Here is a 55,279-nt window from a genome sequence, read left to right on the forward strand (position 1 = left end):
GGCCCGTTGCGCCACACGCGGGGGCGGCCGGGCCCGGCGTTATAAGCAGCGGCGGCCATGGGCATGGAGCCCGCAAAGTCGTCCAGCACCAGCTTCAGGTAGCCGGTGCCGATGGTGATGTTGGTTTCGCGGTCGGCCAATTGGTCGGGTGTGAAGCCGCTCAGGCCGATCTTCTTGGCGGTCCAACGGGCCGTGGCGGGCATCACCTGCATCAGGCCGGAGGCCCCCACGCCCGAGCGCGCGTCCATGATGAAGCGCGACTCCTGGCGGATCAGGCCGTACACGTAGGCCGGGTCCAGGCTGATGGCCCGGCTGCGCTGCACCACGGTGTCGCGGTAGGGGGTGGGAAAGCGCTGCTCAAAGTCCATCACGGTCTTGGTGCGTTCGCTGGTGTTGATGCAGCGGTCCCACACCTCGCGCTGGCAGGCCAGGTCGGCGGCGGCCAGCAGTTCGCGGTCGCCCATGCCGCCGCGTTCGTGCAGGTTGGTGCTGTAGTTCCATTCGCGGTTGCCTTCGCTGCGCAGGCCCAGTTGGATGGCAGCCAGGCCGCGCTGCAGGCCGATGTTGGCGCGGGCCGCGTCTTTTTCTTCGGGGGTGACGGGCAGCGGGCGCGGCGGCACGGTGATTTTCAGGCCCAGTTCTTCCAGCGCCAGTTGCTCGTAGAAGCCGCGCACCCCGGCGATGCTTTCAAACAAACGTTTGGGCTCTACCCGGTCCAGGTCGGATTTGACCTGCGCCTGCAGGGCGCGGGCTTTCCAGTACACCCAGGTGGGGTCGGCCTGCGCATCTTTGCCCATGGCGCTGACGGCGTTGGCCACCTCTTTCCAGCGGCCTACGCGCAGGGCGCTGCGCACCCGCCAGGCCAGCATTTCGTCGTTCAGGTCCGCGTCTTCGGTGACGTGGCCGTAGTACTCCACCGCCGATGCCGACAGCCGCATGGCCGACTGCTTGCCAATCACGCCCCAGGCCCAGTTGCGCTCTTCGGCGTTGAGCTGGCTGCTCCACTTGCTGTCGAGCAGCGTGGCGGCGTTGTCGGGGTCGGCGAGGGCGATTTTGCTCAGTGCCAGCACCACCATTTCTTTGCGTACCCGCCCCATGGCAGTGGCTTTGCTGCTCAAGAATTTGATAGCGCTATCGTTAATATCTGCCAACGCGGGCAGGGATTCTGGCGCAATAATTTCCAGGGCCTTGGCGGCCATGCGCGGGCGGTTGGCCTCCACACCCAGGCGGGCTTTGCGCCAGATGTCCAGGGGCACCAGTTTCTTGGCCGCAAACAGCTGGCTGGCGGCCTGGGTGCAGCCGTCGTCGGCCTCGCGCTGGGCGTACCAGCTTTTGCGCACTTCGTCGGCCAGGGCCGGGCCGCTGTTGGCACCTTGTTCGATCTGCTCAATGGTCAGGGCGTAGCACCGCACCTCGCGGTCGTCGGCCATGCGGTAGCGGCTGTATTCGTCGGCAAAGGTGGCCCAGTCGCGCCGCTGGCCCAGCAGCAGCAGCCAGTCGTTGCGCAGCCGGTCCTCCTGGTAGGTGTTGGGGAAGCGGCTGCCGAAGACCTGCATGTCGAGAGCGGTCATCTCGTCCAGCCGCAGGCGCTGCTCCCAGTAGGCCGCCCAGGGCTCCAGGAGATGGCCGCGCACCTGGGGCAACAGGGCGGTGAGGCGCTTGCGGTCGCCCTTTTTGAAGGCCTGGGCCATGTCCAGAATGGTGGCATCCCCGGCGGGATCGGACTTGGATTGGCTGCAGGCAGCGCCTGAGAAGACGAGGCTCAGGGCCAGCGTTAAGGATGTCAGAATGGCGGGAACTTGCATGTGGGGATTATGGACAACTCAAACACCGACAAAGCCCAGGACAAAAAAGCCCTGCGCGAGGCACTCATCGCACAACGCCTGGAGCTGCCCGACCGCATGGAGCGGTCCGATTTGCTGCAACGCGTGATGCGCATCTGGCTTGTGGGACGCCCCGACACCGTGATCGGGGCCTACTGGCCCATCAAGGGCGAGTTCGATCCGCTGCCTGCCCTGCACCGCTGGAAAGAAGACGGCGAACTGCTGGACGGCCCGCAGCTCAAGCGCATCGGCCTGCCAGTGGTCAACAAGCTGCACAAAACCATGACCTTCCACGCCTGGTACCCCGGCTGCCCCATGGAAGAAGACGCCTACGGCATCCTGAAACCCAAGGCCACCGAGCTGGTGCAGCCCACTCTGCTGTTCGTGCCCTGCGTGGGCTATGCGGCGGGCGGCTACCGGCTGGGCTACGGCGGCGGCTTTTACGACCGCATGCTGTCCACGCTGGAGCCCAAACCCTTCACTGTGGGCTTGGGCTTTACACAGGGTTACCTGGACGACTTCGAGCCCGAAGCGCACGACGTGCCTTTAGATGCCATCCTGAATGACAACGGGGTGGTGTGGCCTGTGGGTTGATAACACCCCCAGGCTTGCTCACTGCGTGTAGCAGCGCCAACCCCCTTGCAGGGGGCAACAGCAGCAGCCTGGCAAAGCCAGTTCTGCGCTGTTCGCGAGGGGGCATCGCTTCGCTTGCCTTGAGGGTGGCGGGGTTGCGAATGTTCGAATTTATAAAGAAATGGCCGCTAGCGCATATTTCACCTGCGCAAGTAGCTATTTTTAATATAGCAATCACGCTTTCAGTCGAAATGGTCCACGGTGTCCGGGTCCGGCGCATCGCCGATCGCGGTGCGGGTGGCCTGGGCCTGTAGCAGCAGCCAGGCGCAAAAGGCCTTGATTTCGGGCCGGGCGGCGCTGCGCGGGCCCACCACCAGCCAGTAGGCCATGGGCGAGTCCAACCGCATGTGGGGCAGTATTTCCACCAAATCGCCGCTGGCCAGGCTGTCGGCGATCAGCGGCATGCGGGCCAGGGCCACGCCTTGGCCGGTCAGGGCGGCCTGGGCGATCTGGTGCGCGTAGTTGAAGTGCATCCAGCGCTTGGGCTCCAGTTTGTGCAGCTTGTGCATTTCGAACCAGCGCTGCCAGGTCAGCCATTCCAGGTGCTGGGTGCGGTGTGAGTCGCCCGCTTCCAGCAGTGCGAAATGGGCCAGGTCTTCGCCGCGCAGCAACTTTTTGCCGGTTTTCAGCAGCCAGGGGCTGGCCACGGCGGTCAATTGCTCGCCAAACAGTCGCACCGCGCCCGCCGGTACGGTGTCGGGCCGGGCGTAGCGCAGGGCCAGGTCCACGTCAGCGGTGTCCATGTCTACCAGGTTGTCGGTGGCGTCGATGCGGATGTCGATGTCGGGGAACTCGGTTTGGAAAGCCTCCAGCCGGGTGATCAGCCACATCGACGCAAACGACGCCCAGGTACTGATGGCCACGCTTTTGCGCCCGGCGCTGCGCCGAACCATGCGCACCGTGCTGTCCAGCTGCTCCAGGGTTTGGCCCACGGTGCGCATCAATTGCGCGCCCGCGCCGGTCAGCTCCACGGCCCGGGTGTGGCGCAAAAAAAGCGCCACGCCCACCTCGTCTTCCAGCGCCTGGATCTGGCGGCTCACGGCCGATTGGGTCAGCGACAGCTCTTCGGATGCGGCCCTAAAGTTCAGCAGCCGCGCCACGGCGGCAAACGCGCGCAACTGGCCGACTCCGATGGGGCGGGTGCGCAAATGGGTTTGGGTGGTCTGCATTTTGATTCATGCGGTTTGGGAATCAATAGCCTAACCCGTTTTCATTGGACCCGATGGTCTATCGCAACGATGATTCACATCCAAGCAGTTATTTTTCAAGGAGTATTCCATGGCCCAATTCCGCACTCAGCGTAGCTTTTCATCGTCCCTCCCCCTGTCCGCAGCGGCCCTGACGGAATGCTGGAAGCTGGACGCGGGCCTGGCTAGCACCTTCCAGCCGCGCCAGGCGGGTGTGTTCCGCGTGGCCCAGGGGGAGGTGTGGGCCACGGTCAACGGCATGCAGCACGGCGAAACCGAGCTGCCGGGCGACCACCTGCTGAAGGCGGGCGACAGCTTGCCGCTGCAAGTTGGTCAGCGTCTGGTGGTCGAGTCGTGGAACCCGGCGGCCAACACCCCCGTGTACTTCAGCTGGGAACCCGTGGCCGAGGTAGTCTGGGATGGCCGCCGCGAGGCTTCCAGCGCCGGTGCCCAGTGGCGCGGCGGTGTGGTGCAGCCTAGCCGCGACCTGGTGCAGGCCCTGCGTTCGGCGGCGGCGGCGGCCAGTCGGCTGGTGCTGGGCCTGGTCGGCCTGGGCGACTACCTGGTGGTGGGGCGCGGTCGGGCTGCTTGAGCCTACTGCTCCTAAATAAAGAGCTTCCAGTGCAGGTGCTACCTGCGCTGGAAGCTCTTTTTACTTGAGGATGCACACCCCCAGGCTACAGGTGCTGCGCATCTTTTCGCCAACCCCCTTGCAGGGGGCAACACCAGCAGCCTGGCAAAGCCAGTTCTGCGGTGTTTCTGGTGGGTGTGCCTTCAGCCTCTTGCTAAGAGTTGTGCCTCTATGAGGCATCAAATCTGAAGCTGGAAACGGTGATGCCGCCGAAGACGTTGTCTTCGTGGTACACGCAGGTGGCGGTGTCGTTCTCTGCCGCACCCATGGCCACCATCAGCGGGATCAAATGTTCTTCGCGCGGGTGGGCGATGCGGGCGGCGGGGGCGGCGGCCCAGTCCAGCAGGCGGGCTTCGCGTTCGGCGGGGCTGGCGGCCACCACGGTGTCTTGCAGCCACTGGTCAAAGGCCATGGACGGGGCCTTGCCCGGCGGGCCAAACTGGCGCAGGTTGTGGTAGCTCACGCCGCTGCCCACGATGAGCACGCCTTCGTCTCGCAGCGGGGCCAGGGCCCGGCCCAGGGCGATGTGCACGGCCGGGTCCAGCCCGGTTTTCAACGACACCTGCAGCAGAGGTACATCCGCCTTGGGGTACATCACCACCAGTGGCGAAAACGTGCCGTGGTCAAAACCGCGCTGCGGGTCCAGCCGAACCGGCAGACCGGCATCGGCCAGCAGACCCTGGATGCGCACGGCCAACTCCGGCGCGCCGGGGGCCGGGTAGACGACCTTGTAGGTGTGCGGCGGAAAGCCGCCGTAGTCGTACAGCATGCCGGGGTGGGGGTTGGACATGACGCTGAAGGCGTTTTCCTCCCAGTGGGCTGAGACCACCAGAATCGCCTTGGGTGCCGCGTACTGGCGCGGCATGTCGGCCAGCGAGGTGGCCAGCCCGCGCATCGCCTCGCGCATGCTCTCCATGTACGGCCACGGCCCGCCGCCGTGGGAGATGAAATAGGTGGGCAGGGTGGTGGTGGTCATGGTGTGCGGTTGTGCTATGGCGATACCGTATTACACCCGGTTCATCGACCGTACGCAGGACATACGCTGTATGCTATATAAAATGTAGCATACAGCGCAGGTGAAACATGCGTTAGAGGCCTATTCGGTACTTATTCCATCGGCCAGCATGCCCAGGGTGGGCAAGCTGGGGAAGAAGCTGTACAGCGTGCCCTTGGTAGTGACAAACGGCGTGAAACCCCGAAGCTGCGGGTTTGGCGCGGTGGCGGTGGGGATGTCGAACACACCGCCGTTGCCTTCGTGGTTGCCGACGATCGGGTCCTTGGCGGTGCTGGAGTTGGGCACGCCGAAAGGGTTTTTGTTGCCCCATTCGGCCAGCAGGTGCTCAAACTGGTCCTCCAGGCTGGCGCAGAAGAACAGGCCGAGCAGGCCGCGTTCGGCCTGGGGGGCGGCGGCGACCGTAGGGCCGTAGGGAATGCCGCGCCGGATCAGCGGGCGTTTGCGCACCGGCACCACCGGGTCTTCGCGCGGGTTCATGCGGCGGATGTGCGCGCCGAAGGGGCAGCCCAGGCCTTGCGGGTCGGCGGTGAAGTCGAAATCGTTCAGGCCGGCACGGGTGCTGGCTTTGGGGCCAGTGGGTGGTTTTGGCGGTGTGGCTTGCTCGGGCGTGATGACCTGGCCGTCGTGCCAGCGGCCCAGCAGCTTGGCGCGCACGGCCTCTGGCAGGAGGGCGCTGCTGGCCTGGCTGTGCACAAAGGCATCGAAGGCCACAGTGTCCTGGGCCATTTTGCGAAAGGCCGAGAAGCTGCCATTGGCAAAAAACTGCCGCACTTGCGCCGATTCAGACGCGATCAACCAGCGGTTGTAGCCATCGTTGTTGCGGTAGCCCAGCAGGAATTCGCCCGGGGGCTGCAGCTTCTGCGCTACCTTCAGGTCGGCGTGGCCAGGGGTGTGGTGGTGCAGGCCGTCGATCAAGGGGTTGGTGATGCCGTCCAAAAAGCCAAAGTGTTCGCGCCGGGATTTTTTGTTGTGCCCCAGGTGCCCACCGTCGAAGGGCTGGGCCCAGCCCTCGGGGGCAAAGGCCGGGCCCGCCAAGGTTTGCAGGGTGGTGGTGCAGTGGTCCAGCACGGCAGGGTCATCGGCATGCAGGGTCACAAACAGGTGGGCGCTGGCGTGCTGAAAGGCAGGCTCCCATTGGGCGGCGGCGCTGGGTCCGGTGTCGGCCAAGCGGTGCGAGGCGCGCGGGGCCGCGCCTTCGGCAAAGGCGGTGGCACGGCTCTGGAACAGGCGCAGGTAGCGCGTGGGCAGCTCCATCGCCTCTAGGCCGGCAAAGGTAAAGCCGATGCCAATGGGGCAGCGCTGGTGTTGCAGCAGGGACTGGGCCTGGTCGCGGGAGTTGCTGGCGTTGACCACCCAGCCTTGGTCCAGCAGGCTGCGTACAAACTGGCGCGCCGCAGCGGCCTGGGCGATGCGCAGCAGCAAGTAACGGGTGTGGTGGGTGTCAAAGCCGTTGACCACCAGGTTTTGCAGGTGGGCGGGGTTGGGGGCCGGGTTGGGGGCGGTCATGGCATGCCCTTGGTGGCGCGCTGGATGTCGTCCACCGTGCGGTGGGGGTAGGCGCTGTAGAGGTAGCCGCCCACCGGGGCCTGGTTGTAGCGGCGGATGGTGTCCACAAATTCTTTGGGAAACTCGGCCACCGGCAGGGGCGGTGCGTTCTGGATGTGTTCCAGCAGTTGGTCGAACAAGGGGCCGACGTGCAGCGCAAAGTGTTCGATGTAGGCATCAAAGTCGCCGTCGAACACGGTGTGCAGGGCCAGTTCGCTGTCGTTGTTTTGCAGGTTGAACCAGGCAAAGTGCACATGGCGCGACTGCTCCAGCCGCAGCTCGATGCGCGGTGCGCCATAGGCAATGATTTTCTTCACCATTTCCGCGTGCTCGGAGAGCGGGGTTTTGATGGGCATGACCACGTTCAGCGGCTGCTGGATGATGGTTTTGTCCACGGTGTACTGCAGGGGGAAACTTTCGCAGTTGAAGCCCCAGCGCTTGGTCAGCGGCTTGGGGTCGGCGGTGCGGTGGTCCAGCACCCGGTCCAGGCCGGGCAGCCGCAGCACTTCTTGCACCACGTAGCGCACCAGCGGCAATGCCAGGTGCTGGCCCAGGCACTGGTGCAGGTAGCGGGTGGCGGGCTCGTTGTCGGGCGGGCCACCAAACACCAGCGGGTCGTAGGCGGTGGTGCCGGGCCGGAAGCTGTGGAGCTGCTCGGCCCCGTCTTGGCGGGTCGCCGCGCCGACGGCCAGGATGACGATGGCATCTTTCGGAATCGCCAACCCAGGCGCATCGCCAAACGGGTTGGCTTGCAGCAGCTTGCGCGGCAAAAAGGGGGCGGGTGGTTGCAGGCGCAGGGCTTCCATGACCATGCCTTGCATGGCGCCTACAGCCGTCGGATCGGTGGGGTGGGCCGCCGCGTGGTGGGCGGCGGCAATGGCTTGCGGCAACAGGTTCAGCTGGAAAAACTGGCTCATGGCAATCGACACGCTGGCCTGCACATTGCCAATGATGCCGGCAATCGCACCCACCACAATGGCCGCCAGTTCGGTGCCCGAATACGCCCCGGCGATTTTGGCCAGGCGTGGCAGCACCGGCTCAAAGTGGGCCAGCGCGGGGTGAAAGGCTTGCAGCTCGGCCAATTCGGCTTGAATGGTGTGGGCTTCGTCGATGTCGGTCCGGCTGATGGGGTTTTGGTATTGGTCGATCAGCAGCGCCACCCGCACCAGCAGCGCGCCCATGCCGCCCGAGGCTTCCAGCAGGGTGCCGGGCGAGGTCACAAAATGCCGTGCAAACATCTGGTAGCTCATGCCGGCGTAAGCCATGCGCGTAGTGCGCTCCAGCAGCGCAATGTCGGCCTGGGCAAAGCCAAACAAAAAGCCCACAAAGCGCAGCGCGGCCTGCTCGGCCAGCGTGGCCAGGTCGAAGTAGCGCGATTTCAGGGGCAACGTGCTGGCGGCCTTGTAGGCCACGACCGACAGCACGCCGATGGTGCCCGTGTCGTATTTGAAGGCCTGCATCGCCAGCTTGCGTTGGGCCAGGTGCTCGTCGGTGGCGGGCGTGGGTTGGTCTTTGTCCAGCCCCAGCATGAAGGTGCCGCTGCCCAGCGCCAGGTAGGGTGCGTTGCTGAAAAAAGCGGTGTCGGTTAGTGCACGTTCGATGTGCGCGCGCTGGGTCAGCAGGTAGACGGTTTGGTGGTACTGCGAATTGCCGTCGTCAGTGGCGCGAAACTTGGTATCGGCACGGCTGGTAAAGGGCAGCACCTGGGGGGTGCGCAACAGCTCTTGGTACAGGGCGGCGCGTTGGGTGTCGTCACTTAGCTGGCTGAAGAGCAGGTGGTTTTGGGGGTAGGGCGCGTTGCCGAGCGCATTGAAAGCCGTGAGATGCGGTGTCATGGTTGTTCCGTCGTGGGTGCCGTCCCACACGGTTCCTGCCACGCATGCTCAGGCGGGTGTCAAGTCGTTGTGGGCCGATTGCAGGTGTTGCAGCAAAGCGCTGGCAGCCTGCACGTCGCGAGTGTAGAAACCTTCGATTACGCCGTCATACTCTATTTTAAGGACGCGCTGGGCATCGGCGTTGCGGCCCTGGCTGGCCCACAGATGGGCCAGGCTGGTGGCACTGCGCAGGGCCGCCGCCGGGTGGTGGTGGCTGTGGGTAAATTCCAGCGCACCCAGCAGCCATTGCTGGGCTTCCTCTTGGCGGTCCAGGCCGTTCAGGCGGCTGGATTGCAGCATCAGTTCGCCGGTCAGGCGGCGCACTTCGGCTTCGTGGTAGTGCTCTTTGTAGTGGCAGACCAGGTCAAAGGCTTCGGCCAACAGGGCCAGGCCTTCGTCGGGCCGTCCGGCCAGGGCCAGACCCTCGGCCTGCATGGCCAAGTACAGCGGGCGGGTGACGATGGCCCCGGTGGCCAGCCACTGGGTGTAGGCCTGGCGCATTTCCAGCACCCCGGCTTCCGGGTCGCCCAGCTCGGCCACCAGGCGGCCATGCAGCAGCTGGGCATACGACAGCCACATCGCAAAGCCGCCCTCGCTGCAAATGTCGCGGGATCGCTTGGCGCAGTGCAGGGCCTGGGCGTGTTCGCCGCGGAACAAATGGACCGATGCACAAAACGCATACGCCTCGGCCATGCTGAATTTATGGTCGAGCTGCTCGGCCATGGCCACTACCTTGAGCGCACGCTCCAGGGCCTGGTCGGCTTTGCCCACCTCCCACAGCGCCCAGGCCGAATAGCACAGGCACATTACACCCGGGTCCTGGACCATGCGCGGGTGGTGCTGCAGCTGGCCATAGGCAGTCAGGCAGGTGTCCATGTGCTCGATGGCGACGGCAAATTCACCCTGGTGGAACAGGATGTTGCCCACCGCCCATTGCAGCTGGATTTTGCGCATCGGGTCGGCCGAGTCGGCCAGCACCACGGCGGCTTGCCGGGCGATGACGTGGGCCCGGCCAAAGTCGGCGCGCATGAAGTGGTAGCCCTCCAGCCCCAGCAGGGTTTTCATCTGCGCGGCCTCGTCGCCTGCGCGCTGGCAGAGTTCGGCCGCGCGTTCGTAGGCGTGGCCTACCGGGTCGGCCCCATAGCCCTGGGTGGTAATGAGCTGCCCGGCCAGCATGAGTTGCATGCGCAGCTCGGTGCGGTCGCGCTCGGACGCCGATGGCAGCCGCGCCAGCAGCGCGAGCCCGCTGCGCAGGTGGTTGATGGCCTCGATATGGGCCGAGCGGCTGGCAGCACGGCGGGCCGCGCGTTCCCAGTATTCCAGCGCCTGGACATCGTTGCCCGACTGGCCAAAGTGGTGGGCCAGCAGCTCGGGGTGGGTTTGCGCCATATCGGGGAACTGCTCGCGCACTACGTTGGCAATGGTGCGGTGCAGGCGCTTGCGGTCGCGCTCCCACAGGGATTCATAGGCTGCGTCGCGCACCAGTGCGTGCTTGAAGAAATAGCGCGGGTTGGCGGCATCGCCTTTTTCAAGCACCAGCCCGGAGCGGACCAGCGCCGCCAACTGGGCGGGCAGGTAGTTCAGGCCGATCGGCGAGGTTTCGTGGGCCAGCACGGCTTGCAGCAGTTGCAGGGAGAATTCACGCCCCATGGTGGCACCTACCTGGGCTACTTGCTTGGCGCTGGCCAGCCGGTCCAGCCGGGCCATCAGCAGGTCCTGGATGGTGGTGGGCACGGTGAAGCGGGCGGCCAGGCTGGCATCCAAGCTGTTGGGCTGCACGCCCAGGTCCATCAGCATACGGGTGGATTCTTCGATAAACAGCGGCACACCGTCGGCCTTGTCAGCCAGCAGTTGCACCATGTCGCCGGGCACGGCACAGGGGCCGCAGGCGGTCAAAATCATGGCCCGGGTGGCGGCGGCCGACAGGCCTTTGAGGGGCACCTCATGGACCGCAAAACCGAGGTCGTGCGGCGGGGCAAGTTCCGAGCGCAAAGTCAGCAGCACCAGCAAGGGGGATTGCGCGCCCTCGGCTATCAGGCGGTGCACGCATTCGCGCGTGGACGGGTCGATCCACTGCAAGTCTTCCACCAGCAGGCAGAAAGCGCCATTGCGGGACTCAAATACCAGCCACGACACCAGTACCTCCAGCGTGCGCTGGCGTTGCTTTTCGGCCGATAACTGCACCGGTGGCAGGTGGCCGTCGGTGGCAACGGACAACAGGCTGGCCACCAGCGTCAGGTCGCCGTTTTGCACGTTGTTGGGCATGCGGGCCTGGATGCGGGCGAGCTTGGCCTCGGTAGTGTCGTCGTCTTGCAGGCGCAGTCGGCGGCGCAGCAGGTAGATTAGCGGATGGAAGGCGCTGTGGGTGTGTTCGGGCGTGCAGCGGAATTCGATGGTGCGGTGGCCGCGCGCATACAGGGAGCGGCGGAACTCACTGGTCAGCCGCGACTTGCCTATACCCGCTTCGCCGGACACCAGTACCGCCCGCAAGCCGCTGGTTTGCACGCCTGACCAATGTGATTCGATCAGTTGCAGCTCGGCGTCACGGCCCACAAACGGGGTGCGCTGGGGAGCGGTCTCGGTCCGGGGCATGGCGTGGTCGCGTACTTCGGCCAGCACCTCGTAGGCACTGGTGGCCAGCGGGAAGCCTTTGAGCTGCGGCAGGTCGGTGAGCCGCTCAAACACAAATTTGTCTTTGACGATTTGCCGCGTCGAGTCGCTGGCCACCAAGGTGCCGGGGCGGGCGATGGACTGCAGCCGCGCCGCCAGGTGCAGCGACACGCCAATCGGCTGGCCGGCCTTGACCACCACATGCCCGGTGACTACGCCCACCCGCACCTGCACACCCAACTGGGCCACCGCCTGCAAAATCTCCAGCCCGGCGCGCAGTGCCCTGGCCACTGAATCCTCGTAGGCCAGCGGTACGCCGAAGTAGCACATGATGCCGTCGTCGCCCTGCGGGTCGTCGGACATACCACCCCAGCGGGCCACGATGCCAGCACAAGCGGCGTGGTAACTATCGAGCATGTCGCTGTAGCGCTCGGCCCCCCACAGCCCCAGCAATTGGGTGGAGTCCACCAGGTCGCAGAACATGGCGGTAACCTGGCGCAGGTTGTCGTCCAGGCCGGGCCGGTCGGCGCTGGGCCGCAGCACCAACGCGGCTTCGCCATACAGTGCGGCAGCCCAGGGGGACGCACCGCCATATACACCGCTGGCGTGTTGGTTACCGTTTACCCGCGCCTGGCGCACGGCTTCGCCCAGCGGCAGGCCTTGGAACAGGCCCTGGTACATCTGGTACATAAAGTCTAGATGGCCAGGCGCGCCACAGTGGCCCTCGCATACCAGTACCGGCGCGCCCCGTCGGCAGGCCAGGTGCAGCCAGGGAATATGGGCTTGCGCGGCGGCGAGCGTGGCATGGTCGAACACCAGCAATTGGGCCGTTTTAGCCTGCCGTGCGATGTCCATCCAGCCCAAAGCGGTGGAGTCTCCCAAGGGGGTGGGGCTGAACTCCATCGGTCCTATGCAGTGCACCACATCGTGGTCGTCGGCCAGCCGCAGCAAGCTGGCCCGGTCAAGCGATTGGGCCTGCTCGGCGGTGAGGGTGGTCAGGGCCAGGCCTGCGGTCAGCTGGATGCTGCTGGCCAGCTCTGCGCCATAGGCACTGTGGACCGGCGTGCTGCCCAGGCCTTGCAGTAGCAGCACGCGCAAGGTCTCGCGGTGGGCCACCAGCCGCGCAGTGGGAACCAATGTGGCATCGGACAAGATGCGCCGGGTGGTCTGGAATTTTTCGCCCAGGTAGTGGCTGCCGTCAAACGCCATTTCCCAGGGAATGTCGAGCAGGTTGGCATCCAGTTGCAGGCACAGGCCGCGCGGGGGGCTGTGCATTAAAAACTGGTGGATTTTCTCGGGGAACAGCTGTGCGCTGAGGCGGGTCCCCAGTGCGATCGGGTCGGCCAGAGGCAGGGTTTGCAGAAATCCGTTGGAAAGTACTTTGCTGGCGATGTGGCCGATGGCACGCCCGTCGCTCAGGGCCATGGAAATGACCGTAGCTTCCAGCACGACAGTCAGGGTCAGCGATGGCGTGTCCGGGGCGTGCACAGGCGGGTCCGGGCAAGCGTTATGCCGTGGCAAACGGGGTCGGTGGAGTGGCTGGGGCCTGTCCGGGCAACTGCAGCACGACGTCGGATACCGGGTAGGCCACGCAGGGCAGGATGTAGCCTTCGGCCTTTTCTTCGGCGCTCAGACCCGGCCAGGCGATACGGTAGGCCACCTGGCCACGGACCAGCAGGCAGATGCAGGTGCGACAGGTGCCATTGCGGCACGAACTGGCCAACCGCCGACCCGCATGCTCGGCCGCCAGCAACAAAGGCAAATCAGGTGGCGCATCAAACTGCGCATCCTCGGGTGCGATCTGGGCTTTGTGGGCTGTATGGGCTGTAAAACAGGCGGTTTCGTATCGCATAGGTAAAGCCGAGTTTAGTCGGAGGCTCCGGGGGTGCCAATACCAGCGCGTTTTGCGGCGACAATCCTGGTCCCCCAAAATATTTTCGTGTCCAGGCCTCTACTTTCCCATGACCAGTCCTTTTACCGTTGATGTCCGCCCCGCCGTCTTGAAAGAGGCCCAGGCGATCGCCGACCTGCACGTCAGTGCCACCGCTTCCGCTTACCAGGGCTTGGTGCCCGATGAGCACCTCAACACCATGCCCGCCCCCAAGCGCTTGGGGTTGTGGCGCGATGCCATCGAGTACGGCGACCCGCAGGTACAGGTGGCTTTGGACGGCACCAAGATCGTCGGCTTTGTCGGCTTTGACCGTTCGCGCGACAAAGGCACCAAGAACACGGTTGGCGAAATCTGGTCCATTTACGTGGCAGAAAGCCACTGGGACAAAGGCGTGGGCTTGGCGCTTTGGGATGCCGCCCGCGAAGCCCTGGTCGAGGAGGGCTGCACCACCGTCACCGTGTGGATTCCGCTGCGCAATGAGCGCGCCCTGCGTTTCTTTGATCTGGCCGGCTTCAAGCGCGAACTCAACACCGCCAAGACCGTGCCGATGGGCGACATCAAGATCGAAGAGATCCGCCTGAAACGTGCATTGGACTGATTTGCTATACTTTGCATAGCATAATGCGTATGCAGAATAGGCGCTAGCAGCTTAAAACGCATACAAACTTCTAAAAGACACGCCTTCCAGAAACACCGTGGAACTGGCTTTGCTAGGCTACTGGTGTTGCCTCCTGCATGTCGTATCGGCTTTTCAAGCCGATACGAGGGGGGTTGGCGAAAGACGCGAAGAACTGCAGCCTGGGGGTATTCACCACCTCGCTGGTAGGGGCTGTACCAGGACGATCTGGCGTTTCTCGATTTGCACGTAGCCGCCGTTTTCCAAGTCTTTCAGAATCCGGCTGACCATTTCGCGGCTGCAACCGGTGCGGCTGGCGATTTCCTGGTGGGTGATGCGCTCGGTAATGCGCTGGGTTCCGTCGGGCTGGAGTGTGGCCAGGTTTTGCAGACACTGGCTCAGGCGGCCGTACACGTCCACAAAGGCCAGGTTGCGCGCACTGTTGGTCGCCATGCGGGCGCGGCGAATCACTTTGGACAGCAAGTCCAGCGCGAATTCGGGGTGGCGACCAATAAAACCCAATAGCGTGGTGCGCGTCAGCAGGGTGCAGACGGTGGGCTCCAGTGTCACCACGTTGGCCGAACGCGGCCCGCCGTCCAGCGCCATTTCGCCAAAATAGTCGCCCGGGCCGATCACGCCAAAGGTGATTTCCTTGTCAAAGTCGTCAGTGCAGTACACCTTGACCCGGCCTTCCACCACCACAAACAGCGTGTCACCCGGATCGGCTTCGTGGATCAGTACGGTGCCCTTGCGGTAACGCCGTGCCTCGCCCAAAGGCACCAGTTCGCGCAGCAGCTGGGGCTGCACGGGATCGTTGCAAAAAGCGTGGGTGAGGGCGTTGAGTGGAGACTGCATGGCGTAGAGGTGCGCACGTTGCGCGCACGGAGTCTATGCCATTACGGTACAGATCTTTACATGGACAAAGAATTTGGGCTGGTTGGGGCTCTTGGCTAGTGCTGTACAGCGGCCATGTGCCGGGCCATCGGCGGCAGGATGGACACAGTTTCCACCAACTGGCGGATGGTGTCGCAACGGGTTTTGATGCGGATGCTGCGCAACTGGCTGCGCACAGTGGAAATTTGTACGCCGTGGTGGGTGGCGATTTCGGTGGGCCGCATGCCACTGCATACCGAAGCCAGCACATTGCTTTCGGCGCTGGTCAGGCCGCGCTCGCGGGCGAAAAGCGCCATCGTCGAGCTGTCACACAGTTGCTGTTTGGCAAACACCAGCAAAGCGTAAGGGGCCGCACCGGGGGCGTTCAGCGGCACCAGGGCGACACTGGTGGTGCAATCCTCACCACCGAGGCTGATCAAGGCGCGCACCCCGGTCTGGGCGCGCAGCAGCGCATGCTCCAGCTGCAGTGTGTCTGCGCGCAGCAGGGTGTTGAGTCGCCCGTCCAACATGCACAGACCACTGCGCAGGCTGCCGGGGCTGTTCAAAGCGTCGTGTGCCAGGCGGTTGGCAAAACGGATCTGGCGCGTGGCCATGTGGACTAAGGCCAGACCGTAGTCCATTTGCTCCAGCACGCATTCCATCAGGGCCAAAGTGTCGGACGGCTCGGGCTCGTTGATGTAATTGATGGCATCTGCAGCGAAGGATGAAGGTGCGGTATTCAGCATGGCGTAGTCCCAAGGGAGCCTGCTGGTCCTGCGACATGCAGGCTGGCGTAAGAAGATGCAAAAGGAGATCGGTTTGCAGCACGGCTTGCGCAAGCATAGGCATTTGGATTGATTTTGGGCTGGTATTCAGGCCACTGGAATTTGTGATGTATGCACTAAAAATGCGGTTTAGCTTTGCACCAGGTGCGTACGTGTGAACAATCGGCATTTGCAACACTGTTGCAAAGGGAGAATGTATGCCGCTCGACTTTGCCCGCTATGACGACCTGGTCCACCGCATTTACGATGCCGCCATAGAACCTAGCCACTGGCCGGATGCGATGGAAGGCATCGCCGATGTGTGCCAAGCAAGCCGCAGTTTGCTGTTTACGCCTATGCACAATCCAGAGCAGGGTGGTTTCCTGCTTTCGCACAATATTTCGCAACATGATGTGGAGCTTTGGGCTGCCAAGCATATGTATCGGGATCCGTTTTTGCAGGTTGCGCAAAATCGCAATCTGATTCGAGATGGCACAGCCTATAACGGTGTCGACTTGATACCGCACGATGTGTTGGTGACTACCTCTTTTTACCGTGAATTTTGGGCGCCACAAGACATAGCGCACATCTGCTTTGGTTTCATTTTTGATGGGACGGATGCGCACAAGTTGCCTACCGCGCTGTCGGTATTCAGGCGCAGGTGCGATGCCCCGTTTGACTCTGTACGGGTGGAACTGCTGCGGCGGCTGACACTGCATATCTCACGGGCGCTAGGCGTAATGTTCCACCTGCGCGACAGCCGACTTCAAGTCGCGTCCACCCACGCTGGGCTGGACCGCTTATCTGCCGGGGTGGTGTTGTTGAATGGACGCGGAGGTGTGCAGTTTTGCAATAGCGCGGCGCTGCGGCAATTGCATGCCGCTGACACCGTGCTGCTGCGCGCAGGTGGCCCGCCGCAGGGCGATCGGCTGGCGCTGGCACCCCGCCTGCACGGGCAAGAGACAGATTTTCAGCAGGCCTTGCGCGCGGCCCTGTCGCCGCTGGCCGCCGTACCCGGTCATTTTTCTAACGCCTTGTTACTGCCGGATGCCCATGGCAAACCCATTTGCGTTGTACACACCGCACCTTTGGGCCAAACTTCTGCGTTGGCGGCAGGCAGTGCAGCCCCCAAAGCCATCGTGTTTTTATACGACCTGGCAGCGGCAGGCAAAGTGTCGCCCACCACACTGTGTACGCTGTTTGGACTGACCCCCGCTGAAGCCCGCGCTGCCCAGCAAATGCTGCAAGGCGGCAGCGCCGAGACCATGGCCCAGCGCCTGGGCGTAACCGCCAACACCTTCAAGAGCCAACTCAAAGCGGCCTACGCCAAAAGCGGCACGCACCGGCAGGCGGATTTCTTGAAATTGCTGCTGGCCTTGGTGGTGGCGGGCGGCTAGTCCATCCCCCTTTTTGATGAAGTATGCGGCGGCGCATCCCCTGAACAGGTGATGTGCGGCATTGGTCTTAGGTTGAGCATGGTGACGGTAGCAACCCACAACCCCTGATAGGAACCTCACCATGAAAACCCAGTTCAAACTGGCGCTGAGCAGCGCCGCGATTGCCGCCTTGGCGGCTTGTGGAGGCGATGGCGGAGACGGCAGCAGTCCCGTTCCCGTGGCATCCACCACCACCGATGTGTCCGTCACGGTACTCGACGGACCGATCAAAGGAGCACTGGTGTGCCAGGACACCAACAACGACGGCGCCTGCGCCGACAGCGAGCCGCATGCCACCACCAACGCCGATGGGGTCGCGGTGGTCACCGTCGCGACGGCCGACAAAGAGAAATTCCCCATGCTGGCCATCGTGGCTGCCACGACATCCTCAGACAAAGATACGGGCGTTGTGCCCACGGGCTTTGTTCTGAAAACCCCGGCAGGCAAGCCTGCCATGATCACCCCATTGACCACCCTGGTGCAAAACCTGGTGGCCCAAACCGGCCAGAACGTGGATGCGGCAGAGGCGCAGCTGAAGCTGCAAACCGGCATCACCACGTCTCTGTTCTCCAGCTTTGACATTAAAGACTCGACTCCTGTGGACGGCAGTGTCAAGCCTTACGCCCTGGCACGCATGCTGGTGCTGACCACCCAGCAGCAGGCGCAGTTGCTGGCCAGCGCCAAGGACACTTTATTGCCAGATGGCACCACCAAGATCACCCAGCCAATGCTGGACGCGGTAGTGCAAAAACGGGTGCAAGACCTGCTGAGTTCCATCGTTGCGGCCCTGCCCAGTGCTGCTACCGAAGCCAGCCTGCAAACTGCTGCGGCGGCCTTGGTGGCTGATCAGGGCATCCAGACGGCGGCGGCGGCCACGGCGGTGGCTATCAACGTACTGCCCGCTGTGGCTGGCACGCCGGGCGTGGCAGGGGCGCACCTGAACTATCTGAAGTTCACCAGCGCCACCGATTGGTATACCAATGCCAATGCCTGGACGGCGGCGTAAAACACCCCTGCGGCGGACGGCAGCACCCGCTGGCACCAAGTCCATACCGCACTCAGTGGCGGCTCTGCGCCCTACAGCTGGGGTGCTGGCTCGAGCCCAGGCAGTAGCTCCGAGCTGCATTGGTCGGGTACGGCCTGGACCGGTTGCCCCATCAATTTTGAAAACACCAGCTCGGCGGCCAAGGCCAATGGCCATAGTCCTTACAACTACTGCGATGGCAAAGAGCTGGGAGAAGATTACAAAAACACATCGTTCAGTGTGGCGGGTCAAACCATGGTCAGCGTGCTGAACCAGGTAAAGGCACTGGGCTACACCAACTTCAATATTGCCAATGCCGCCAATCTACTGGGCACGGCGACATTTCCTGCTGCGGCCACGGTGCGTTATGCCTCTGGTGCGGCGCTGTCCACAGCCGTCTCTTATGTGTCCACACCGTGGGAAATCCTCGATCTGTACCCCATGGCGGTGGCGGCGGGTAAAACCAATGCAAACGACACCACGTCGGCCTGCTACCAGGATGTGCCGGCCACCCCGGCCACCAGCCTGGATACGGTGGTCGCCACTATGACCGGCACGCCCTGCATTAATAGCCCAGGCACCCGCCCGGGCCTGAACGGCACCACCTTGTCCAGCGGACCGCGCAACGAAGGGTGGGGCGCGACCAGCGTCCAGGTGGGCCGCATCGGCAATGCGCGGCGCAACCTGCAAAACGGCCAGTCCGCCACCTACTACACCGGCAATACCCAGATACGGGCTTCGTTTGCGGCGGGCAATGTGGCCAAGTACTACGCCTGCCAGGAGCGGTTTAACGGCAGCGCCCGCAATTGCGACCCGATTGGCACCGGCAGCTATGCCATCCAGACCCTGGGCGATGCACGGGTACTGACCTTCAGCGGCCTGCCTGCACTGGATGCGCAACTGGGCTACGTGGATGCCTATGTGGAGCGGGCCGGGCATGTGTACTGGGCCTACCAGGACAAACCCAAAGCTTGGGCCGGTGCCAACCTGAACCTGGTGGCTGCAAACGCATTGTTGGCACAACTGGGTATGCCTGCGGTGGACCCGAATGCGCCGGTGGTGTTGACCACGGCTTCCTACCAAGGCGATTACCGGGGCACTTATAGCGGCAACCGTTCCGGCTACTGGTACGCCACGGTGAATGCTAATGGCTCCACGCAATGCAGCGGTTCTGACAATAGCCTGGGCGCGTGGACCACGGCCTGCACACTGGTGGTGACACCGTCCCCCGCCGACTCCACCCTGGCCAGCTTCACCATGGCGGTGGCAGGGGCCTGGAACTTCAGCGGCACCTTGAACTACAACACCGGGCTAGTTACCGCAGGCACCTGGAACTACAACGGCAATATGAGCGACCTCGGCGTGTTCTCGGGCTACACGGAAGAATAAGTAGCCCTAAGCGCTGCCTCCCGCCCCGCAGGCTTTGGCCTGGCGGGGCTTTTCACTTTTTCTTACCGCTGCGCCGCCAGCTCCCGCAGCGATTGCTCGTACCCCGCCAGCCAGCGCACCGCCGCTTCGCGCTGTTTTGGCGTGGTGCTGTTGTGCACCAAGGCAATGCCCTGGCAGTCTTGCTGGGCCAGGGCCTCGGCATAGCTGCGGTAGCTGGCTTGGGGGGAGTGCATGGAGCGCTCCAGCAGTCCATGCACGGCGGCCCGTGCCTCTGCGGCGGTGGGGGTGTCACGCTGCAGTTGTCGCAGGGTTTGCAGGGTGTCTGTCTGGCGGCGCAGGCGTTCGGTCTGTACCTGCTGGGGGTCGAAGCGGGACTGCTCTACCTGCTGGCGGACCAGGGCTTTTTGCGCTGCGTCGATGCGACCGTAGACCATTTCGGCACGCTCCAGGGCTTTCTCATAGCGCTTTTGGTGCACTTCGGTGGGAGTCAAGGCCAGCCAGTCGCTGCGGTATTCGGCATTGGTCTTGGCGTATTTGCGCTCCAGGTAGCTGATTTGGGCCGGTGTCAGGCTTTGTACCAGGGTGGTGGCGGCCGGTTCGGCATCTACCAGCAGGGCATCGATGTAGCCGCGGACGGTGCTGCCCACGCTGCAGACCTGCTCGGGGCTGAGGTCGTGGGCTACCAAGGTTTGGGTTTGGCGCAGGGTTTGGGCGTAGTCGGGCAGGTCTTGCTGGCGGTTGCGCAACTGCAGCTGGCGCAGGTCGTCACGCACCTGTTGCGACTGGGCTTTGCTGAAGTCGATATGGCCGTCCAGCCACCATGCGGCCAGGTCCACGCCGTTGTTGTAGCCCAGCTTGATGCCGGTGCAGGCCTGCAGTGCACCCAGCAGCAACAACAGTCCCATAATTCGGGTCCATTTAACTAAAAAGTTGCAAGCTATGGCAGAAGTCGATGTTGTCATCATGGCAGCGGGCAAAGGTACCCGCATGAAAAGCAAATTGCCCAAAGTGTTGCATACGCTGGCCGGGCGCGCATTGTTGGCCCATGTGGTTGACACCGCCAGCAGCCTACTGCCCCGCAATGTGGTGGTGATCACCGGCCATGGTGCTACAGAAGTAGAAGCGGCTATCCCAGGCTACATATGCGATGGAGCTGATTTTTCCGTAAATTTTGCCCGCCAGGAACCGCAACTGGGCACTGGCCATGCCGTGCAACAGGCGTTGCCTTTTTTGCCCGACCATGAAGGACTGGATAAGGGCGTGGTGCTGGTGTTGTCGGGCGATGTGCCGCTGACCCAGGTGGACACTTTGCGCCAGTTGGTGGCGGCCAGCGGCGGCGACAAGCTGGCGCTGCTGACGCTGGAGCTGCCCAACCCCACCGGCTATGGCCGCATCGAGCGTAACGGCGATGCGGTGCAGGCCATCGTCGAGCACAAAGATGCCACCGAGGCGCAGCGCGAAATCCGCGAGATCTACAGCGGCATCATGGCCGCGCCCGCCGCCCACCTGCGCACCTGGCTGGCCCGGCTGGACAACCGCAACGCCCAGGCCGAGTACTACCTGACCGACATCGTCAAGATGGCTGTGGCCGACGGGGTACCGGTGGTGGCCCACAAGATCACCGACGAGGTGCAGGTGGCTGGTGTCAACAGCCCCGTGCAACTGGCCGAGCTGGAACGCGCCTACCAGCGCCAGCAGGCTGTGGCCTTGATGGAGCAGGGCGTGCGCCTGGCCGACCCGGCGCGGCTGGACGTGCGCGGCAGCCTGGTCTGCGGGCAAGATGTATCCATCGACGTGAACTGCGTGTTTGAAGGCACGGTAACGCTGGGGGAGGGCGTAAAGATCGGCGCTAATTGCGTCATCGCCAACGCCCGCATCGCGGCGGGGGCCATCGTCCACCCCTTCACCCATATCGACGGCGAAAAAGCCGGGGTCACGGTGGGCGCGGATGCGCGCATCGGCCCGTTCGCCCGCCTGCGCCCCGGCGCGGTGCTGGGCTCTGACGTGCACATCGGCAATTTTGTTGAAGTCAAAAACTCCACCCTGGGCACCGGGGCCAAGGCCAACCATCTGGCCTACCTGGGAGACGCCACGGTGGGCGCGCGCGTCAACTTTGGTGCAGGCAGCATCACCGCCAATTACGATGGGGTCAACAAGCATCGCACGGTGATCGGCGAAGACGTGCACGTGGGCAGCAACTGCGTGCTGGTGGCCCCCATCACCCTGGGCGCGGGCGGCACGGTGGGTGGCGGCTCCACCTTGACCAAGGATGCCCCTGAGGGCGTGCTCAGCGTGGCGCGGGGCCGCCAGGTGGCCATCACCAGCTGGAAACGCCCGGCCAAAAAGGTCCAGCCTTGAGCGATCTGGACATCCGCCTGGCCGATCTGCAGCATCGCCTGCAGCAGAGCGAAGCCCATAACGCCGCCCTGCAGGCCGAGCTGGAGCATTTTGTGCGCAACGTCTCGCACGACCTGCGCGCGCCGTTGCGCCATATCACCGCCTATGCCCCGCTGGTACGCGAGATGCTGGCCGAGGGCGAGGACCCCAGCCCCTGCCTGGATACCCTGGAGCAATCGGCCCGCAGCATGGCCCGCATGGTGGACGCGCTGCTGGAGCTGTCGCGCCTGTCGCGCATCCCGCTGCAAACCACCACCGTACCCATGGCCGCACTGGTGGCCGAGGCGCAGCGCGCACTCATGGCGCAAACCGCAGGACGCAGCATCGACTGGCAATTGCCTGCCGAGTGGCCCGAAGTGCAGGGCGATGCCGCACTGTTGCGCCAGGTGTGGGAGCACGCGCTGTCCAATGCCCTCAAGTTCACCCGCACCCGTAGCACTGCACAGATCACGCTGGGTTGGGAGCCTGCGGCAGATGGCACCACGTTTTGGCTGCGTGACAACGGTGTGGGCTTTAACCCCGCCACCAGCGGCACGATGTTTGATCTGTTCCAGCGCCTGCACGCAGCATCGGCGTTTGATGGTGCTGGTGTCGGCCTGGCCCTGGCGCGCCAGATCGTGCTGCGCCACGGCGGCAGCATCGCCGCACATGGTGTGGTGGACGGGGGCTGCACGCTGCGGTTTACCTTGCCCTTACGTTTTGTATCGGCTTAGCTGGTGATAATCACTGGCAACGCGCTGTGCGCCTTCGCCACTTTTAACCCAGAGACCCGACCATGAAACGTAAATTACTGGCGCTCGCCTTGCTGTCCATCGCGGCGGTGGTGCATGCCGAGCCGAATCCGGCCAAGCAAGAGTTGATCAACAAAGTGCTGCAATTGCAGCAGCCCATGGTGGATTCCACCGTTCGCCAACTGGCCCAGCAGCCGATGGTGCAGTTGCTGCAACAGGCCGGGCCTGCCATACAGTTCCGGGTGCCGTCTGAAAAGCGCGAGGCTCTGGCCAAAGACATCCAGGCGGACATGAAAAAATATGTGGACGAGGTCACCCCGCTGCTCACCGAGCGGGCCAAAAAAGCGGCATCGGTGGATGTCGGCGGCACGCTGGATGCCAAGTTCTCCGAAGACGAGTTGCGCCAGCTCATCGCCGCGCTGGAATCCCCGCTGCTGCGCAAGTTCTCGCAAATGGTGCCGGAAATGCAAAAGTCACTGGCCGACAAACTGGTGGCAGACACCAAGGGCCAGATCGAACCCAAGCTGAAGACGCTGGGCCAGACAGTCGATAAGCGCATCAACGCCGTGGCCACTACACAGCCTGCTAGCAAATAAACCAAAAAACCTGGTGTCGAAAAGGGCAGTAGGCGTAATATTTGTATACGTCTAATGCTATCAATTTAGATGTAATTTTCTATGGTTATGCCGTAGTGCATTCCATCGTTACCGAGCCCGCGTACGCCAACCCTGCCGCCACGCTACCAAAGCGGTCACCCGCCACCAGGCGGGCCTGTGGAAACAGGGCCTGCATAGCGGTTTGCAGCGGTGCCAACGCGGACGAGCCGCCGGTCAGGTACACGGCATCGGGCTGTGCCACCCCGGCCAGCGCCACACATTCCTGTGCGCACTGCACCACCCGCGCCAACTGGGCCTGTAGCGCCTGGGCCAGGCCGTCGGGCGTGAGCTGCGCGCTCAGGTTACGGGCAATGCAGTCCAGGCCGATGGTGGCCGCAGCGCTGGACAGCGAGCAGGCGATCTTGGCACTCTCCACATTCGCCAGGATATGGTGTCCGACCCGCTCTTGCAGTACGTGCAGCAGGCGCTGGTGCAGGACGCGGTCGGCGTAGGCATCGCGTAAGTCCGCGGCCTGGGACAGGCTCTTGCGCGAGTACGACTGGTGGATCAAATGCCAGGTGCTCAAATCAAAAAACACGCCCGACGGCACTTCGCGCCCGCTCGGCCCCACATGGCCCAGGCCCAGCAGCGGCATGGCGTGGCGCAGGTTCAGCAGCTGGTCAAAGTCGGTGCCGCCGATGTGCACACCGGTGGTGGCCAGAATGTCGCCGCTGCGGTCGCCCAGAGCTTGCCGACCCGGGCCGACGCGCACCACGGTGAAGTCGGAGGTACCGCCGCCAATGTCCACCACTAGCACGGTGGTGTCCTGGGTGACACGGCGCTCGAAATCGAAAGCTGCGGCGATGGGCTCCAGCTGGAACTGCACCTCGTCAAAGCCTGCAGCCCGGGCCGCCTGCTCCAGCGTGGCCTGGGCCAAGGCATCGCGCTGTGCGTCGCCATCGACAAAATGCACCGGGCGTCCCAGCATGGCGTGCTGCACGGTGTGGCCTAGGTGGGCTTCCGAGCGCTTTTTCAGTTCCTTGAAAAACATGCCCAGGATGTCGGTGAAGCTGACCAACTGGCCGTTAACCACGGTTTTTTCGTCCATCAGGCCGCTGCCCAGCAGGCTTTTGATGGAGCGCATCAGCCGCCCCTCGGTGCCCGCCAGGTAGGCCTGCATGGCGGCGCTGCCATAGCTGGTGTGCTGGTCTTCGTGCGAAAAGAACAGCGCGGTGGGCAGCGTGGGCTTGCCCGCGTCCAGCGCAATCGTATCCAGGCTGCCGTCGGCGCGTACCAGCGCGGCCACGGTGTTCGAGGTGCCGAAATCAATACCGAGCATCATCCCTGGCTTGCTCCCAGCACCGATTGCAGAAATGCGCCGATGTCGGCCACCTCTTGGGGATGCACGCTGTGCGGCATCGGGTAGGTGTGCCATTGCACGGCATAACCCAGCGCCAGCAGCGTTTGGCGAGAGGCCTCGGCACGCGCCAGCGGCACTACCGGGTCGGCCGTGCCGTGGGCCATGAAGACCGGGGTTTTGAAGTTGGCCGGGTGCCGCTCGGTGGCTAGCGTGTCGGCCAGTGGCAAATAGCCCGACAAGGCCATGATGCCCGCCAGCCGCTTACTGTGGCGCAGCCCGGTGTGCAGGGCCATGGCGCAGCCCTGCGAAAAGCCCGCCAGCACGATGCGCTCGGGCGCAATCCCGCGGGCGACTTCGTTGGCGACCAAGGCTTCGATGGCACGGGCCGAGAGGTGGATACCAGCCGGGTCTTCTTGGCGCACCAGGTCGGCGTTTTTGATGTCGTACCAGGCGGGCATCACATAGCCGTTGTTGATGCTGACCGGCATGGTCGGCGCGTGGGGAAAGACGAAGCGGATGGGCGCGCAGCCGGCCAAGTCCAGCTCGGGCACGATGGCCGCAAAGTCGTCGCCACTTGCCCCCAGGCCGTGCAGCCAGATGACAGCCGCCGTCGGCTGGGGTGCGCTTTCAATTTCGATGCGTTGCAAAAGGGGCGGCAAAGGCGTGGTCATGGTGTGTGGGCAGTGCGGGCCAAGGGTTTGCCCTGGTATTGCAGTCTTGAGAGGAACGTGATTCTAAAGAGAATCGTTCTGAGACGATTCGCCAAAGCATGATTGCTATTTAATTAATAGCAAATTGCGCAGCCTGCGTAATCGCTAGAGGCATATTTGAATGCAAATTTACCTACAAGTAGCGCAAGGAAAAGTCGATTTCCCGTGCCAGTTGTTGTATGGGCTGGCGGTGCAACATGGCCCGCTCCCAGCTTTCCAGCCGGGCACCGCAGACTTCGTCCCCTAACTTAAGAGCTTCCAGCGTCTCTGTGGAGGCCGATGCCTTGGGAAATAGCGATGCGATCTCGCTGGCCAGCACCACACTTGCGCACGCGTGCAGCGTGAGGGTGGCGGTGGATTCTGCGAGGGCTTCCGGGTCCTGGCTGACCGTGTCATGGTGCGAGAGTGGCTTGCTGCTGTACAGGGCGTAGAGGATGCATGCGTTGCGATGGGCAGATTCACTGGACTGCTGTACGGACTGCTCTATGGACTGCTGGTTTCTACCTAGGGTGTTTGGGGTCCCGGCATGAAGCTCTCGAAAATGCTTGAACGCTTGGAATACGGACTCCTCTGAAACCAAAAAGTCATTTTTTCCCTTGAGCTTCAATAAATGCTTGAGCGCCCAATAGTGGTTTTTGGTGAATGCTTTGTGTGTGGCTGGGTTGTGTGCCGAGCCCGCATAAAAGTCTGGCGCAGGAAGTCGAAAATCACCCCTTCGGTAGGGGGTTTCTGTAGACAGCAAATCCACTGCGGCCCGGTCGGCGAATTGCAACAACTGGGACGCGGTTTTGGTTGCTGCACCCAAAGGTGGACCCAATTTGGGGATATGGGTGAGCACATCCTCAACACCCTCCATCCACCGTAATGCGCTTTGCTTGGTAATAAAGCGAAACTCACGCAAACCGTCCTTGATGACCAAAGGAACATCTCTGCTGGGGTGGCTCGGCGGTGCGTTGGATTGCGGCAGGCGGTTCATTGCGGTGAGTCTAACAAGTTGCCATTCACCTACACAGATGTACATTATCCGATGGTGTATCAGGCGTACCTATGTGAGATAAATTGTGGCAACCAAAAAACAAAAAATGGTAGTGGGCATGGAAGCTATGGGAAATGTCCCCAAAGAACTACCTGAAGAAAAAGGGTTGGTAAACAACCGCACACGCCGGATGCGCTTGCGTGCTGCATGGATGTACTTCATTGAGGAAATGACCCAAAACGATATCGCCCAGCAATTAGGTATCGGTCGTGTAACAGTTGTGAGGTTGTTGAGTGATGCCCGTGAACGCAACGAGGTCAAATTCAGCATCCAGGGCGGTTTGCAGGAATGCATCGAAGTTGCGCGCGAATTAGAAAAAAGCTTGCATATTGAAGAGGTGATCGTCGTTCCGATGTCGAGTCCGAACGCGGATGCCACCGGGTCCATCAGCACTGCCACAGGCATGTACTTGAATGAAATCGTCGTTCCGGGCCTGCGTATCGGGGTGGGTTGGGGGCGAACCCTTTTGGAGTCTCTGAGTTACATCAATGAGGTGGCTGTTGCGGATATGTCGGTGGTGTCTTTGCTGGGCGGCATTACCAAGGTCAAGCAGTTCAATCCTTCTGAGTTTGCCTGGCGCTTTTCCAACCTGTTCCAGGCGGAGTGCTACCTGATGACCGCGCCTGCCATCGTGAACTCTCCCGCCACCAAGAAGGCATTGATTGAATTCTGCGGTCTTGGCGAGGTGTTCGACAGGGCACAGTCGTTGGACGCGGTGCTGATCAGTGTGGGGGATTTGAGCGTGGAAGGCACCTCTTACAGAAATGGTTTTGTACCTGAATCTGTGCGAAGTGCCATGGTGGATCTGGGTGCCGTGGGCGAAACATTGTTCAATTATTTTGATGCAAGCGGCCAGTTGGTGAAAAGTTCGATCGACGGTTGCGTCATGGCCGTTCCATTGAAGACGATTGCCAATACGCCCAAACGGATCATTGCCTCCGGCGGCCTGCGCAAGGCAGAGGCGCTACTGGGTGCGATTCGGCTTGTTCGCCCCACTGTTTTGGTCACCGATGAATTCGCCGCCAGGCGGATTTTGGAATTGAACCAGAAGTTGCCCTGACAGCTTAAAAGCCCAGATGTCGCTTGTGTGTACGCAAGCGATGTTGCCGTGAACCAGCGCAGATTCCGGCCATCTCCCTGCCGCTCTACCACCTGCGGAAAATTTCTAATGCGTGTACTGCATGCAAGGCATACCTGCGCCTGAAAACTGCTCCCAGCGGTGAGGCGCCAGGGGTGGAGTGTTACTTTTCGTCTTGGAGGAAACAGTTTGTTCTCATGGACTACTTGCGTGAAATATGAACATTGTGCAAAAATACAATACAAATGTGCAGTTGCTTGATTGCACGCAAGTTTAAAAATCACCCAGGAGACACTATGTCCAAAATTCATCTCAGCGGTCTGGCTGCTGACTTACAAGCACGCGCGTTAACCGGAAAGCCCATCCGCATCGGCTTGATTGGCTCGGGGATGATGGGTACGGATATCGTTACCCAAGTTCTTCAGATGCAAGGCATTGTGGTGGCTGCGATTGCCGACATCAATGTAGGTGCCGCCCTGGCAGCTTTGGCGGCTGCAGGCCATCCCGGGGATGCCCACCGAACCGTAGACTCGCAAAGCAGCTTTGACCAGTGCATTGGGTCCGGAAAAATGGCCATCACCCAAAACTCCGAATTTGTTTGCAAAAGCGGGCTCATTGACGTGGTGGTGGACGCCACTGGCAAGCCTGCGGTCGGTGCGGAGATCGGCTTGACCGCCATGCAGCACGGCAAACACCTAGTGATGATGAATGTGGAAGCCGACGTGACCATCGGCTCCTACCTCAAGTACGAAGCCGACAAGTTGGGCGTGGTGTATTCGCTGGGTGCAGGAGATGAGCCCAGCTCCACCATTGAACTCATTCAGTTCGTGAGTGCACTGGGTTATCCCATCATTGCCGCTGGCAAGGGTAAGAACAATCCCTTGAATATTGATGCCACCCCAGACGACTATGCAGCAGAGGCCCACAGTAAGTCACTCAACCCACGCATGCTGGTGGAATTTGTAGATGGCTCCAAGACCGCCGTAGAAATGTCGGCCATTGCCAACGCCACCGGTTTGATTCCCGATGTGCCCGGTATGCACGGACCCGCGGCTTCGCTGGAAGAACTGCACAAGGTGCTGTGCCCCATCGAAGATGGCGGCATTTTGACCCGCAAAGGGGTGGTGGACTACACCATTGGCAAAGGGGTCGCACCGGGCGTGTTTGTTGTGGCTGAAATGGCGCATCCCCGGCTGCGCGAGCGCATGGATTATCTGAAGCTGGGCAAAGGGCCTTATTACACCTTTTACCGGCCCTACCACCTGTGCAGCCTGGAAGTGCCTTTGACCTGCGCACGGGCCGTTTTGTACGGCCGTGCCGATATGGCCCCGATTCCGGTTCCTACCGCAGAGGTGACTGCGGTTGCCAAGCGCGATCTCAAGCCAGGCGATCGTCTGGATGCTATTGGCGAATACACCTACCGGGCGTGGGCGATGGCTGCGACACAAGCGAAGCTGGAGCAGGCCGTTCCCTGTGGTTTGTTGGAAAAAGGCACTGTGACCCAGGCCATCAAGAAAGGTGAGTTGCTGACCTATGCCAATACCGCAGTGGACACAACTTCCAAGATCGTAGAGTTTCGCAAGCGCCAGGATGCGTTGGTCTACGGCAAGTAAAGGCAGACCACCATGAATGACCGTACCAATCCAACACAGCCCGCTGTTTATACGCAGTTGGGCGCAGAAAAGTTGCACAAGGCCCTGCGCCAGATGCACCTGATTCGACAGTTTGAAGAAGGGGCCGAGCAAGCCTATATGCGCGGACTTGTACACGGAACCATGCACCTCTCGATTGGGCAGGAGGCCAGTGCCGTCGGCGTTGGCATCATGCTGGAGCCAGGTGACTACATCACCTCGACCCACCGTGGCCACGGACACTGCATCGCCAAAGGCGCCGATCCCAAATTCATGTTCGCTGAGTTTTTTGGCAAAGACAACGGCTATTGCCGAGGACGCGGCGGCTCCATGCATATTGCCGATGTGGCCAGTGGCAACCTGGGGGCCAACGGCATTGTGGGCGGTGGCCTGCCGATTGCAGTGGGGGCCGCGCTGGCATTGAAGCAAACCAAAAAACCCAACGTCGTCATCTGTTTTTTTGGGGATGGCGCGAACAACGAAGGCGCGTTCCACGAAAGCCTCAACATGGCGGCCATTTGGAAGTTGCCCGTGGTGTTTGTTTGCGAAAACAACAAGTACGGCATGTCCACATCGACGGAGCGATCCACAGCGGTCAAGAACGTTTCTCAGCGAGCACAGGCATACGACTTTCCTGGTATCACTGTGAACGGCAATGATTTTGCAGAGGTTGCAGCAGCAGCAGGTGAGGCCATTGAACGTGCACGGCGCGGTGACGGTCCGACGCTGCTGGAGTGCATGACCTACCGCCACCGGGGCCATTCCAAGAGCGACCGCAACCGCTACCGCACCAAGGAAGAAATTGACAGTTGGATCGCACGCGATCCTATTCAACTCTTCCAAGCCAATTTACTGGCACTTGGATTGATCCAAGACGCAGAAGCGGCAGCGATGGTGAAAAGTGTTGAGGACGAAATTGAGGCGGGTATCAATTTTGCAAAAGACAGCCCAGACCCGAAAGTCGAAGACTTGACCGATTTCGTTTATACCGATAAGACTGCGGAGACCAGCAATGTCGAATGAAATGCGTGAACTCAGTTATTCGCAAGCCATACAGGAAGCCTTGGGCTTGGCAATGGAGCGCGATGAGCGGGTATTTTTAATGGGCGAGGACATCGGTGTGTATGGCGGCGCTTTCCAGGTGACGGGTGATTTGATCCATCGTTTTGGCGAAGATCGGGTGATGGACACGCCGATTTCCGAACTGGCGGGCGCCGGTGTGGCGGTTGGTGCGGCGCTGCTCAATCGCCGTCCTGTGTATGAGTTCCAGTTCTCTGACTTTGCTGCGTTGGCCATGGAGCAGATCGTCAATCAGGCCGCCAAAATCCGTTTCATGCTGGGCGGTAAAACATCGGTGCCCTTGGTGATGCGTTTCCCTTGCGGTTCTGGTACGGGTGCGGCTGCGCAGCATAGCCAAAGCCTGGAGTCGTGGTTTGCCCATATCCCTGGCTTGAAAGTGGTTCAGCCCTCAACGCCAGCCGATGCAAAAGGCATGTTGCTGGCCGCGATTGAAGATCCAGACCCCGTGATGTTTTTCGAGCACAAACTGCTCTACAAAATGAAGGGCCACGTACCCGAAGGCTATTACACCGAGCCACTGAACAAAGCCGTGGTTCGCCGCCAGGGTAGCGATGTCACTATTGTTGCATCGGCCATCATGGTGCACAAAGCGTTGGAGGCCGCCGCCATCGTGGAAAAAGAAGGTATCTCTGTGGAGGTGATTGATCTGCGTTCATTGCGTCCCATGGATTACTCCACCCTAATCGACAGTGTGTGCAAAACAACGCGGCTTATTTGCGTGTACGAGGGCACCAAGCAGTTTGGTATTGGTACGGAAGTGGCGGCTGCCATCGCTGAAAGCGCTGCCTTTGACCGGCTGGATGCACCCATTATTCGATTGGGTGGTGCAGACTGCCCACTGCCTTACAACCCGGAACTGGAGAAGGCCGCTGTACCCCAGGTGCCTAACATTGTTAACGCCATCCGCAGCAGCGTGAAAGGCAGGGTCTGAGCATGGCGACAGAGATCATCATGCCGCGCGTCGACATGGACATGACCGAAGGCAAGATAGCCCATTGGTATGTGAAAAATGGCGACGCAGTGACCAAAGGGCAGGTCATCTTTGAAATTGAAACCGACAAGGCGACCATGGAAGTGGATGCCCCGGTGGCTGGAACTATCAGTGGACTCCAAGGTGTGGTCGGCGAATCGGTTCTGGTTGGCACCAATCTGGGGTGGATTCTTGCGGCCGGTGAGTCACTCGCTGCGCAAATTACAAGTGGGGCAGAAGAGTCTGACCAGGTTGAGTCGTCTAGCGAGCCCAGCGTTTCTGAAGCTGCACCCGTTGCTGCGGTGCACGAAGAAGTCGTTGGTTTTACCGCCGCCCCATCTGTGTTGCGCGCAACGCCTTTGGCGCGCAGTCTGGCGCATACCCAAGGCGTCAATCTGTTGGATATTGCTGGAACCGGACCCCATGGCCGCGTCCAAGCCGCAGATGTCATGCAAGCATCCATACCCGCTACGGTAGGTGCTGTGGACGATGGTTTTGATCTGCACCTGAACTGGATCGTGCGTGCAGAAGGCGCACCGTTGGTCTTGCTGCATGGCTTTGGTGCAGACCAGGGTGGCTGGCGCAGCCTGGCTTCTCAGGTAAAAGGCGTGCCTATTATTGGCATTGATTTGCCCAACCATGGAAAATCAAAATCCATGGCGATTAGCTCTCTGGACGATATAGCATCTGCTGTTGTATCCCGGCTAGACCAGGAGGGCGTGCGTGAGTTTCACCTTTTGGGGCACTCCATGGGTGGTGCAACCGCACTGGCCATGGTCGCCATGGTGCACCAGCGTTTGAAGTCCTTAACTTTGCTGGCCCCGGCTGGCTTAGGGGCTGACATCCATGGTGGGTTCCTGGATGGGCTTTGCAGAGCCAACAGTGAGACCAGTTTGAAGCCATGGTTGGCTGAACTGTTTCACGACCAAAGTCTGCTCACCAGCTCTTTTGTAGCCACCGCGTACAAGCAGCTTGCATCGCCCCAAAAACGAGAAGCATTGAGAGCGATGGCCCATGCCTTGATGCCTGATGGAACACAGGCGACGTCGCAGCGCGTCGCACTTGAGTCCTTGACTGTGCCTACCAAGGTGATTTGGGGAAATGACGATAGGATCATTCCTATGAAGCACGCCAATGGGCTGCCAGGACGCGTTGCACTGCATGTGCTGAAGAACGTCGGGCATTTGTCTTACATCGAGGCTGGTGGTGTGGTTGCAGCTTTGCTTATGGAGCAATTGCGATAATTTTTGAGAGCTTTGTTTAGGGGCCGTATTTTTAAGCGAAGCTTGGAAATACGGCCTTTTTTACATGTCTAAGATGGACCAAGGCTGCGCCGCTCTGAAGCGAGGCGCATTGCCGGCCGGTTCATGGCGGCCATTGGGGTTTCCCATACGGGTGGAAGCCCAAGGAACAAGTCTAAAAATGCGATGGGTGAGTAAGCATCGTTCCTGGCATTTTCGTGAAAACTATCCCAATGCCGCTGGATCAAATCCATGTTGACTAAAAGTGGCTTTGCACCTAGGTGTAGCCTCCAACTTTCCAGGATGGTCAAGGTTAGGCACAACAAAATTTTGTCTTCGGGCCATTTCAAGGTCTGCTGCGAGACGGGGCCACCGCCACGGTCGGGCGCTTTATTTTCAATCACGGAAATAGGATGGGATCGAATGAAGCTTGTCAGCAAAATGCCGCAGGCATAGTGCGCATAGTCCACTGGGTCCAGCTGCGACAAGTCTTGGCTGTTATGTGTATAGCCAACCCAATGGAAGAAGGCATCCGCTAAATCGCTACTGCGAAGCTCGCATCGAACGTTCAATCGTTGCGCAATCAGCACCAGGCATTCGCTCGCCGATGTCTTGAACCACGTCCAGCTTACGAAGCGACTTTGAAGGTCAGGCAGCTTCGCCCATTCAGCCGCTAATTTTGATTCGATCATGTGTTACTCCTCCGCAATTCTATGGGTTCTCGGCTTTTTTAAGGGTATACCCCAGCCATGAACATATTTACTATTTAAAGAACAAATGTATCATTATTGGCAACAAGCATCTTCAGATCGAGGTGCAAGATACGGTCCGTAAAAGCTAAAACCAGGAGACCTCTATGGGGTTCACACAGTCAGCCTTGTCATTATTGTTCGTGTTCTGGGTACTTCAATCGGCCGGGGCCTGGGTGCAATGGCGCCATTACCAGCAATCGGTTGCAGGCCAGCGCGCAACCTGGAAGCAAGGGTATTTGGGAGTGGGTAAATCCCGCAGAAAATTTGGATTCGGGGCCGTCGCCATGGTGGTTGTGTCGTCCGAGATGCAGGTGAAAAAATTGCAGGTGATGAGTGGCATGTCCATCTTTGCCCGATTCAAGGATATTGCCGCATACGAGGGGCTCACACTGGATGCCCTCGAGTCATCCCTGAAATCCAAAAAACCCAATGATCAACCTTCAAAAGCTATTTATCAAGCAATACAGAGGATTCGGGAGGTGCAAAAAAAATCCTAGTAACTTACCCATCCAGATAGCAGTCGAAGGTCATGAAGCTTTTCGGTAAATTAAATTAAATTCTAAAGGAGACAAAAAATGGAAGCATTCGAATTTCTCGCCCGGGGTGCTGAGGCATTCATCGGAGTATTTAACGCAGGTGGAAAAACTTTTGTTGGTTTTGTAACTGGAATCCTCCCAACATTGATCGTTTTGTTGACGGCCGTATACGCCATTATTGAGCTTGTCGGTGAACAACGGGTGCACCGCTTGGCGCGGTTTGCGGCAGGCAATGTGTTCACGCGCTACACCGTACTACCCTTGTTGGCTATGTTTTTTTTAACAAACCCCATGGCATACACCTTTGGTATGTTTGTAGAGGAAAAGCATAAACCAGCGTTCTACGATTCAGCGGTATCGCTCTGCCATCCCATTACCGGTTTGTTTCCGCATGCCAATCCAGGTGAGCTTTTTGTATGGTTAGGTGTTGCGACGGCTATTACCAAGCTGGCAGAAACAGGCCATGCTCCATTTTCTGTAGCCAAACTGGCATTGGCTTATTTCATTGTGGGGCTTTTCGTTAATTTACTTAAAGGCATGGTTACGGAATGGTTAACTGGCATTATCGCAAAGCGTGAAGGTATCACTTTATAAATACCTGCCATCAATAATAACAAGGAGACACATATGAGTTTCAATAAGATATTTAAGTCGGTCAAAGTAAGCCGTGGCAGCGCCGGTTGGGGCGGTCCGCTGGTAATTACACCTACCGCGCAGCGCGACAAGATTGTGGCCGTCACGGGAGGAGAAATTCCCGAGATTGCCAAGAGGCTGGCCGAGATGACAGGCGCAACTGTCGTGGATGGATTCCGTAATCCGCCACCAGAAAGCGAAATTGCTGCTGTCATCGTGGATTGCGGCGGCACTGCGCGGTGTGGCGTTTATCCTCGCAAGCGCATTCCAACCATCAACACCAATTCAGTTGGCCAGTCAGGTCCCTTGGCTCAGTTTATTACCGAAGACATCTATGTTTCGGGCGTAAGCGCGAGCAACCTTTCCTTTGCGGATGGCTCGGAAATACCGGTGTCGGCATCCACAGGCCACGCCCAGCCCCCAGCAGCGGCACGCCCTGCCAGGGAAGAAGCGGCACAAGGTGGAATGATCGGATTCATTACCCTGATTGGTCGAAAAATGGGCGGGGTTGTGGGCGTCTTGTTCAACAGTGGGCGCAAGTCGATTGACCAGGTGATTCGCAACGTTTTGCCCTTCATGGCCTTCGTGACCATGTTAATTGGAGTTATTACTACGACAGGTTTTGGCAATGTACTGGCGCACTTGCTGGAGCCGTTGGCCGGTAATGTCATTGGTTTACTGGTTCTTTCCGCAATATGTGGGCTGCCATTTCTCTCACCCATTCTGGGGCCAGGGGCGGTTATTGCACAGGTCATTGGTGCGGCCATCATTGGTCCTGCGATTGCAAGTGGCACTATTCCCCCGGCCATGGCGCTACCCGCACTGTTTGCCTACGACACACAAGTTGGATGTGATTTTGTTCCGGTGGGTATGGCTCTGGGAGAGGCCCAGCCGGAAACTATCAGAATCGGGGTCCCTGCTGTGCTGATTTCCCGGCAAATCATGGGCCCAGTTTCGGTGTTGATTGCGTGGGTAGCCAGCTTCGCACTTTAATTTACCAAGACTTACGCAAAATTCTCTTTGCGCCTTAAGGGGGCACAGAGGGCGCTGCGTAAGTCTTATTTAGATCGGATAACGAGATGATTTACTACAGAACCATTTTTACTGAAATTGGAGAGGAAGTTGCGGATCTTATTGATGGCGGAGTTTTGATTCTTTATGCGCATGGAGCACCCCCGGCTTTGGCCGAAGTGTCGGCGTTGCATAAAGTACAAGATGAAGCGGTGGGTTCCGCGCCGTCTGTAGGCTCAGTTATCAAGCTAGGTAATTTAGAGACAAAGATAACAGCGATTGGTGAAACAGCGTGGCACAAAGTGAAAGAGTTAGGCCATGTTGTGATTAACTTTAATGCCTCCCATACAGCTGAAAGACCTGGGGAAATTTGTGTTAAATCACTTGATTTGAGTGAGGTTAAAACCACTGTGAGTAAAGGCTGCCTGCTGATTATTGAAGACTAAAGTCTTTAAAAAATAACTGAATTTCATTTACCTGCGAGATTTATGTTGCACCCATCGATGATGCCCTCTGGTAATCCAAAGGGTTTTGCATAAATCCTGACTTATAGATTATCCAAAGCACCATGATTGAAACAAGCACCACCGTGCGCGTAATCGAAGGTCTACACACCCGACCTGCTGCACAAATGGCCAAATTGATGAAAAAATTTGGCTGTAGTGTTGATTTGGTTTGCCGAGGCAAGACCGCAAGCGCAAAAAGTTCTGTCAAGCTGATGCTTCTTCAGGTTAAAGAGGGTGAAGATGTTTTGCTTCGTGCCGATGGAGAAGAGGAACAAGAAGCCATCGCGCATTTAGTCCGATGCTTGGATGACCCGCAATTCGGAATGAGCTTCGACCAGACACACGCTGCGGTGCTAGCGCCTTCGCCATCCAGTGCGGTAGTTGATACGCGCGGTGACACGCACATTTGCGAAGGACTTAAGGGAATCGCCGGTAGCCGTGGTACGGCTTTAGGACCGGCACATGTCTACTTTCCACAGAAGCTGGTGGCTGATCGCCAGGTGATTGCCGAACACGAGATTCCCGGTGAACTGAATCGTTTCCGGACCGTATTGGCCGGGTTGGAGGCCAGGCTTTCCATCCACAGCACTGGCCATGTTGAAGGACCAGCGGCACAACAAGACCGGGCAATTATCCAGGCTCTGATTGAAGTTGCACAAGACGAGGAATACGTTGGGGCCATCATTCGGGGCATAGAGGGCCGGGGCGATGCCGGCGCAGTTACGTTGCGTGTAGGTGAAGTATTGGCTGCAACATTTTCGGCAATGACCGACGATTACATGCGTGCCAGAGCCGAAGACGTTCGTGGTGTGACAAGGCAATTGGCTGCAGCCTTGCTTGGCCAGTCGTTGCCAGACCTTTCTAACATTCCCCCCGCATCGGTACTGGTGGCTAATGATTTAAGTGCATGGGAGTTTTCTAAAGTACCCATTGCCAATGTGGCCGGACTCGTTTGCATGGGGGGAGCGGCAACATCCCATGTCGCCATCATGGCCCGAACGCATGGCATACCGGCAGTATTGGGTGTTCCCCTTTCGGAAGAAGAGTTGCATGCCATCCAGTACCTGGCTGTAGACGGCGATCACGGGGAGGTCATCGTCAATCCGAATGAGGTCCAAAGGGCGCAGTTCAAGGCAAGAATGGTCGAAGAAGAGCTGGCCCGCAAAGGTCTATCCGCTTTTCGAGATGTCCATCCTTGCACCAAAGATGGCCGCCAGATCGACATTGCCGCCAACTTGGGGTCTTTGGGTGAAATTGCTTTGGCCCAAAAGGCGGGAGCGAAAGGTGTTGGGCTTTTCCGAACCGAATTGCTTTTTATGCAAGGCAGGAGCCTCCCACAGGAAGATGAGCAGGCCCAGGTCTACCTTGCCCTGGCAAATGCCTTCCACCCGCACCCGGTCATTATTCGCACGCTGGATATTGGTGGTGACAAGCCTGTAGCGGGTATAGATTTCCCCCGGGAAGAAAATCCCTTTCTGGGTTGGCGAGGTGTCCGAATGTGCCTGGATCGCCCCGAAATATTCAAGCCACAGTTGCGTGCTCTATTGCGTGCCGCCGTGGCTGGAAACGTCAAGGTCATGATCCCCATGATCAGTGATTTGAGTGAGGTTCGTCGTGTACGCGAGTTGATTTCGGCATGCCAAGCAGAGCTGCAAAGCGAGGCTGTTGATTACGCCATGTTCGAGTTGGGCATCATGATTGAGACGCCGGCTGCAGTGCTGCAGGCCGATGCGCTGGCGGCCGAGGTCAGCTTCTTCTCAATTGGAACGAATGACCTGACCCAATATATTATGGCCACCGACCGCGCAAATGCACAGATTGCGTCACTTTACCGTACCGAGCATCCTGCTGTGCTCAAGGCCATTGAATTGACCTGTCAAGCTGCGAAAAGGGCCGGAATCTGGGTTGGCATCTGCGGAGAAGCTGCTGCAAACCCAGAGTTAATACCGCAGTTTGTGGCGATGGGAGTGACAGAGCTGAGTATGAGCCCAGCATCTATTCTCAGCTCCAAAAAAATAATTTCTGAGATCTCATGAATTGAATATGCCCCGCTTCGGGGCATATTCAATTTTGAATCTATAAAGCTATTACCTGTAACTTAAGTTTTAATTTTCAATGCAAGCTGTCAACACAAACCTTAAATTTCCATTTTGTCTGCTAAGTGATTGTGACGGCGTCATTGTGGACAGTGAAAAAATTGCCGATGCCATCATGCTGGAAGTACTGCAAGCGGTATTTAAAACTGATGACCTGCAAGCGCATATAAAAGATATGTTTGGCAGACGCATCGTGGATATTATTATTTTGCTTGAAAATAAACTGGGTGTTCATTTAAGTGCAGAGAAGCGTGCATTGGTGCAAATGGACATTGATACCCGGGTTTGCCATGAGGCCCCAGGAATGCCGCATGTGAAAGAAATATACGAGTCTCTTGGTATTCCGATTGGCATCGTCTCCAACAGTGCGCCGCCGAGGTTGCATTTTTCGGTGCAGCGTGCTGGGCTGGCGGGTTTGGTTGGATCCAACATGTTCAGCGGCGATGAGGTTCAGCGGCCCAAGCCTGCACCCGATGTCTACCTCCATGCTGCACGCGCCATGGGTTTCGCCCCGGATGAATGCCTGGTCATTGAGGATAGTGTGACGGGGGTGACAGCGGCCAAGGATGCGGGAATGCGGGTGCTGGGCTTTCTAGGCGGAGGGCATATCCGCGCCGACCATGCTGAAATGCTCACCAAGGCAGGGGTGCACAAATTGTTCGACAATATGGAAGATCTGCCCCACGTTATCGCAAGCCTCGGTGTGTAGGTGGGTATGCGAAAAAGAAGCTTCAACCAACACACTAGCAATGATCACTCACATTGAATCCAGCCTGCGGGAAGCGCAAGTTGCCCTTGCCAACCTCTTGCAAAACCAAGAGGCCCTGCAGAACGTCGCCAAAGCGGCTGAAGCCATTATTGAAGCGTTTGAGACAAAGGGGCGTGTATTTTCCTGTGGCAATGGTGGCTCCATGTGTGATGCCATGCACTTTGCCGAGGAATTAACCGGGCGGTATCGGCTGGATCGGCCTGCGCTGCCTGCCATTGCCATCAGTGACGCAAGCCACATGAGCTGTGTGGGCAATGATCTGGGCTACGAACGGGTTTTTTCGCGCTATCTCGAAGCGCATGGCCGCACCGGCGACTGTTTGCTGGCCATCACGACCAGTGGCACGAGTAAGAACGTGATCAGAGCGGTAAAAGCGGCAAAAGCTTTGAATATGAAAGTTATTGCGCTTACAGGCAGGCGCAACCCGGAGCTTGAGGCACTTAGCGATGTGTATGTGTGTACCCCTGGCGGCCAGTTTGCCGACCGCGTGCAGGAACTGCACATCAAGGTTTTGCACATTCTTATTGAGCTGATTGAAAGGCATTTCTTTCCACAGAATTACGCCACCAACGTATCGTAAAAAGCACATTGGGTTCTCTAGAAAATACAGAGCCACCAGAAAACATCCGCCGCAAGAATGGGTTGCCTCCGGCTTTGCGCCGTTGATCGAAGGCAGAATCGCCCGCATGTCCCTTCGTCTTTATCCGCTGTTTTTATCAATGTGTTGGATTCTGTGTAGTGCGGCCTGGGCTGCACCCGATGTCTCTGCCAGCAAAGACATGCAGGTCGTACAGCGCATCGACGACGTGCTGGTGGGCGTGGACGCGGTGTCGCTTGCCATCATCGAGCGCCGTTTTGTGGTCGGCAGCTATTTTTTGATCAATCTGCACCAACCCAGCCCGGTGGCGGGCACGGCCGAGTTCGTGGCCGACTGCCAAGGCCCGCTGCGCTTGGCCACGCTCGCATCTAGCCTGCCTTCGGGCTCGCTCCAAACTGAAATTCCGCTTTTGCAGCGCCGTGCCACGGCTTTGGACATTGATAGCCTTGCGTTTGCCCCGGTGCACATGCTGGACGGCAGCTGGATGGTGGCCGAATTTGCCTGCCGCAGCACCAGCCAGCCCGGCCGCGCCCGCCAGATCGCCCGGGAGTTGCTGGAAAAAGGGGGGCCGCCCGATATGCGGAGCCTATGGTGCGACCTGCAGGCCGATGGCAGCACCCAAACCCGGCGTGGTGCAGAGCTGCGTTTTAGTGCCTCGGATGACGCGGTGGCCGTGCAGACGCAGTGGCTGAGTTCGGGCTTTGTGAGTGATACCGAGGTGGTGTTTGGCAGCGGTGCTCAATGGATCGTGGACCGCCAGGCAAGCCGGGCGCGGCTGTTGGGAGCGGGTGGCGCGCTGCTCTTTGTAGGTGCTTGCCACAGCACGCCGCCCGCGCCCTGAGTGGGTAGGTGGGCGGGCTCAGGCCAGCAGGGCCTGGGCAAATTCCCGTGCGTTGAAGGTCTCCAGGTCTTCCAGCTGCTCGCCTACGCCGATGAAGTACACCGGTATCGGCCGCTCCTGCGCAATCGCGGCCAGCACGCCGCCCTTGGCCGTGCCGTCCAGCTTGGTGACGATCAGGCCGGTGAGTTGGATGGCATCGTCAAAAATCTTCACTTGGCTCACCGCGTTTTGGCCGGTGTTGCCGTCGATCACCAGCAGTACTTCATGGGGCGCGCTGGCATCGGCCTTGTTAACTACACGGCGGATCTTCTTCAGCTCTTCCATCAGATGCAGCTGGGTCGGCAGGCGACCGGCGGTATCCACCAGCACCACGTCCTTGCCGCGCGCCTTGCCCGCGCTCACCGAATCGAACGCTACCGAGGCCGGGTCGCCGCCTTCCTGGCTGACGATTTCCACCGTGTTGCGGTCGGCCCACACACCCAGCTGCTCGCGGGCAGCGGCACGGAAGGTGTCGGCCGCTGCTAGCAAAACACTAGCACCTGATGCAGACAAGTGGCGCGTAAGTTTGCCAATGGACGTAGTTTTACCCGCGCCGTTCACGCCGGTGACCATGATCACCGTAGGCGTGTACTGGCCGATCACCAGGGCTTTTTCCAGCGGGGTGAGCAGGGCGGTGATGGACTCGACCAGCAGCGCCTTGACGGCCTGCGGCTCGGTGGCCTTGGCGGCTTTGACGCGCTGCTTCAGGTCGGCCAGCAGAAACTGTGTTGCCTTCACACCGGTGTCGGCCATCAACAGCGCGTCCTCCAGCTCTTCGTACAGCGCGTCGTCGATCTGCGTGCCGGTGAAGACGGTGGCGATGCTGGAGCCGGTTTTGCGCAGGCCGTTTTTGAGCTTGTCCATCCAGCCGGACCGAGGCGCTTCAGGGGCAGCGGGTGCCCCGGGCTCTTCTATCAAAGCAGGTTTGGCGGCAAACGGGTTGCGCAGCCAGCCCGTGGCAGGGGCAACAACCTCCGGTGCAGGGGCCGCAATTTCGGGGGGGGAAGGTTTTTTCTTGAAAAAGCTGAACATTTGGTGGGTTCTTAGAATCAGCCATTCTATGAAACGTCTACTTTTCCCGTTTTTCGCTCTGTTCAGCGCCGTAGCGGGTGCCCAGACCACGCCCTCCCAGCCCACCCGGTGCGATCTGCCCAACGGTATGGCGGTCATCGTCCAGCCCGACCACCGGGCCCCCACCGCCGTGCAAATGCTGTGGGTGCGCGTGGGCTCCATGGACGAGGTGGACGGCACGTCGGGCGTGGCCCACATTCTGGAACACATGCTATTCAAAGGCACGCCCAGCCTGGCACCGGGCGAGTTCTCGCGCCGGGTGGCGGCCCTGGGCGGGCGGGAAAATGCGTTCACCGCCAAAGACAACACCGGCTACTACCAGCAAATTCCGGCAGGCAAGCTCGAAGCGGTGATGCAGCTGGAAGCCGACCGCTTTGCCCACAACCAGTGGTCGAATGAAGAATTCAAGCGCGAACTGGAGGTGGTGAAGGAAGAGCGCCGCATGCGCACCGAAGATTCACCGCGCTCCTTGATGAGCGAGGCCATGCTGGCCACCGTCTTCACCGCATCTCCCTACCGCCGCCCGGTGGTGGGCTGGATGAGCGACCTGGAGGCCATGACCCCGGACGACGCCCGCGCCTTCTACCAACGCTGGTACACCCCGGCCAACGCCGCCGTGGTGGTTGCAGGCGATGTGGACCCGGCCCAGGTTTGCCAGTGGGCGGCCAAGTACTACGGCAGCATCCCGGCCCGCCCGGTACCCTTGCGCAAGCCCCGGCTGGAGCCCGCACAGGCTGGCACCAAGCGCCTGGATTTCAAAGCCCAGGCCGAGCAGGCGGTGGTCTCACTGGCCTTCAAGGTGCCCGGTTTAACTATGGACATGGGGCCCGACAGCGACGACGCGCTGGCCCTGACCGTGCTGGCCGCCGTGCTGGACGGCTACAGCGGTGCCCGGCTGGAGCGCGCCCTGACGCAAGACCACGGCCAGGCCGGTGGCCCGGTGGCCGACAGCGCCGGGGCTTACAACGGCCTAGTCGGGCGTGGTCCGCAGCTCTTCATGCTCGAAGGCGTGCCCGCCGCAGGCCACAGCGCCGCGCAGGTCGAAGCCGCCTTGCGTGCCCAAATTACCCTGGTGGTGCAAAAAGGCGTGACCGAGGCCGAGCTGAACCGCGTCAAAACCCAGTGGGTGTCCAGCGCTGTCTACAAGCTCGACTCGGTGATGAACCAGGCCCGCGAACTGGGTAGCAACTGGGTGCAAGGCCTGCCGCTGGACGCGAACGACCGCCTGATCGCCCGGCTGCGCGGCATCAGCGCCGCCCAGGTGCAGGCTGTGGCGGCCAGATACTTTGGCGACGACCAGCTCACGGTGGCCACGCTGCTGCCCCAGCCGCTGGACCCCAACCGCAAGAAACCCCGTTCTATCCCTCTGGGGGAGCTGCGCTGATGCTTACTATCAAAAAAATAGCTACTCGTGTAGGTTTTATATGCGCTAGCGGCCTCTTTTACTTGAATTCTGCGCTGGCGGGTATTCCTATCCAGCATTGGGTTCAGCCCAGTGGCGCGCAGGTCTACCTAGTGCACAGCCCGGCCATCCCCATGCTGGACGTGCAAATCGACTTCGATGCCGGCAGCCGCCGCGACCCGGCCGCGCAAGCCGGGCTGGCTGGGCTGACCGCAGGCATGGCCTCGGAAGGCGTGCGGGCCGTGGGCACAGCGCCCGCGCTGGACGAAAACGCGCTGGGCGAAGCCTGGGCAGACCTGGGTGCGTCGCTGGACAGCAGCGCCAGCACCGACCGCTTCAGCTTTTCGCTGCGCACCCTGACCTACCCTGATTTACTAGACAAGGCCGTGGCTCTGGCCGCCCGCCAGATCGGCGAGCCCGCCTTCAGCGACAGCCTGTGGCAGCGCGAACGCCAGCGCGTGGCTGCCCAGCTCAAGGAATCGGCCACCCGCCCCGCCACCGTGGCCGGGCGCGCGTTTGCCGCCGCGGTGTACGGCACGCACCCCTACGGTTACGAGCTGACCGCCGACACGCTGGCCCGCATTGGCGCGTCCGACATGCATGCCTTCTACGCCCGCAGCATCCTGCCCTGCCGCGCCACCGTCAGCCTGGTGGGTGCGGTAGACCGGGCGCAGGCCGATGCGCTGGTGACCCGGCTGCTGGCGCGCCTGCCGGCGACACCGTCCGGTACAGGCTGCACGCCCTTGCCTGCGGTGGCGGATGTGCAGCCGCTGGCAAGCAGCAGCGAGCAGCACATCCCCTTTGATGCCGCCCAGGCCCAGGTGCTGATCGGCCAGCCCGGTTACCCGCGCAGCGACCCGGCCTTCTTCGCCTTGCTGGTGGGCAACCACATCCTGGGCGGTGGCGGTTTCGGCTCGCGCCTGACCACCGAGGTGCGCGAAAAGCGCGGCTTGAGCTACAGCGTGTACAGCAGCTTCGCGCCCGCCCTGCACGCCGGGGCCTTCACCATCGGCCTGCAGACCCGGCCCGACCAGGCGAAACAGGCGATCCAGGTGGCCCAGGACGTGTTGAAGCGCTTCGTGGCCGACGGCCCTACCGCCGCAGAATTGCAGGCCGCCAAGGACAATTTGCAGGGCGGATTTGCGCTGCGCATCGACAGCAACCGCAAACTGCTCGACAACGTGGCTAACATCGCGTGGAACCATCTGCCGCTGGACTACCTGGACCACTGGACCGCACAGATAGAGCGCGTCACGCAAGCCGACATCCAGACGGCTTTTGCCCGTATCCTGCAACCCGAAAAAATGGCCACTGTGGTGGTCGGAGAAACCCCCTGAATCCTATGTCTACGTTGCAACGCCCCCCCAAAAAAGCCGCCAAAAGTAGCGCCAAAAGAACCAAACCCCGCCCGTCCGACCCGCATCCGGTGGGCGGCAAGCCCGGCGAGATCCGCATCATCGGCGGCGAATGGAAGCGCACCCGCCTCACCGTGGCCAGCAAGCCCGGCCTGCGCCCCACGCCCGACCGTGTGCGCGAAACCCTGTTCAACTGGCTGGGCCAGGACCTGACGGGCTGGCGCTGCGTGGACGTGTTTGCGGGCACCGGCGTGCTGGGCTTTGAAGCCGCATCGCGCGGCGCGGCCACCGTGCATTTGTTCGAGCAAGACCCGGCTCTGGTGGCCCAGCTCAAAACTACGCAAACCAAGCTACAGGCCAGCGCCACCCAGGTCCAGCGTGGCGACGGGGTGGCAGCGCTGCGACAACTAGCGGCGGGCAGCCTGGATTTGGTGTTTCTGGATCCGCCGTTTGAATCCGGCCTGTACGAACCCGCCCTGAACGCCGCCGCCAAAGTCGTGCAGGCCAATGGCTTCGTCTACCTGGAAGCCCCCGCCAAATGGACCGACGAGCTGCTGGCCCCGCTGGGCCTGCGGGTGCATCGCTACCTGAAGGCGGGCGCGGTCCATGCCCATTTGCTGCAACTGCTGACGGCAGCCGAAGCGCCATGACACCCTCCGTGATTGCGGTCTACCCCGGCACCTTCGACCCCATGACCCTGGGCCACGAGGACGTGGTGCGCCGCGCCACGCAGTTGTTCGACCATGTGATCGTCGCCGTGGCCGCCGGGCACCATAAAAAGACCCTGTTCAGCCTGGAGCAGCGGCTGGAGATGGTGCGCGAATCGGTCAAATCCTACCCGCAGGTGCAGGTAGAAAGCTTCAGCGGCCTGCTGCGCGATTTCGTGGTGGGCAAGGGGGCCAAAGCCATGGTCCGCGGCCTGCGCGCGGTGACCGACTTTGACTACGAATTTCAGCTGGCTGGCATGAACCGCACCCTGATGCCGGACGTGGAAACCGTCTTCCTCACGCCCAGCGACGGCTTCCAGTTTGTATCGAGCACCTTTGTGCGCGAGATTGCCCTGCTGGGCGGCGAGGTGCACAAGTTTGTGTCGCCATTTGTGCTGGAAAAACTGGCCGAAAAAGTGCGCGAACGCGCTTGATTGAGCACACCCCCAGGCTACAGAGCTGTGCACTTTTCGCCCACCCTCTTGCAGGGGGCAACACCCGTGGCCCGGCGAAGCCGGTTCCACGGTGTTTCTGGAAGGGGTGTCTTTACGGGGAATATGCTTTTTAGGTCGCTAGCGCTTATACCGCCTGCAGTTTAAGCTATTTAAAATATAGCATCACAGTTTCAACCGTCCCAGCCAGTCCAGCAGCACGGCGTTGACTTCTTCCGGCTGCTCCATGGTCAGCATGTGGCCGCAGCGGGGCAGCAGGTGCAGTTCTGCGCCGGGCACCAAGCTGGCGATTTCTTCGGAGAGCTTGGGCGGCGTCAGCAGGTCTTTGTCGCCGCACAGCACCAGGGTCGGGCAGTGCACGGTAGCCAGGTGCAGGCGTGCATCGGGCCGGTCCGCCAGGGCGCGGTTTTGCTGTATCCACAGGGCTGGCGGGGTGCGCAGCACCATGTCTTTGTAGCGCTGCAGGTCGCTCTTGTCACTGGGGTGCGTGGGCGAGAACGCCATGGCGGCGGTGGCGCGCACACATTCGGCCAGGCGGCCTGCTTCCACCATCTGGATGGCGGTCTCGCGCTGCGCCCTGTGATGCGCCAGCTCGGGCCGGGCGCTGGTGCCCAGCAGGGCCAGGGCGCGGATGCGCTCAGGGGCTTGGCGCACGGCTTCCATGGCGATGATGCCGCCCATGGAGGCACCGCACAGCACCAGTTCGCCAGGGTGATTGCGTAATACTGCCTGGGCCATGTCCTCAATGCGGGTGTGGTGCGCCAGCACGTCGGCCACCGTGGCGCGCCAGGCGGGCGGCATGGCGGCCAGCTGGTCTTGCCACATATGGGCATCGGTGGCCAGGCCGGGAATAAATACAAGTTGGTACATGGGAGAGTCTTGGAAGACCCAATTTGGGCCTATGCTGGCTGGGTTTAATGTGAAAGAACTTTCATGGCTCGCAGTGCTCTACACCCGAGCCCATGAAAGTTAAACCCCGGGAGAATACGCGATGAAGATTTTGTTGCCTTTGGATGGCTCTGAGGTGTCGCTGCAAGCCGTGCGGCAGGTGATCCATTTGGTGCGCCAGGGCCTGCAGGCCGAGGTGGTGCTGGCCAATGTGCAAGAGCCCGCCCACCTGTACGAGATGGTGATGGCCGCCGATCCGGCGCTGATCGCACGGGCCAGCGCCCAGGCGGGTGCCAAGGCATTGAAGGCGGGCGAGGCCTTGCTGCGGCACGCTGGTATCGCCTATGCCACTGAGGTGGCCGTTGGCGACCCGGCCAACACGCTGATCGACATCGTGGAGCGCTTTGGTTGCGACATGGTGGTGATGGGCGCGCGCGACAAGGGCAGCCTGCGCAGCGCACTGCTGGGTTCGGTATCGCACGAGGTGCTGCACGCCGCCCAGGTGCCGGTGATGCTGATCAAGCCCAGCGATGCAGCCGACCCCGACCTGGGCCCTGAGAACCTGTAGCAGAAGCCATGGTGTACAAGGTATGCATGGCCGTGGCGTTGGCTGCTGCTGCGCTGATCGGCCACGCGGCAGAGTTCCCCGCCAAGCCCATCAGCATCATCGTGCCATTCTCGGCCGGCGGTCCGACCGACCGCGTGGCGCGCGACCTGGCCGAGGCCTTGCGCAAGCCGCTGGGCGGGGTCAGCATCGTGGTGGACAACGTGGCGGGCGCGGGTAGCTCCATCGGCTCGGCCAAAGCGGCACGGGCCACGCCCGATGGCTATACCCTGCTGCTGAACCACATCGGCATGGCCACCATGCCCACGCTGGTGCGCAACCTGCCGTTCAAGGTGGAGAGCGATTTTGAATACCTGGGCATGGTGGACGAGGTGCCGATGACCGTGGTCAGCAAGCCCGGCCTGCCCGCGACCACCTACCCGGAACTGCTGGCCTGGATGGGGCAGAACAAGGGGCGCATCAACCTGGGCAATGCGGGCGTGGGGTCGGCCTCACACCTGTGCGGGCTGCTGTTCCAGAGTGCGTTAAAGATGGACATGACCACCGTACCCTACAAAGGCTCGGCACCGGCCATGACCGACCTGATTGGCGGCCAGATCGACCTGATGTGCGACCAGACCACCAACACCACCAGCCAGATCGAGGCCAAAAAAGTTAAAGCCTTTGCCGTCACCAGCGCCAAGCGCCTGGGCACGCCCGTTTTGAAGGAGTTGCCGACGCTACAGGAGATGGGTTTAAAGGGTTTTGAGGTCAGCATCTGGCATGGCTTGTACGCCCCCAAAGGCACGCCGCCTGCCGTACTGGCCAAGCTGAATGCGGCGTTGAAGCTGGCCCTGAAAGACCCGGACTTCATCCGTAAACAACAGGCCCTGGGTGCGGTGGTGGTGGCCGACAAACGCCTGGAGCCCGCCGAGCACAAGAAGTTTGTAGCCGCCGAAATCGCCAAATGGAGCCCGATCATCAAGGCGGCGGGCGTGTACGCAGACTGACCCATCTTTTGTCTGCTTGAAAATCGCCGCTCGCCAAGCTTTGGCCGGGGTGCTGGCTATGACGTGGTGTCTGGCTAAGCCAGGCAGCACACCTGCCAGAAACACCGCAGAACTGGCTTAGCCAGGCTGCTGGTGTTGCCCCCTGCAAGGGGGTGGGCGAAAGATGCGTAGCACTGCAGCCTGGGGGTGAGCTCAGGTTCCCCAAGTGACATCGGCATTTTCTTTTTCGCAGCGGCGCAGCATGTCGATGAAGGGCTTGGCGCGCTGGTGCAGCGAGACGGTGTCCATTTCATGGACCTTGGCTTCCACGGTGGCGGCTTTGCGGGCGGCATCGTCGCGCTCGACGGCGGCTTGCAGGGCGGTGACCGCCGCAGCCATCTCGGCGACCAGAATGATGCCTTGGGCACCGGGGGTCTTGCCAATGGCTTCCAATACCTTGCGCCCATTGGCCTCGAGCATGATGAGGTCGCCGTCGGCTTTAGACTTGAATTTGTACAACATGGAACTTCCGTTAAATAGGGTGTCACTATTGTGCCCTTGCCAGCGGTGCCAGGCTGGCATGATGCGGGTTCTAACTGTGTTTACCCCTAGGAGATTTTGAGTGACCGACATCCACATGCAGCGCGAACACACGCTGGGCCTTCCCGCCGCCCGCAAACTGGCCAGCGAATGGCTGGAGCAGGCTGAAACCCGGCTGGGCATGACCTGCGAATACACCGAGGGCGCGGCCAGCGACGAGATCAGCTTTCGCCGTGCGGGCGTGACCGGCACGGTGCAGATCACCGACGACCGCTTTGTGCTGGACGCCGAACTGGGCTTCTTGTGGAGCGCCTTCAAGGACAAGATTGAAACCGAGGTCGCCCGCCGTATGGACAAAATGCTGACCCAGGTGACCTGACCACACTACCGGTGCCCGCAGCGGCTTTTTTTAAGTAAAAAAGGCCGCTAGCGCATATTCCACCTACGCAAGACGCTGCTATTTTAATAGCATTGCTTTCGGTGCGTAATTCAGCCTTCAAACACCTCGGCATCGGCCAGCAGCCGACCTACAGCATCTTTGGCGGAGAGCTGGGGTGTGATGCCTACAGGCCATTCAATACCGATGGCGGGATCATTCCAGGCGATGCAGCGCTCAAACGCCGGGGCGTAGTAGTCGGTGGTTTTGTACAGAAAGTCGGCGGTGGCCGTGAGCACCACAAAACCGTGCGCAAAGCCGGGCGGCACCCACATCTGGCGGTTGTTTTCTTCGCTCAACTCCGCACCGACCCATTGGCCAAACGTGGCGGAGCTGCGGCGGATGTCTACCGCCACATCGAACACGGCACCGCGCACACAGCGCACCAGCTTGCCCTGTGGGTTTTGGATCTGGTAGTGCAGACCGCGCAGCACGCCCTGAGCCGAGCGGGAATGGTTGTCTTGCACAAAGGCCACGTCCAGACCCGTGGCCTGGGCAAAGGCATGGCCGTTAAAGCTTTCAAAAAAGAAGCCGCGCGCGTCGCCAAATACCTTGGGCTCCAGGATCAGCACGTCGGGAATACGGGTGGGGGTGGCTTTCATTTGCGGATTTCTTCCTTAAGCATGCGCAGCAGGTACTGGCCGTAGCCGTTTTTGGCCAGCGGTTGGGCCAGGCGTTCTACCTGTTCGCTGGTGATGAAGCCGTTGCGCCAGGAAATTTCTTCCGGGCAGGCGATTTTCAGGCCCTGGCGGCGCTCCAGCGTGGCGATGAACTGCCCGGCTTCCAGCAGGCTCTCAAAAGTGCCGGTATCGAGCCAGGCGTAGCCACGCTGCATGATTTGCACGTTCAGCGTGCACTGGTCCAGGTAGGCCTGGTTGACGGCGGTGATTTCCAGCTCGCCGCGCGGACTTGGCTTCACGGCCTTGGCAATGTCTACCACTTGGTTGTCGTAAAAATACAGGCCGGTGACGGCATAGTTGCTTTGCGGCTGCAGGGGCTTTTCTTCGATGCTGCTGGCTTTGCCCTGGGCATCAAAGGCCACCACACCGTAGCGCTCGGGGTCTTGCACGTGGTAGGCGAACACCGAGGCCCCCGAGGTTTGGGCATCGGCCGTGTCCAGCAGCTGGGTGAAGTCGTGGCCGTAGAAGATGTTGTCGCCCAGCACCAGCGCGCTGGGGTGGTTGCCGATGAAATCTTCGCCAATTAAAAATGCCTGCGCCAGGCCATCGGGGCTGGCTTGCACGGCGTACTGCAGGTTCAGGCCCCACTGCGATCCGTCGCCCAGTAGCTGGGTGAAGCGGGGCGTGTCTTGCGGTGTGCTGATGATCAGAATGTCACGGATGCCCGCCAGCATCAGCGTGCTCAGCGGGTAGTAAATCATCGGTTTGTCGTAAACCGGCAGCAGCTGCTTGCTGATGGCCAGCGTGGCAGGGTGCAGACGCGTACCGGAGCCGCCTGCGAGGATGATGCCTTTGCGTTGGGTGGTAGGGGGGGTCATGGTGTGAGTGTCTCGTTGAGCATGCGGGCCACGCCGACTTGCCAGTCGGGCAGGGTCAAGCCAAAGGCGGCTTGCAGTTTGCGGGTATCCAGGCGGCTGTTGAGCGGCCGCTGGGCGGGGGTGGGGAAAGCCGTGGTGGGCACGGCGACGACAGCCCCAGGCCCGGCTTTGAGCACGGTACCGGCCTGTTGCGCGTGGGTCAACACATACTGGGCGTAGCCGTGCCAAGTGGTTGCACCCGCTGCTGCCAAGTGGTAAATACCTGCCAGGGACGGCTTAGAGACGGCGGATCGCAATGCCAGCGCGGTCACATCCGCCAGCAACTCGGCCCCGGTGGGTGCCCCGGTCTGGTCGTTGATCACGGTGAGTTGCTCGCGCTCTTTGGCCAGCCGCAGCATGGTTTTGGCAAAGTTGCCGCCGCGTGCGGCATACACCCAGCTGGTGCGAAAGATGAGGTGCCTGGCGTTGGCGGCCTGGATGCGCTGTTCGCCTTCGAGCTTGCTGCGGCCATACGCGCTCAAAGGCGCGGTGGCATCTGATTCCTGCCAGGGCTGGCTGCCGCTGCCGTCGAACACGTAGTCGGTGGAGTAGTGCACTAGCCATGCGCCAAGCTGGGCGGCCTCAGTGGCCAGCACGCCGGGGGCCAGGGCATTGAGGATGTGGGCCAGTGCGGGTTCGCTCTCGGCGCGGTCCACGGCGGTGTGGGCGGCGGCGTTGACGATGATGTCGGGTTGCAGGCGGCGCACAGTATCTTTGATGCCGTCCAGATTAGACAAATCACCGCAGTAGTCGGTGCTGTGGCGGTCGAGTGCGGTCAAGCTGCCCAGTGCGGCCAGGCTGCGTTGTAGCTCCCAGCCGACCTGGCCGTTCTTGCCCAAGAGCAGAATTTTGGGGGACTTCATGCGGCGCGGGCGGCGTAATTGGTGTCTACCCAGTCGCGGTAGGCTCCGCTCTGGACCCGGGCCACCCATTCGGGATTCGCCAAATACCACTCTATGGTTTTCTGGATGCCAGAGGCGAAGGTTTCGGCCGGTTTCCAGCCGAGTTCGCGCTCGATCTTGCTGGCATCGATGGCGTAGCGGCGGTCGTGGCCGGGGCGGTCTGTCACGTAGGTGATTTGCGTGGCGTAGCTCTGGCCATCGGTGCGGGGGCGCAGCGTGTCGAGCAGGCCGCAGACGGTGTGCACGATGTCCAGGTTGGGCATTTCGTTCCAGCCGCCCACGTTGTAGGTCTCGCCCAGTCGCCCGGCTTCGAGAACCCGGCGGATGGCGCTGCAATGGTCCTTGACGTACAGCCAGTCGCGGATTTGCTGACCGTCGCCATAAATGGGCAGGGGCTTGCCGGCCAGCGCGTTGACCACCATCAGCGGGATCAGTTTTTCCGGGAAATGGTAGGGGCCGTAGTTGTTGCTGCAGTTGGTGGTCAGCACTGGCAGGCCATAGGTGTGGTGGTAGGCGCGCACCAGATGGTCGCTGGCGGCTTTGCTGGCCGAGTACGGGCTATTGGGCTCGTACTGGTGGGTTTCGGTAAAAGCCGGGTCGGTGGCGGCCAGCGAGCCGTAGACCTCGTCGGTGGATACGTGCAGAAAACGGAAGTTGGCCTTGGCATCCGTAGCCAAGCCACCCCAGTAGGCGCGTACCGCTTCCAGCAGCTGGAAGGTGCCCATCACATTGGTCTGGATGAAGGCTTCGGGGCTGTGGATGGAGCGGTCTACATGTGACTCGGCTGCAAAGTTGACCACGGCACGCGGCTGATGCTGGGCCAGCAAGAATGCTACCAGCGCGTTATCACCAATGTCGCCTTGGGCGAAGACGTGGCGGCTGTCGGCTTGCAGGCTGGCCAGGTTTTCCAGGTTGCCAGCGTAAGTGAGTTTGTCGAGGTTGACCACCGCCTCACCCGTTTGCGCGACCCAGTCCAATACAAAATTAGCACCAATAAAACCTGCACCGCCAGTCACCAAAATCATAGTATTCCTTGTAAAGCAAGGCGCTGTGGACAGCGCATGTAGCGTTAAAGTTTAGCCCACACTGGCCCGCAACACGGGCCATCTAGAAGTCCACATCTACACGTATCAGGTGCTACTGGGTACAGTTCAAGTCTTAAATTTCTTTTAAAGAGACTGCTATGGATAAAAAGCCCAGCCCTTCTAACGACGACACCGCCGCTAACGCGTCGCCCAAGCCCAGCGTCAAAGACTCTGCCCAGCAGATCTGGCTGGCGGGTTTAGGTGCTTTTGCCAAGGCGCAGGAAGAAGGCAGTAAAGTCTTTGAAGCCCTTGTCAAGGACGGTATGGGCATGCAGACCAAGTCGCAGGCTATGGCCGAAGCCAAGTTGGCCGAGGCGGCCAGCAAAATGACCAGCATGGCCCAGGGCATGACCGAGCGGGCCACCGGCCAGTGGGACAAGCTGGAGAATATTTTTGAAGACCGCGTCGCCAAAGCCCTTCAGCGCCTTGGCGTGCCGTCGGCCAAAGACGTGGCGGTGTTGACTGCGCGGGTGGACGAGCTGAGTAAACAACTTGAGACACTGCTGGCCCAGCAAGAGACTGCCGCCAAACCTAAGCGTGCGACCAAGCCCGAGGCGTAACCCTAGTAAGCCATTGCTGCTGTGTGAGGTAGAGTGGGTGCTCCACCACAGGGGAAGACATCCATGGCGAAAAAAGCGCCTCGCCGCACGGCTGAACGCATTCTGGAAGTGACGTTGGATTTGTTCAACCGGTTTGGCGAGCCCAATGTCTCCACCACCCTGATCTCGGCCGAGCTGTCCATCAGCCCCGGCAACCTGTACTACCACTACCCCGCCAAAGAAGAACTTATCAACGCGCTGTTTGACCGCTACGAGCGCGGTCTGACCGAACTGCTCAATGCCAGTGACGGCGTGCGCGATGTGGAAGATGCCTGGTTTTTCATGCACAGCCTGTTCGAGTTGATCTGGCAGTACCGGTTTTTGTACCGAGACCTGAACGACCTGCTGAGCAATAACCGGCACCTGGAAACCCATTTCCAGTCGGTGTTGAAGCACAAGACCCGTGCCATCCGTGCTCTGCTGGACGGCATGGCCCAGTCGGGCGCGTTGCAGATCGACAGCCGCGAAGCCGAGGCCACCGCCACCAGCATGGTGGTGGTGCTGACCTACTGGCTGAGTTTTGAATACGTGCGCGACCCACGCCATGCGCTGGAGGCCGAAAGCGCCCAGATGGCGCTATTGCGTGGTGCCCACCATGTGTTGAATGTCTTGCTCCCTTACCTGGAACCTGGTCAACGCCTGCATTTGTTGAACCTGGTGTCCGCCTACTCCCAGCCCGTCCAGCTGGCCGCCAGCGCAGCGGCTTGACCGCCATCTAAACGCCCGCCCACAAGGAGACCCACCATGTCCCTATGGACCGCTTTCCCCCATCCCGGGACCTATGCGTTTGATGCCGCCAGCACCGCGCTGGGCTGGGCGCGCCTGCACCGGGGCGACTCCGAACCTTTGCCCGCCGATGCGCCCTTGCTCGAAGCTTGGGCGATGTTCCACAACGGCGAGTTCCAGAAAGCCACCGTCGCCGGACTTGCTCTGGGCGGTGCCGGGCTGACCTTGGCCAACAAGGCCACCTGCATCTACGCCACCTATTTAGAGCCTTTTGAACGCCTGCGACTGGATCTGTTTCTGGAGGTGGCCGCCCGCGCCGAGGCCCAGGCCCAGGAAGAGCCGCAAAATGCCAACGCCTGGTACTGGCACGCCTACGCGCTAAGCCGTTACAGCCAGGGCATCAGCGTGGCCAAGGCGCTGGCGCAGGGCCTGGGGGGCAAGGTTAAAGAGTCGCTGGAGCGCACCATCCGCCTGGAACCCAAGCATGCCGGGGCCCACATCGCCCTAGGCGCGTTCCATGCTGAGGTGATCGACAAAGTGGGCGCGCTGATTGGCAGCATGACCTATGGCGTGCGCAAAGACGTGGGCCTAAAGCTCTTGCAAGAGGCCTTGAATCTCACGCCTGGTGCCGCTATCGCCATGGTCGAATACGCCAATGCCCTGCTGATGCTGGATGGCCAGCAGCGCCTGGCTGAGGCCACCCGCCTGTACGAACAGGCCGCCACAGCTGCCCCGGTGGATGCTATGGAGCACCTGGATGCCGACCTGGCGCGGTCGGAACTCGACAGTTAAACGGTTTCCTGCACGACCACCTCGCCGCGCAGCGAGAACGACATGGCTTCGGTGATGGTCACATCGACCATCTGGCCGATCTGGCGCGGCTGGCCCTGGAAGTTGACCACCCGGTTGCATTCGGTGCGGCCCATCAGCTCCAGGCCTTCGGCGCTGGGGCGTTTGCTAGGGCCTTCGACCAGAATGCGTTGCACCGTGCCGACGCGGCGGGCGGCAATGCTGCGCACGCTGTCGTTCAGCACGGCTTGCAGGTGCTGCAGGCGCGCCAGCTTCACCGCATGTGGCGTGTCGTCGGCCAGGTTGGCGGCGGGGGTGCCGGGGCGGGGGCTGAAGATGAAGCTGAAGCTGTTGTCGTAGCCCACGTCATGGATCAGCTTCATCATTTTCTGGAAGTCGTCTTCCGTTTCGCCGGGGAAACCGACGATGAAGTCGCTGCTCATGGCCATGTCGGGGCGGATGGCGCGCAGCTTGCGCACGGTGCTCTTGTATTCCATGGCGGTGTAGCCGCGTTTCATGGCCATCAGGATGCGGTCGCTGCCGTGCTGTACCGGTAGGTGAAGGTGGCTCACCAGTTTGGGCAGGGTGGCGTAGGCGGCGATCAAACGCGGGGTAAATTCGTTCGGGTGGCTGGTGGTGTAGCGGATGCGCTCGATGCCGGGGATGTCGGACACGTATTCCAGCAGCAGGGCGAAGTCGGCAATCTCGGTGGTGTCACCCATCACACCGCGGTAGGCATTCACGTTCTGGCCCAGCAGGGTGACCTCTTTCACGCCCTGGTCGGCCAGCCCAGCCACTTCCACCAGCACGTCCTCAAAAGGCCGTGAAACTTCTTCGCCACGCGTGTAGGGCACCACGCAGTAGCTACAGTATTTGGAGCAGCCTTCCATGATGCTGACGAAGGCCGACGCGCCCTCGACCCGGGCGGGGGGCAGGTGGTCGAACTTCTCGATCTCGGGGAAGCTGATGTCCACCTGCGGGCGGCTTTGCAGCAGGCGCTGGTTCAGCAGCTCGGGCAGGCGGTGCAGGGTTTGCGGGCCAAACACCACGTCCACATAGGGCGCGCGTTTGATGATGGCGTCACCCTCCTGGCTGGCCACGCAGCCGCCCACGCCGATCTGCACGCCTTTTTTCTTCAGGTGCTTGATGCGGCCCAGGTCGCTGAACACTTTTTCTTGCGCTTTCTCGCGCACCGAGCAGGTGTTGAACAGAATCAGGTCGGCCTCGTCCACATTCAGCGTGGCCTCGTAGCCCTGGGCGGCGTGCAACACATCGACCATCTTGCCCGAGTCGTACTCGTTCATCTGGCAGCCGAAGGTTTTGATAAAGACTTTT

Annotated in this window: 55 protein-coding genes (2 of these 55 running past the window's edge); 32 read left to right on the plus strand and 23 right to left on the minus strand. The window is 60.8% G+C overall.

Features of this window, described 5'->3' with window-relative positions; genetic code table 11:
- Positions 1-1,805 carry the 5' portion of a lytic transglycosylase domain-containing protein gene (locus AC097L_RS15315; RefSeq protein WP_479587398.1) on the minus strand. The gene continues 193 nt to the left of window position 1, outside the view, so only the first 1,805 of its 1,998 coding nucleotides appear in the window; its start codon is at positions 1,803-1,805; its stop codon lies off the left edge, out of view.
- 9 nt (positions 1,806-1,814) lie between these two features.
- Here AC097L_RS15315 and AC097L_RS15320 point away from each other — a divergent pair, with 9 nt between their 5' ends.
- The gene (locus AC097L_RS15320) at positions 1,815-2,417 is read left to right on the plus strand and encodes a 5-formyltetrahydrofolate cyclo-ligase (RefSeq protein ID WP_479587399.1); all 603 of its coding nucleotides are present in this window, start codon (positions 1,815-1,817) and stop codon (positions 2,415-2,417) included.
- A 221-nt stretch (positions 2,418-2,638) separates the two neighbouring features.
- On the opposite strand, the gene AC097L_RS15325 is transcribed toward AC097L_RS15320, so the two are convergent.
- Complete coding sequence (locus AC097L_RS15325) at positions 2,639-3,625, minus strand: LysR substrate-binding domain-containing protein (RefSeq protein ID WP_479587400.1); 987 nt, start codon at positions 3,623-3,625, stop codon at positions 2,639-2,641.
- 109 nt (positions 3,626-3,734) lie between these two features.
- Between AC097L_RS15325 and AC097L_RS15330 the strand changes: the two genes are divergently transcribed.
- Positions 3,735-4,235 (plus strand): DUF2917 domain-containing protein, encoded by a 501-nt coding sequence (locus AC097L_RS15330; RefSeq protein ID WP_479587401.1) that lies wholly within the window; start codon positions 3,735-3,737, stop codon positions 4,233-4,235.
- A 208-nt stretch (positions 4,236-4,443) separates the two neighbouring features.
- Here AC097L_RS15330 and AC097L_RS15335 read toward each other — a convergent pair whose 3' ends face one another.
- From AC097L_RS15335 to AC097L_RS15355, 5 genes are all read right to left on the minus strand, one after another.
- Positions 4,444-5,250: a DODA-type extradiol aromatic ring-opening family dioxygenase gene (locus tag AC097L_RS15335; RefSeq protein WP_479587402.1), complete on the minus strand. Its 807-nt coding sequence runs from the start codon at positions 5,248-5,250 to the stop codon at positions 4,444-4,446.
- Positions 5,251-5,370: 120 nt separating this feature from the next.
- Positions 5,371-6,795, minus strand: a complete 1,425-nt coding sequence (locus AC097L_RS15340; RefSeq protein ID WP_479587403.1) for a Dyp-type peroxidase — start codon at positions 6,793-6,795, stop codon at positions 5,371-5,373.
- Positions 6,792-8,669, minus strand: coding sequence for a cytochrome P450 family protein (locus tag AC097L_RS15345; protein WP_479587404.1), 1,878 nt, complete (start codon positions 8,667-8,669; stop codon positions 6,792-6,794). Before AC097L_RS15345 ends, AC097L_RS15340 begins: the two co-directional genes overlap by 4 nt.
- A gap of 48 nt (positions 8,670-8,717) precedes the next feature.
- Positions 8,718-12,806: an ATP-binding protein gene (locus AC097L_RS15350; protein ID WP_479587405.1), complete on the minus strand. Its 4,089-nt coding sequence runs from the start codon at positions 12,804-12,806 to the stop codon at positions 8,718-8,720.
- Positions 12,807-12,825: 19 nt separating this feature from the next.
- Entirely contained in the window at positions 12,826-13,170 is a 345-nt protein-coding gene (locus AC097L_RS15355; RefSeq protein WP_479587406.1) for a 2Fe-2S iron-sulfur cluster-binding protein, read from the minus strand.
- Between the two features lie 109 nt (positions 13,171-13,279).
- On the opposite strand from AC097L_RS15355, the gene AC097L_RS15360 reads away from it, so the two are divergent.
- Positions 13,280-13,807, plus strand: coding sequence for an N-acetyltransferase family protein (locus AC097L_RS15360; RefSeq protein WP_479587407.1), 528 nt, complete (start codon positions 13,280-13,282; stop codon positions 13,805-13,807).
- A gap of 210 nt (positions 13,808-14,017) precedes the next feature.
- On the opposite strand, the gene AC097L_RS15365 is transcribed toward AC097L_RS15360, so the two are convergent.
- The 3 genes from AC097L_RS15365 to AC097L_RS15375 form a co-directional block, all read right to left on the minus strand.
- Positions 14,018-14,680: a Crp/Fnr family transcriptional regulator gene (locus AC097L_RS15365; protein WP_479587408.1), complete on the minus strand. Its 663-nt coding sequence runs from the start codon at positions 14,678-14,680 to the stop codon at positions 14,018-14,020.
- Positions 14,681-14,775: 95 nt separating this feature from the next.
- On the minus strand, positions 14,776-15,444 hold the full coding sequence (locus AC097L_RS15370) for a helix-turn-helix transcriptional regulator (RefSeq protein WP_479587409.1): 669 nt from the start codon (positions 15,442-15,444) through the stop codon (positions 14,776-14,778).
- A 155-nt stretch (positions 15,445-15,599) separates the two neighbouring features.
- On the minus strand, positions 15,600-16,088 hold the full coding sequence (locus AC097L_RS15375) for a hypothetical protein (protein WP_479587410.1): 489 nt from the start codon (positions 16,086-16,088) through the stop codon (positions 15,600-15,602).
- Between the two features lie 114 nt (positions 16,089-16,202).
- Between AC097L_RS15375 and AC097L_RS15380 the strand changes: the two genes are divergently transcribed.
- The 3 genes from AC097L_RS15380 (at position 16,203) to AC097L_RS15390 (ending at position 19,311) form a co-directional block, all read left to right on the plus strand.
- Positions 16,203-16,859: a helix-turn-helix transcriptional regulator gene (locus AC097L_RS15380; RefSeq protein ID WP_479587411.1), complete on the plus strand. Its 657-nt coding sequence runs from the start codon at positions 16,203-16,205 to the stop codon at positions 16,857-16,859.
- Positions 16,860-16,980: 121 nt separating this feature from the next.
- Entirely contained in the window at positions 16,981-17,904 is a 924-nt protein-coding gene (locus tag AC097L_RS15385) for a hypothetical protein (RefSeq protein ID WP_479587412.1), read from the plus strand.
- Between the two features lie 258 nt (positions 17,905-18,162).
- Positions 18,163-19,311 (plus strand): hypothetical protein, encoded by a 1,149-nt coding sequence (locus AC097L_RS15390; protein WP_479587413.1) that lies wholly within the window; start codon positions 18,163-18,165, stop codon positions 19,309-19,311.
- A 62-nt stretch (positions 19,312-19,373) separates the two neighbouring features.
- Here AC097L_RS15390 and AC097L_RS15395 read toward each other — a convergent pair whose 3' ends face one another.
- Positions 19,374-20,216 (minus strand): DUF6279 family lipoprotein, encoded by an 843-nt coding sequence (locus AC097L_RS15395; protein ID WP_479587414.1) that lies wholly within the window; start codon positions 20,214-20,216, stop codon positions 19,374-19,376.
- A 34-nt stretch (positions 20,217-20,250) separates the two neighbouring features.
- Here AC097L_RS15395 and glmU point away from each other — a divergent pair, with 34 nt between their 5' ends.
- The 3 genes from glmU (at position 20,251) to AC097L_RS15410 (ending at position 23,035) form a co-directional block, all read left to right on the plus strand.
- Positions 20,251-21,669 (plus strand): bifunctional UDP-N-acetylglucosamine diphosphorylase/glucosamine-1-phosphate N-acetyltransferase GlmU, encoded by a 1,419-nt coding sequence (glmU, locus tag AC097L_RS15400; protein ID WP_479587415.1) that lies wholly within the window; start codon positions 20,251-20,253, stop codon positions 21,667-21,669.
- Complete coding sequence (locus AC097L_RS15405; RefSeq protein ID WP_479587416.1) at positions 21,666-22,421, plus strand: sensor histidine kinase; 756 nt, start codon at positions 21,666-21,668, stop codon at positions 22,419-22,421. The genes glmU and AC097L_RS15405 overlap by 4 nt, the downstream gene beginning before the upstream one ends.
- Positions 22,422-22,483: 62 nt before the next feature.
- Positions 22,484-23,035, plus strand: coding sequence for a DUF2059 domain-containing protein (locus AC097L_RS15410; protein ID WP_479587417.1), 552 nt, complete (start codon positions 22,484-22,486; stop codon positions 23,033-23,035).
- Between the two features lie 85 nt (positions 23,036-23,120).
- On the opposite strand, the gene AC097L_RS15415 is transcribed toward AC097L_RS15410, so the two are convergent.
- The 3 genes from AC097L_RS15415 to AC097L_RS15425 form a co-directional block, all read right to left on the minus strand.
- Positions 23,121-24,377: an Hsp70 family protein gene (locus tag AC097L_RS15415; RefSeq protein ID WP_479587418.1), complete on the minus strand. Its 1,257-nt coding sequence runs from the start codon at positions 24,375-24,377 to the stop codon at positions 23,121-23,123.
- The gene (locus tag AC097L_RS15420; RefSeq protein WP_479587419.1) at positions 24,374-25,066 is read right to left on the minus strand and encodes an alpha/beta hydrolase; all 693 of its coding nucleotides are present in this window, start codon (positions 25,064-25,066) and stop codon (positions 24,374-24,376) included. The genes AC097L_RS15415 and AC097L_RS15420 overlap by 4 nt, the downstream gene beginning before the upstream one ends.
- Positions 25,067-25,238: 172 nt before the next feature.
- Positions 25,239-26,081, minus strand: a complete 843-nt coding sequence (locus AC097L_RS15425) for a hypothetical protein (protein WP_479587420.1) — start codon at positions 26,079-26,081, stop codon at positions 25,239-25,241.
- 85 nt (positions 26,082-26,166) lie between these two features.
- Here AC097L_RS15425 and AC097L_RS15430 point away from each other — a divergent pair, with 85 nt between their 5' ends.
- The 5 genes from AC097L_RS15430 to AC097L_RS15450 all read left to right on the plus strand — a co-directional run bounded on the left by AC097L_RS15430 (position 26,167) and on the right by AC097L_RS15450 (position 32,144).
- Complete coding sequence (locus tag AC097L_RS15430) at positions 26,167-27,201, plus strand: sugar-binding transcriptional regulator (RefSeq protein ID WP_479587421.1); 1,035 nt, start codon at positions 26,167-26,169, stop codon at positions 27,199-27,201.
- Positions 27,202-27,515: 314 nt separating this feature from the next.
- Positions 27,516-28,832, plus strand: coding sequence for an NAD(P)H-dependent oxidoreductase (locus AC097L_RS15435; protein ID WP_479587422.1), 1,317 nt, complete (start codon positions 27,516-27,518; stop codon positions 28,830-28,832).
- A 12-nt stretch (positions 28,833-28,844) separates the two neighbouring features.
- Positions 28,845-29,873, plus strand: coding sequence for a thiamine pyrophosphate-dependent dehydrogenase E1 component subunit alpha (locus tag AC097L_RS15440; protein ID WP_479587423.1), 1,029 nt, complete (start codon positions 28,845-28,847; stop codon positions 29,871-29,873).
- Positions 29,863-30,861 carry an alpha-ketoacid dehydrogenase subunit beta gene (locus tag AC097L_RS15445; protein ID WP_479587424.1) on the plus strand — a complete coding sequence of 333 codons (999 nt, stop codon included), beginning with the start codon at positions 29,863-29,865 and terminating at the stop codon, positions 30,859-30,861. The genes AC097L_RS15440 and AC097L_RS15445 overlap by 11 nt, the downstream gene beginning before the upstream one ends.
- 2 nt (positions 30,862-30,863) lie before the next feature.
- Entirely contained in the window at positions 30,864-32,144 is a 1,281-nt protein-coding gene (locus tag AC097L_RS15450) for an acetoin dehydrogenase dihydrolipoyllysine-residue acetyltransferase subunit (protein WP_479587425.1), read from the plus strand.
- 68 nt (positions 32,145-32,212) lie between these two features.
- Here the strand turns inward: AC097L_RS15450 and AC097L_RS15455 are convergent, their stop codons facing one another.
- On the minus strand, positions 32,213-32,833 hold the full coding sequence (locus AC097L_RS15455) for a hypothetical protein (protein ID WP_479587426.1): 621 nt from the start codon (positions 32,831-32,833) through the stop codon (positions 32,213-32,215).
- Between the two features lie 164 nt (positions 32,834-32,997).
- On the opposite strand from AC097L_RS15455, the gene AC097L_RS15460 reads away from it, so the two are divergent.
- The 8 genes from AC097L_RS15460 (at position 32,998) to AC097L_RS15495 (ending at position 39,883) form a co-directional block, all read left to right on the plus strand.
- Positions 32,998-33,390, plus strand: a complete 393-nt coding sequence (locus AC097L_RS15460) for a transcriptional regulator GutM (protein WP_479587427.1) — start codon at positions 32,998-33,000, stop codon at positions 33,388-33,390.
- Between the two features lie 78 nt (positions 33,391-33,468).
- Positions 33,469-34,023, plus strand: a complete 555-nt coding sequence (gene srlA / locus AC097L_RS15465) for a PTS glucitol/sorbitol transporter subunit IIC (RefSeq protein WP_479587428.1) — start codon at positions 33,469-33,471, stop codon at positions 34,021-34,023.
- A 33-nt stretch (positions 34,024-34,056) separates the two neighbouring features.
- Positions 34,057-35,055 carry a PTS glucitol/sorbitol transporter subunit IIB gene (gene srlE / locus AC097L_RS15470; RefSeq protein WP_479587429.1) on the plus strand — a complete coding sequence of 333 codons (999 nt, stop codon included), beginning with the start codon at positions 34,057-34,059 and terminating at the stop codon, positions 35,053-35,055.
- An 86-nt stretch (positions 35,056-35,141) separates the two neighbouring features.
- Complete coding sequence (locus AC097L_RS15475; protein ID WP_479587430.1) at positions 35,142-35,519, plus strand: PTS glucitol/sorbitol transporter subunit IIA; 378 nt, start codon at positions 35,142-35,144, stop codon at positions 35,517-35,519.
- Between the two features lie 122 nt (positions 35,520-35,641).
- On the plus strand, positions 35,642-37,615 hold the full coding sequence (gene ptsP, locus AC097L_RS15480; RefSeq protein WP_479587431.1) for a phosphoenolpyruvate--protein phosphotransferase: 1,974 nt from the start codon (positions 35,642-35,644) through the stop codon (positions 37,613-37,615).
- A gap of 79 nt (positions 37,616-37,694) precedes the next feature.
- Entirely contained in the window at positions 37,695-38,384 is a 690-nt protein-coding gene (locus tag AC097L_RS15485) for an HAD family hydrolase (protein WP_479587432.1), read from the plus strand.
- A 40-nt stretch (positions 38,385-38,424) separates the two neighbouring features.
- Positions 38,425-39,024, plus strand: a complete 600-nt coding sequence (locus AC097L_RS15490; protein ID WP_479587433.1) for an SIS domain-containing protein — start codon at positions 38,425-38,427, stop codon at positions 39,022-39,024.
- Between the two features lie 106 nt (positions 39,025-39,130).
- Positions 39,131-39,883, plus strand: a complete 753-nt coding sequence (locus AC097L_RS15495) for a hypothetical protein (RefSeq protein ID WP_479587434.1) — start codon at positions 39,131-39,133, stop codon at positions 39,881-39,883.
- Between the two features lie 18 nt (positions 39,884-39,901).
- Here AC097L_RS15495 and ftsY read toward each other — a convergent pair whose 3' ends face one another.
- On the minus strand, positions 39,902-40,954 hold the full coding sequence (gene ftsY / locus AC097L_RS15500) for a signal recognition particle-docking protein FtsY (RefSeq protein WP_479587435.1): 1,053 nt from the start codon (positions 40,952-40,954) through the stop codon (positions 39,902-39,904).
- Between the two features lie 28 nt (positions 40,955-40,982).
- On the opposite strand from ftsY, the gene AC097L_RS15505 reads away from it, so the two are divergent.
- Genes AC097L_RS15505 through coaD form a run of 4 tightly spaced genes read left to right on the plus strand, consistent with a single transcriptional unit; the run spans position 40,983 to position 44,891 of the window.
- Positions 40,983-42,377 (plus strand): M16 family metallopeptidase, encoded by a 1,395-nt coding sequence (locus AC097L_RS15505; RefSeq protein WP_479587436.1) that lies wholly within the window; start codon positions 40,983-40,985, stop codon positions 42,375-42,377.
- The gene (locus AC097L_RS15510) at positions 42,377-43,732 is read left to right on the plus strand and encodes a M16 family metallopeptidase (RefSeq protein ID WP_479587437.1); all 1,356 of its coding nucleotides are present in this window, start codon (positions 42,377-42,379) and stop codon (positions 43,730-43,732) included. Before AC097L_RS15505 ends, AC097L_RS15510 begins: the two co-directional genes overlap by 1 nt.
- Positions 43,733-43,737: 5 nt before the next feature.
- Positions 43,738-44,400 (plus strand): 16S rRNA (guanine(966)-N(2))-methyltransferase RsmD, encoded by a 663-nt coding sequence (gene rsmD, locus AC097L_RS15515; protein ID WP_479587438.1) that lies wholly within the window; start codon positions 43,738-43,740, stop codon positions 44,398-44,400.
- A complete protein-coding gene (coaD, locus tag AC097L_RS15520; RefSeq protein WP_479587439.1) occupies positions 44,397-44,891 on the plus strand; it encodes a pantetheine-phosphate adenylyltransferase in 495 nt (164 codons plus the stop codon). The genes rsmD and coaD overlap by 4 nt, the downstream gene beginning before the upstream one ends.
- A gap of 183 nt (positions 44,892-45,074) precedes the next feature.
- On the opposite strand, the gene AC097L_RS15525 is transcribed toward coaD, so the two are convergent.
- Positions 45,075-45,779 (minus strand): alpha/beta fold hydrolase, encoded by a 705-nt coding sequence (locus AC097L_RS15525; protein ID WP_479587440.1) that lies wholly within the window; start codon positions 45,777-45,779, stop codon positions 45,075-45,077.
- 121 nt (positions 45,780-45,900) lie between these two features.
- Between AC097L_RS15525 and AC097L_RS15530 the strand changes: the two genes are divergently transcribed.
- Positions 45,901-46,365, plus strand: coding sequence for a universal stress protein (locus tag AC097L_RS15530; protein WP_479587441.1), 465 nt, complete (start codon positions 45,901-45,903; stop codon positions 46,363-46,365).
- Positions 46,366-46,373: 8 nt separating this feature from the next.
- A complete protein-coding gene (locus tag AC097L_RS15535; RefSeq protein ID WP_479587442.1) occupies positions 46,374-47,351 on the plus strand; it encodes a tripartite tricarboxylate transporter substrate-binding protein in 978 nt (325 codons plus the stop codon).
- A 192-nt stretch (positions 47,352-47,543) separates the two neighbouring features.
- Here AC097L_RS15535 and AC097L_RS15540 read toward each other — a convergent pair whose 3' ends face one another.
- Positions 47,544-47,852, minus strand: coding sequence for a DUF1840 domain-containing protein (locus AC097L_RS15540; RefSeq protein ID WP_479587443.1), 309 nt, complete (start codon positions 47,850-47,852; stop codon positions 47,544-47,546).
- A gap of 100 nt (positions 47,853-47,952) precedes the next feature.
- Here AC097L_RS15540 and AC097L_RS15545 point away from each other — a divergent pair, with 100 nt between their 5' ends.
- On the plus strand, positions 47,953-48,249 hold the full coding sequence (locus AC097L_RS15545; RefSeq protein WP_479587444.1) for a polyhydroxyalkanoic acid system family protein: 297 nt from the start codon (positions 47,953-47,955) through the stop codon (positions 48,247-48,249).
- A gap of 110 nt (positions 48,250-48,359) precedes the next feature.
- On the opposite strand, the gene rfbC is transcribed toward AC097L_RS15545, so the two are convergent.
- The 4 genes from rfbC to rfbB are packed head-to-tail and all read right to left on the minus strand — an operon-like array spanning position 48,360 to position 51,770.
- Positions 48,360-48,908, minus strand: a complete 549-nt coding sequence (rfbC, locus tag AC097L_RS15550) for a dTDP-4-dehydrorhamnose 3,5-epimerase (protein WP_479587445.1) — start codon at positions 48,906-48,908, stop codon at positions 48,360-48,362.
- Positions 48,905-49,804: a glucose-1-phosphate thymidylyltransferase RfbA gene (rfbA, locus tag AC097L_RS15555; protein ID WP_479587446.1), complete on the minus strand. Its 900-nt coding sequence runs from the start codon at positions 49,802-49,804 to the stop codon at positions 48,905-48,907. Before rfbA ends, rfbC begins: the two co-directional genes overlap by 4 nt.
- Positions 49,801-50,706, minus strand: coding sequence for a dTDP-4-dehydrorhamnose reductase (gene rfbD / locus AC097L_RS15560; protein ID WP_479587447.1), 906 nt, complete (start codon positions 50,704-50,706; stop codon positions 49,801-49,803). Before rfbD ends, rfbA begins: the two co-directional genes overlap by 4 nt.
- Positions 50,703-51,770: a dTDP-glucose 4,6-dehydratase gene (gene rfbB / locus AC097L_RS15565; RefSeq protein ID WP_479587448.1), complete on the minus strand. Its 1,068-nt coding sequence runs from the start codon at positions 51,768-51,770 to the stop codon at positions 50,703-50,705. The genes rfbD and rfbB overlap by 4 nt, the downstream gene beginning before the upstream one ends.
- Before the next feature lie 158 nt (positions 51,771-51,928).
- On the opposite strand from rfbB, the gene AC097L_RS15570 reads away from it, so the two are divergent.
- The 3 genes from AC097L_RS15570 to AC097L_RS15580 all read left to right on the plus strand — a co-directional run bounded on the left by AC097L_RS15570 (position 51,929) and on the right by AC097L_RS15580 (position 53,947).
- Positions 51,929-52,390 carry a phasin family protein gene (locus AC097L_RS15570; protein ID WP_479587449.1) on the plus strand — a complete coding sequence of 154 codons (462 nt, stop codon included), beginning with the start codon at positions 51,929-51,931 and terminating at the stop codon, positions 52,388-52,390.
- A gap of 63 nt (positions 52,391-52,453) precedes the next feature.
- On the plus strand, positions 52,454-53,137 hold the full coding sequence (locus tag AC097L_RS15575; RefSeq protein ID WP_479587450.1) for a TetR/AcrR family transcriptional regulator: 684 nt from the start codon (positions 52,454-52,456) through the stop codon (positions 53,135-53,137).
- A 36-nt stretch (positions 53,138-53,173) separates the two neighbouring features.
- A complete protein-coding gene (locus AC097L_RS15580) occupies positions 53,174-53,947 on the plus strand; it encodes a hypothetical protein (protein WP_479587451.1) in 774 nt (257 codons plus the stop codon).
- Here the strand turns inward: AC097L_RS15580 and miaB are convergent.
- A protein-coding gene (miaB, locus tag AC097L_RS15585) for a tRNA (N6-isopentenyl adenosine(37)-C2)-methylthiotransferase MiaB (protein ID WP_479587452.1) crosses the window boundary here: on the minus strand, positions 53,944-55,279 show its 3' portion. It continues 8 nt past the right edge of the window; 1,336 of the gene's 1,344 nt are visible here — the last part of the coding sequence; its start codon lies off the right edge, out of view; its stop codon occupies positions 53,944-53,946. The two genes, AC097L_RS15580 and miaB, sit on opposite strands and share 4 nt — an antisense overlap.

It is taken from the genome of Rhodoferax sp. RT5P35 (genome assembly GCF_056521385.1).

Coding starts and splice junctions, on each gene's coding strand:
- AC097L_RS15320 (WP_479587399.1), top strand. CDS start 1,815: ATGGACAACTCAAACACCGACAAAGCCCAGGACAAAAAAGCCCTGCGC.
- AC097L_RS15325 (WP_479587400.1), bottom strand. CDS start 3,625: ATGCAGACCACCCAAACCCATTTGCGCACCCGCCCCATCGGAGTCGGC.
- AC097L_RS15330 (WP_479587401.1), top strand. CDS start 3,735: ATGGCCCAATTCCGCACTCAGCGTAGCTTTTCATCGTCCCTCCCCCTG.
- AC097L_RS15335 (WP_479587402.1), bottom strand. CDS start 5,250: ATGACCACCACCACCCTGCCCACCTATTTCATCTCCCACGGCGGCGGG.
- AC097L_RS15340 (WP_479587403.1), bottom strand. CDS start 6,795: ATGACCGCCCCCAACCCGGCCCCCAACCCCGCCCACCTGCAAAACCTG.
- AC097L_RS15345 (WP_479587404.1), bottom strand. CDS start 8,669: ATGACACCGCATCTCACGGCTTTCAATGCGCTCGGCAACGCGCCCTAC.
- AC097L_RS15355 (WP_479587406.1), bottom strand. CDS start 13,170: ATGCGATACGAAACCGCCTGTTTTACAGCCCATACAGCCCACAAAGCC.
- AC097L_RS15360 (WP_479587407.1), top strand. CDS start 13,280: ATGACCAGTCCTTTTACCGTTGATGTCCGCCCCGCCGTCTTGAAAGAG.
- AC097L_RS15365 (WP_479587408.1), bottom strand. CDS start 14,680: ATGCAGTCTCCACTCAACGCCCTCACCCACGCTTTTTGCAACGATCCC.
- AC097L_RS15370 (WP_479587409.1), bottom strand. CDS start 15,444: ATGCTGAATACCGCACCTTCATCCTTCGCTGCAGATGCCATCAATTAC.
- AC097L_RS15380 (WP_479587411.1), top strand. CDS start 16,203: ATGTTCCACCTGCGCGACAGCCGACTTCAAGTCGCGTCCACCCACGCT.
- AC097L_RS15385 (WP_479587412.1), top strand. CDS start 16,981: ATGAAAACCCAGTTCAAACTGGCGCTGAGCAGCGCCGCGATTGCCGCC.
- AC097L_RS15395 (WP_479587414.1), bottom strand. CDS start 20,216: ATGGGACTGTTGTTGCTGCTGGGTGCACTGCAGGCCTGCACCGGCATC.
- glmU (WP_479587415.1), top strand. CDS start 20,251: ATGGCAGAAGTCGATGTTGTCATCATGGCAGCGGGCAAAGGTACCCGC.
- AC097L_RS15410 (WP_479587417.1), top strand. CDS start 22,484: ATGAAACGTAAATTACTGGCGCTCGCCTTGCTGTCCATCGCGGCGGTG.
- AC097L_RS15415 (WP_479587418.1), bottom strand. CDS start 24,377: ATGATGCTCGGTATTGATTTCGGCACCTCGAACACCGTGGCCGCGCTG.
- AC097L_RS15420 (WP_479587419.1), bottom strand. CDS start 25,066: ATGACCACGCCTTTGCCGCCCCTTTTGCAACGCATCGAAATTGAAAGC.
- AC097L_RS15425 (WP_479587420.1), bottom strand. CDS start 26,081: ATGAACCGCCTGCCGCAATCCAACGCACCGCCGAGCCACCCCAGCAGA.
- AC097L_RS15435 (WP_479587422.1), top strand. CDS start 27,516: ATGTCCAAAATTCATCTCAGCGGTCTGGCTGCTGACTTACAAGCACGC.
- AC097L_RS15440 (WP_479587423.1), top strand. CDS start 28,845: ATGAATGACCGTACCAATCCAACACAGCCCGCTGTTTATACGCAGTTG.
- AC097L_RS15445 (WP_479587424.1), top strand. CDS start 29,863: ATGTCGAATGAAATGCGTGAACTCAGTTATTCGCAAGCCATACAGGAA.
- AC097L_RS15450 (WP_479587425.1), top strand. CDS start 30,864: ATGGCGACAGAGATCATCATGCCGCGCGTCGACATGGACATGACCGAA.
- AC097L_RS15455 (WP_479587426.1), bottom strand. CDS start 32,833: ATGATCGAATCAAAATTAGCGGCTGAATGGGCGAAGCTGCCTGACCTT.
- AC097L_RS15460 (WP_479587427.1), top strand. CDS start 32,998: ATGGGGTTCACACAGTCAGCCTTGTCATTATTGTTCGTGTTCTGGGTA.
- srlA (WP_479587428.1), top strand. CDS start 33,469: ATGGAAGCATTCGAATTTCTCGCCCGGGGTGCTGAGGCATTCATCGGA.
- srlE (WP_479587429.1), top strand. CDS start 34,057: ATGAGTTTCAATAAGATATTTAAGTCGGTCAAAGTAAGCCGTGGCAGC.
- AC097L_RS15475 (WP_479587430.1), top strand. CDS start 35,142: ATGATTTACTACAGAACCATTTTTACTGAAATTGGAGAGGAAGTTGCG.
- ptsP (WP_479587431.1), top strand. CDS start 35,642: ATGATTGAAACAAGCACCACCGTGCGCGTAATCGAAGGTCTACACACC.
- AC097L_RS15485 (WP_479587432.1), top strand. CDS start 37,695: ATGCAAGCTGTCAACACAAACCTTAAATTTCCATTTTGTCTGCTAAGT.
- AC097L_RS15490 (WP_479587433.1), top strand. CDS start 38,425: ATGATCACTCACATTGAATCCAGCCTGCGGGAAGCGCAAGTTGCCCTT.
- AC097L_RS15495 (WP_479587434.1), top strand. CDS start 39,131: ATGTCCCTTCGTCTTTATCCGCTGTTTTTATCAATGTGTTGGATTCTG.
- ftsY (WP_479587435.1), bottom strand. CDS start 40,954: ATGTTCAGCTTTTTCAAGAAAAAACCTTCCCCCCCCGAAATTGCGGCC.
- AC097L_RS15505 (WP_479587436.1), top strand. CDS start 40,983: ATGAAACGTCTACTTTTCCCGTTTTTCGCTCTGTTCAGCGCCGTAGCG.
- AC097L_RS15510 (WP_479587437.1), top strand. CDS start 42,377: ATGCTTACTATCAAAAAAATAGCTACTCGTGTAGGTTTTATATGCGCT.
- rsmD (WP_479587438.1), top strand. CDS start 43,738: ATGTCTACGTTGCAACGCCCCCCCAAAAAAGCCGCCAAAAGTAGCGCC.
- coaD (WP_479587439.1), top strand. CDS start 44,397: ATGACACCCTCCGTGATTGCGGTCTACCCCGGCACCTTCGACCCCATG.
- AC097L_RS15525 (WP_479587440.1), bottom strand. CDS start 45,779: ATGTACCAACTTGTATTTATTCCCGGCCTGGCCACCGATGCCCATATG.
- AC097L_RS15530 (WP_479587441.1), top strand. CDS start 45,901: ATGAAGATTTTGTTGCCTTTGGATGGCTCTGAGGTGTCGCTGCAAGCC.
- AC097L_RS15535 (WP_479587442.1), top strand. CDS start 46,374: ATGGTGTACAAGGTATGCATGGCCGTGGCGTTGGCTGCTGCTGCGCTG.
- AC097L_RS15540 (WP_479587443.1), bottom strand. CDS start 47,852: ATGTTGTACAAATTCAAGTCTAAAGCCGACGGCGACCTCATCATGCTC.
- rfbC (WP_479587445.1), bottom strand. CDS start 48,908: ATGAAAGCCACCCCCACCCGTATTCCCGACGTGCTGATCCTGGAGCCC.
- rfbA (WP_479587446.1), bottom strand. CDS start 49,804: ATGACCCCCCCTACCACCCAACGCAAAGGCATCATCCTCGCAGGCGGC.
- rfbD (WP_479587447.1), bottom strand. CDS start 50,706: ATGAAGTCCCCCAAAATTCTGCTCTTGGGCAAGAACGGCCAGGTCGGC.
- rfbB (WP_479587448.1), bottom strand. CDS start 51,770: ATGATTTTGGTGACTGGCGGTGCAGGTTTTATTGGTGCTAATTTTGTA.
- AC097L_RS15570 (WP_479587449.1), top strand. CDS start 51,929: ATGGATAAAAAGCCCAGCCCTTCTAACGACGACACCGCCGCTAACGCG.
- AC097L_RS15575 (WP_479587450.1), top strand. CDS start 52,454: ATGGCGAAAAAAGCGCCTCGCCGCACGGCTGAACGCATTCTGGAAGTG.
- AC097L_RS15580 (WP_479587451.1), top strand. CDS start 53,174: ATGTCCCTATGGACCGCTTTCCCCCATCCCGGGACCTATGCGTTTGAT.